This window comes from Embleya sp. NPDC050154 (assembly GCF_044460165.1).
In the GTDB taxonomy this organism is placed as follows: Bacteria; Actinomycetota; Actinomycetes; order Streptomycetales; family Streptomycetaceae; genus Embleya.
This window is the reverse complement of record NZ_JBITJP010000031.1, coordinates 1-56,791: the sequence shown is the minus strand read 5'-3', so window position 1 is coordinate 56,791 and position 56,791 is coordinate 1. Positions and strand designations below refer to the sequence as shown.

Below are 56,791 nucleotides of genomic sequence, written 5' to 3'. Positions count from 1 at the left end.
CCACCTCCTCGAAGCCGGCCTCCGCGAACATTTCGGCGTACCCGGGGGCACCGAGGTACCCGACGAGCATGCGCCGCACCTGGTCGACGGAATCGGATATGACCCGCTCGTCCGAGGCCACGGCCACCGGCACCCAGGCGGCCACCCTGGGTCGGGCGCGGGCCAGTCGATCGCATTCGCGCCGAAGCACCTCCACGCGCTGCTCGGCCGCGCGAGGCGTCACCAGGCTCATCACGAACCGATCCGCGTGGGCCGCGGCCACCGCGATGGAGGCCGGCCCGAACGCCGCGATCGTCAACGACGAGGAGCGCGAGGGAAGTCTCATGCGGTATCCGCTCGTGCGCACGACCTTGCCCCGAACCTCGGCGGTCCCGGTCCGGGTGAACGCGGTGAGTGCGTGGGCGGACTCCCGCAGGGCGCCGACCGCTCCGCCGGTGGCTCGGCCGTGCCAGGATTCGACCACCGTGGGACTCGACGTACCGATCGCTATGCCCACCTGTCGTCCGGTGAGGTGGGCGACCGATGCCGCGCCCATCGCGACCATCATCGGGTCGCGGACCGCGACGGCGAGCGGCCCGACGGTCAAGCCGATGCGCCGCGTGCCCAGCCCGATCGAGGTGGCCAGGGCGAAGGCGTCGAACGTCGCCATCTCCCCTATCCAAAGCTCGTCGTAACCCAGTTCGTCCGCGTGCCTGGCGGTCTCCAAGGCCTCGGACGGGGGCCGGTCCTGCCAGAGTCCGAGCGAAACGGTCAGTCGGGGAAGCGGGATGCCGTTCACGTTCGCTCCTTGACGGTGTTGTCGCGACGACGTCCACCCCCACGCACGGCCAACCCCCCGTCGCTGGAAAGGGTGACGCCGGTGATGAACCGCGAGTCGGCGGCGTCGGCGAGCAGGACGTACAGTCCCGCGTGGTCTTCCGGGGTGCTGACGAAGCCCAAGGGGAGGGATCGCGCCGTTCTCTCCTGGAATCCCGGGACGCCCTGCAATCGGGTGTCCTGTTGATCGAAGACGTTCAGCCCGGACAGATTCGTCACGGTCGCGCCCGGGGCAATGGCGTTCACCCGGATCTCGGGGGCGAGTTCGAAGGCCAGCTGGCGCATGACACCGATCAGGGCGTGCTTGGAGGCGACGTAGAGGACCCCGCCGCCCCCGGCGTACGAGCTGCTCGACGACGCGGTGATGATCACGGATCCGCGCTGTCTTCGCAGCGCCGGCACCGCAGCACGGATCCCCTGCAGACTCCCCAACACGTTGGTGTCGAAGAGTTCGGCGAACCCGCGGCGCAGGTCCTCCGTGCTCATGTCGTCGAACCGCGCCGAGTAGTCGTAGATACCGGCGTTGGCCACGTAGGTGTCGAGACGGCCGAACGTCCGAAGGGTGCGCAGGACGGTCTCCTCATGGATGGACGGGTCGCGCACGTCCCCGTCCACGCACAGCACCTGGGCGCCGTGGACGCTCGCGAGGTCCTGCACCCGGTCGGCGTCGCGGTCGAGCACCGTCACACAGGCGCCTTCCGCAATGAAGCGGTCGACGACGGCGCGACCGATCCCGGAACCGCCTCCGGTCACCACGGCGACCTGTCCGTGCAGTCGGCCCCGTGCGACGGGGCCGGTGGATGCAACCATGGCAATACTCCGCTCGGGTCAGAAGAAGGTGTTGATGTTCTTCGCGGGCAGCGTCGCGTGGGCCAACACCACCCGCCGCCGCGCAACGCGAAGTGCGCCGTCGACGCGCCGGAGTCGGTCCTCACGGCGCCCGTAGAGCGTGGTCTCGTCACGGGACCATTGGCTGCGGTGGTTCACGAACACCGAACGCACGACCAGCTCGTCCGGGGTCGTTCCCGGGTCGACCTGGATGTTGGTGACGATGTGCAGGTGCCGGGTGGGAGGGTTCTCCGCCCACGCCGTCGGCGATCCGAAGCGGGCGACGCGCAGGGCGAGGTCGGCCTTGGTGTCGTCGAAGTAGGACATGCGCGCGGCGGCGTACGGGCCTTCGGCGTCGGTGCGGTTGCGGTTCTCCACGCCCGGGACCCAGTAGTGCGCGTCCTCGGTGAACAGGTCGAGCCATTCCGGATATCGCTCCTCGTCGAGAAGCAGCGCCTCGTGCGCGAGGAAGGCATGGACCTCCAGGATGGTGGCCGTACTCACGGTCGAGGGGGTGTCGACATCGTCGTGCGTGGCGCTCATCGCCCGTCTCCGATCGTCTCGTCGAGTTCCGCCCAGCTCTCGGCGCGCAGGAGCTGGGACCATCGGCGGTACAGGGCACGCTGATTCGCGTCGTTGACCTGCCCCTTGTACACCGCGCCCGGCAGCTCCGGGTGGTCGATGCGGCTGTCGAGCCCGAGCCCGTAGTAGAGGGGTTGCCGCCGGGTGACGACCCCGGCATTGGAACGTGTGGACAACTCCCAGTTCTCGCCGTCGTCCATCTCGAAGACGCCGGCGGGCGAGAAGGTGAGCATGGCGCCCTTGCGCCACGCGTCCTTGACCTCGGGGGGAGCGTTGCGGTTGACGAGCACCCAGGTATGGAGTTCGGTCTGCCCCGGTCCCTTGGGGATCCAGGTGCGGAACGTGTTCTGCCCGGGCAGGAAGGAGAAGTTCGGGAACACGTTCACCGAGCTGATCGAGCCGATCATCCGAGCGCGCAGCGGCCCGAGCCGATCGCGAAAGCTCGCCGCCTGTTCGTTCAGGTACGCGAGGACGCGCGGATCGTGCAGCGTGGCGGCGTTGCCGAGGCGGTCGAGGTTGAACTCCCAGCAGTGCCCGTTCACATTGACCTGGTAGCTCTCGGCGTCCGGGTGGCCGAGTTCCGGCACGGGGCGGTCGATGGTGACCTGGGCACCGGAGGCGTGCGTCCACCCCGCGTGCAGGGCGTCGCCCGCGAAGTTCTCCGCCGCGACCTTCCAGTTGCAGTCCAGGACGGACTTGATCGAGCCCGGCAGGAACTCCGTACCGCCCTCGTCGTTGTCGAGCATGACGTCCAGGTAGTACGTGAACTCGCCGAGGTAGGAGGCCAACGGCGGAGCCGACGGATCCAGGGTCGCGAAGATCAGCCCCTTGTACGTCTCGGTCCTGGCATGGGTCAGCCCCAGCCGTGAGCGGTCGAATCCCGGGGTCCGCTCGAACGCCTGGGCCTCGTGCATGCCCACCAGGGCGCCGTCGAGGCCGAAGGACCATCCGTGGTAGTTGCAGACGAAGCCGCGCGCGGTGCCCGCGTCGGCCGTACACACACGGTTCCCGCGGTGCGGGCAGCTGTTCAGGTAGGTGTTCACGCGGTTGTCGCGGCCGCGTACCACCAGGACGTTGTCCTCACCCATCCACGTGGTGACGAACGATCCGGGGCCGGGCAGTTGGGACTCGTGGGCCACGAACAGCCAGCATCGGGCGAAGATGCGTTCGAGCTCCAGGCGGTAGATCTGCGGGTCCCAGAACACCCTGCGGTCCAGCAGGCCCTGCTCCAGGTCGGTGAGCTCGAGGAAGTCGTCGACGGATGCCTCGGTCGGTGTGCCGGCAGGGGTGTTCACGATGTGCCTCCGTTGCCGCTCGTCCACTCGCCGTCGCGGGGCGGTACGTAGGCCACGACCACGCCGTCCTCCACCGCGACCGGATAGGTGGCCACGGGTTCGGTCGCCGGAAAACACAGGGCGCGGCCGGTCGGGACGTCGAACTCGGCCCAGTGCACGGGACAGACGACGCGGGTGCCTTCCAGGTCGCCCTCGGTCAGCGAGGCGAGCGAGTGCGTGCACGTGTCGGCGGTGACATGGAAAGTGCCCGCGATGTTGTACACAGCGAACGGGGCATGCTCGGCGACGACGACGCGCACCATCTCCCCGGGCGCGAGATCCCCGGCGGGGAGCAGGACGACTCGGATGTGCTCGGCGATGGGTGTTTCGCCGCGGAATTCACGGATGGACATGTCAGCGGCCTCCTGTCCTGAACGATGGCGTCGACGTCTGCGGCGTCAGCGAGGCGAAACCGAGGCCGGTGATCCATTCGGGCACCGGCTCGTAGGCGATCACGTCGCCGCGGAGCGGGCCGACGGCGGACATCGCGGCGATGAAGGTGCGGATCTCCAAGGCGCCGTTGCCCGCTCGCCGCTCCACGTCCGAGTCGTCGAGCGCGCACAGCGCGTCGATGTCCCCGTCGCAGACGAGCCGAAGCACGTGCCGGTCGAAGTCCGCGTTGATCTCGCCCATCCGGTCGGTCCCGACCCAATGACTGATGCCGCCGCTGCCTATGACGACGACGCGCGCGTCCTGGTCATAGGCCTCCACGGCGGCCCGCAGGGCCGCGCCCGCCGCGGCCGCCCGATGCAGCGGGAGCAACGGATCCACGCCACAGGCCAGATAGACGGGAATCAGCGGGAGTCCCAGCGAACGCCCCACGAGGTGATACGGGATCACCACCGAATGGTCCGCGGTGATCGACGGTGCCACCGCCCAGTCCACGCCGTTGTCGTGGCCGTGGCCGGCGATGTGCCGCGCGAGCCTGCGGTCGTCCGGAAGTTGCGCACGCGGCAGGCCGGGGAGACGCTCGACCGGGCCGTCGATGTCGCCGGTCGCGATCAGGAGCTGGGGCAGGCAGCCGGGACCGAAGAGTACGTAGTGGTCGGCCCCGAACACCACGAGTGTGGTCGGTCGAAGGCGTGCCACGTGACGTGCGATCTCCTCGTACGCCTGCAGAACCCGTGCGCGAACCGGGGCCGGCGGCGCGTCGGGGGCGGTGAACATCATCGGGTCGTGCGGCATCACGAAGCCGCCTACTACCGTTCCCATGGTCGGCCTTCCGCGCGTTCGGAGTCGTCTCGCAGTGTGTTGTCGCCTTCGTCGGCCGCGGGGTCCGGGCTCGGGCGGCGCAGTCGTTCGAGGTATTCCGCTGGTGGGAGTCCGGATACGAGCCAGAACCCCCACACGAGCATCGGGTTCACACCGGCGTCGAGCAGGGCTCGCACGTCGCGCGTGCGCACCGCCTCGGCCTCGGCTTCGCTCAACCGGTGGCGGCCGAGGAACCCGACCGCGTCCGCGGCGAACGAGGAGCGCCCCGCACGGCTCGTCCCCAACTCGTGCAGCACCTTCTCGAGTCCCTCGCGGCTCATGACAACCGCCGACTCACGAAGTCGCGTACGAGGCCGACGAATGCCCTGGGCCGTTCCAACTGCACCCAGTGACCGCATCCGCCGAAGACGTGCAGCTCGGCGTCCGGTATCGCCTTGGCCGAGCGCAACGCCAGGTCCAGCGGGATCACCGCGTCCTCGCGCCCGTGCACGATCAACGTCGGCTTGTCGATGGTGCGCAGCCGCTCCTCCGGCACGCCCTTGACCGGGGTGTCCACCCCGGCGGGCTCCGGGATCAGGCTTCGAAACGCCTCCTGGGCCCCCGGGACGGCGCTGGCCTCGTAGCGCTCGCGCACCATCTCCTCGGTGACCAGTGATCGGTCGTACGGGAACAGGCGAAGGATCCGCTCCATCTCTTCCAGGCCGGGCTCGTAGTACCAACCCGACCGCAGCCCCTCGGTCATGGTGAACGTGCCGCTGGGCGTGCCGAGCAGGACGAGCCCGTCCACCCGCGACGAGTCGCGAAGCGCCGCCGCCAGTGCCAGTCCCCCGCCGAAGCTGTTGCCGACCAGGAGTGCCGACCCGATGCCCAAGTGGTCCAGGAGGCCGAAGAGTTGAGCGACCCAGAGCTTGATGTCGTAGACCGTTCCGGGCTGGTGGGTCGAGCCTCCGAAGCCCGCGATGTCCGGTGCGATCACCCGGTGGTCCTTGGCGAGTTCGGGCAGCGTCTCGGACCAGTTCGACCACGCCGACACCCCCGGCCCCGAGCCGTGCAGCAGGACCACGGGCTGCCCGTCTCCGGCTTCGTGGAAGAGCGTCCGGTGCTCGGCGGCGACGATGGTGCGGCTTTGCACGGCGCCGCGGGCTTGTCGATTCAAGACCTTCTCCTCGTTCGATTGATCAATCGATAGATTCAAGGTAGCACCGGCGCCGATGATGGCAAGAGGGCAGCTCATATCGACTACATGGGTGAATCATCACGATCACATCACCGATCTTGTCATTCGATTGGTCAATCGATAGACAATGGCGAAAGAGACCGCTCCGAGGAGGATGCGATGTCGCCCCATCAGCAACCGATGCCCATCGGCAAGGGCCGGCGCGACTGCCGCACGATGGTCGACGCCCTGCGCGACGCCGTCGCCGTCGCGCCCGAACGCGTCGCCCTGCGGCACGGCGACCGGACGTTGACCTATGGGCAGTACGGCCGCTGCGTCGCCGGGCTGGCCCGGCTCCTCGGCGGCTTCGACGTGTCCGGCACCCGCGTGGCCCTCGTCCTGCCCAACGGGCCGGAGATGGCCGTGTGCGTCTTCGCCGGGCTCGCCGCGCAGGCGCAGGTCACCTTCATCAATCCCGCGTATCCGGCCCCGGCGATGCGGCCACTCCTCGACGACGCGGCGCCATCCGTCGTGATCACCACGGCGGAGGTGTCGGACACGGCGCGTGACCTCGCTGCGGAGTACGACATCCCGGTCCTGGAGTTCGGCACCGAAGGCCTCGCCCTGGACCTCTGGGCCGACGACACCACACTGTCGCTCGACGATCTCCGACGACCGTCGCCCGACCGACTCGCCACGCTCATGTACACGGGAGGCACGACCGGCATCCCCAAGGGGGTCGACCACACCCACGCGAACCTCCTGATGACGGTCCAGGCCATGGAAGCGTGCTGGCCGACCGATCCAGGCACCGAGACGTGGCTGACCGTGGCTCCGATGTTCCACATCTGGGGTCTACTGATGGGCGTCCTCAATCCCGTCTACGGTCGCGCCGAGGTGATCTCCTTCGCCCGCTTCGACCCGCCTGCGGTGGTCGAGTCGATGCACCGGTACGGCGTGAGCGTCTTCAGCGGAGGCCCCGCGGCGGTGTACGCGGGCCTGTTGTCCGCACCGCGACTGCGGACGGCCGATCTCTCGCGGCTGCGGGTCTGCCCCGGAGGTGGCTCGCCGTTCCCCCTCGAACTCCTGGCCCGGTGGCACCACGTCACGGGTGTGCCGGTGCGCGAGGCGTTCGGCATGACCGAACTGGCTCCCATCTCGTGCAACCCGTCGGCGTCGGAACCGCGGCCGGGATCGGTGGGCCTGCCCGCGCCGCTCGTGCAGATCCGGATCACCGACGCCCTGGATGCCGACGTGCCCGTCGGCGAGATCGGACAGGTGCTGGCCCGCGCGCCACACATGCTGCGCGGCTACCGGAACCGTCCCGAGGAGACGGCGCAGGCTCTGGCCGGGGGTTGGCTGCACACCGGCGACCTGGGGCGCTTCGACGAGGACGGCTACCTGCACATCGTCGACCGCATCAAGGACATGATCCTCGTCGGAGGCTTCAACGTGTATCCGCGCGAGATCGACGAGGTCCTGATGGCCCACCCGACCGTCGAGGAGTCCGTGACCATCGGCGTGGCGGACGAGCGCAAGGGCGAACGGCCCGTGACGTTCGTGGCGTTCGCCGAAGGCGCAGGTGAGGACATCGAAGAGTTGCATCGCCTGTGTCGGGACCAATTGCCGGCGTACAAGCGCCCGGCGGAGATCCTCGGGGTCGAGGCCATTCCGCACACGGCCGCGAACAAGGTGAATCGGCCACGTCTTCGCGAGATGTGGACGCAATCGCGGGCGGAGGGCCGTCATGAGACTGACTGAACACGAAGTGCGGGCGCTGGCCGAGCAGTTGTGGTCGCGTGAAAAGGACGGCAGACCCGGTCCGCCGCTGATCCGCGCCTATCCCGGACTCGACGTCGACGACGCCTACCGCGTCCAACGCGAGGGCATCGCGCTGCGGCGCGGGGAGTCCGGCGCACTGGTCGTGGGCCACAAGATCGGCGCCACCAGCCTGGTCGTGCAGGATCTGTTCGGCGTGGAGACCCCCGACTTCGGGCACCTCACGGACGACATGGTCGTGGACGACAACGCGAGGATCGACACCACGCCGTTGATAGCGCCGCGGGTCGAGGCGGAGATCGCCTTCCTCCTCGGCGCGTCCCTGCGCGGGCCCAAGATCTCGGTGCGCGACGTACTCACCGCCACCCATGCCGTGGTGCCGGCCCTGGAGATCATCGACACCCGCATCACCGACTGGGACATCGCCTTCGTCGACACGGTCGCCGACAATGGAAGCGCGGCCAAGGTCGTCCTGGGCGAGCGTTTCGTCCGGCCCGATGCCCTGGATCTGCGCACGGTCGGTGTCTTTCTGGAGATCAACGGCGTGGTCCGCGAGACGGGCGCCGGCGCGGCGTCACTGGGTCACCCGGCACACGCCGTGGCCTGGCTCGCCCGAGCTCTGGCCCGCTATGACGAAGGCCTCGACAAGGGCCACATCATCCTGTCCGGCTCGCTGACCGGCGCACCCCCGGTGGCCCCGGGAGACCGGGTGACCGCCTGCTTCGACCGCCTGGGTCCCGTCCGCTGCTCGTTCGGCTGACGACCGACCGCCCACGCGCCGTCGACGCGGATCGTACGCGAGCCCAGCCGTCCGGCACTGCCAAGCAGTGCCGGACGGCTGCGCGTTGCCCCGAACACCCGGGCCGTCCCGCCCGCCCCGATCCATCCTCCGGCCACGCACGGCGCGGCGGTGAACTTCCACCGCGCCGCGCGGCACCTCAACCGGCGAAACCCGCAGCCGTCTCCGAGCTGAAGGGCTCCTTGACCACGACGAGACCGCCCGGGACCTTGGCGTCGACGCGCGAGATGTAGGAGTTCGTGGTCGGGAACCGGCCGGCGTCGCTGAGGTTCATGACCGGCATGACGCCCGTTTCGACGGCGGTGAGCGAACGCACCGCCTTCATCAGACCTTCACGCGTCAGATCTCCGTTCTTGCAGGCGGCGTCCATGGCCTGGCCCAGCACGCCGGCGGCGGCGTAGCCATAGTTGACGAACGTCGTGGGCTTGCCGTCCGGGTAACTCTCTCCGTAGGTCCTGGCGATGTCCTGCGCTGCGACGCTCTTGCCCGCGAAGGGCTCGTACGAGGTGGTGACGTACAGGTTCGCGGCGAGCGTGGCGCCCACGGGAGTGCCCAGCAGCGCCGGATCGAAGCCGGGACCGTTCGCCAGGATGGGAACGTTCACCCCCGAACCGCCGGCCAGGCCCGCGATGGACGCCGTCTGGCGCGGACCCGCGCTCACCACGATCGCCTGCACCCCACCACCCGTTCGCAGTTCGTTGAACTGGGCGGTCAGATCGGTCGCGGTCGGGGCCACCTGGATCGGCTTGATCGTCAGACCGAGCTTGCCGGCCGCGTACTGCGCGCCGCGCAGCGCGTTCGAGCCGTACTCGCCCTCGAAGTACACGTGGCCGAGGGTGGCGCCCGGTTTGATCAGCTTCTGGTCGAGCAGGTATTGGATCCCGTTGATGGTGTCGCCCGGGTAGGAGGCCCCGACGATCACCAGGCTGTCCTTGTTCAACCATTCGGTCGAGAAGGTGGCGGGCAGGGTGATCGCCTTGGTGCTCGCCACCCGCGGTGCCAGTGCCGAGACCATCGGCGAACCCAGCAGCTGGACGAAGCCGAGGACCTTGGGTTCGAGCTCGGAGAACTGCGCCACCGAGGTCTGGACGTTGTAGGCGTGGTCGCGCATCTCCAGCTTCACCTGACGCCCGCAGATTCCACCGCCCGCGTTGCGTTGCTTGAAGTACAACTCGTTGCCCTGGACCATCGTTCTGCCGAGCGGTCCGAAGACGTTCGACAGGTCGCTGAGCGCGCCGACGGAAATGGTGGTGTCCGTGACCCCCGGACCGGTCTTCAGGGAACCGGAGGTGTCGGCGGAGGTGGCCTGCGGGCCGCGGGTGGAGCAGGCGGTGGCGAGGAGCACGAGCGTGCTCGCCACGAGGAGGCCGCGCAGGTGCGTGCGGGTACGGAAGAGCATGGGTTCCTGGCCTTTCGGGGGTATGCCGACCGGCGGCCGGTGAAATGCGGCCGCCGGGGCGGGAATGTGCGTGATGTGGCGACGCCCGGATGAACTGGTGTCACCTGCGATGGCCGCGCAGCCGCCTGCCGAGCGCGGCAAGGCCGCCGGGCTGCACGATGAGGACGAGCACGATCGCCGCGCCGAAGACGAAGCGGGAAAACATCGCCGCGTCCAAGCCGCCGGACCCCGCGGCCGCGAGGAACCCCAGCGATTCGCTGAAACGGTCGAGCAACAGCGGAAGACCGGTGACGAAGACCGCGCCGGCGACAGCGCCGCGGACCGACCCGAGACCTCCCAGGACCGCCATCGTGAGATAGGCGATCGACAGCTGAAGGGTGAAGTACTGCGGCACGACGAACTCGACCGCCAGGGCGGTGAGGACGCCGGCGGCCCCGGCGAACATCGACGAGTAGGCGAACACCGCTGCCTTGTAGCGACGCACCGGCACCCCCATCGACGCGGCGGCCGCGGGATTGTCGCGGATCAACTGGAGCGCGCGGCCGGGGCGGCCGCGGGCGACCCGGCTCGCGCACACCACGGCGACGACCAGTGCGGCCAGTGCCAGGTACCACAACCTCTCCCGGCCGCCGTACTGCACGCCCAGGACCCAGAAGTGCGGTTCCGCACCGCTCAGTTCGAAGCCGGGCCCGGACAGGACGGGCACCTCGCGCCCGTTGTACCCACCGGTCACGGCCTTGGCGTTCATCAGGACGTGCTCACCGATGAAGACCAGCGCGAGTGAGGCAACTCCCAGGTACAGGCCTTTCAGACGTGCCGACACGGGACTGAAGAACAGGCCCGCCAGCCCGGCGGCGCCGATCGCGACGAGCGCCGCGACCACGGTGGGCAACCCCAGGCCGGACACGCCCGCGGCATCCGGGTCGCCGGCGAGGTAGGCGTACGTGTAGGCACCCACGGCGACGAAGAAGGAGTGGGACAGCGAGAGTTGGCCCGCCGTGCCCACCAGCAGAGTGAGACCGATCGCGCCGATGGCCGCGGCCATGCCCAGGATGCCGATGATCAGCCACGAACCGTCCAGGTACAGCGGTACGGCCGACAGCGGCAACAGCGTCAGCCACGGCGCGATCCGCCGGATCCGCGAATCGGCGGCGCGGGCATGCCCCGGTGCCTGCGGCACGACCGGAACGACGGGCTTCGCGGGAGTGTTCACGAGGTGGGTGCCGGTGTCAGACACGATTCATCTCCCTGGATCCCAGCAGTCCGGACGGGCGCCACAACAAAACGAGGAGCATGACGGCGTAAGGGGCGACGCTGCCGAAGCCGTCGCCGAGGAAGTGCAGCGCGGCCGAATTGCCGTCGACGAGCGTCTGGGTCACGCCGACCACCAGCCCGCCGATCACGGCGCCCTCGAACGAGTCCAAGCCGCCGATGATGATCGCCGGAACGGCGTTCAGGGCGATCACGCCCGACGCGTGGTCAAGGCCCGGATTGGGGAACCCGGCGAGGAACACCCCCGCGACACAGGCCAGGGCGCCGCCGATGGCCCAGGAGGCGACGGCGACCTTGCGCTGGTCGATGCCCATCAGTGCGGCGGTCTGCGGGTCGTTGGCCGAGGCGCGCATCCGGATGCCGAAATCCGTCTTGTGGAAGACGAGGAAGAACACGGTGATGACGACGATTCCGGCGACGGCCGCGGCGATCCGGGCCAGGGGAAGCACCGTGCCCAGGAATTCGACGCGGCGATCGCCCCACGGATCGTGCATGGTGAGGACCCGGGAACCGATGCGTCGGGTGAGCTCGGTGGCCAGCAGGATGTCCGCGCCGATCGTGAGGATCGTCAGGACGAGGTGATCGTGGGTCCGCACCATGCCCGCCAGTTGTTGGACCAGGACGGCGCAGCCGGCGGCCGCGGCGATGCCCAGACCGACCGCGGGCAGGAAGCCGACACGGGGCGAACACTGGGCGACGATGTAGGCGCCGACCAACAGGATCGACCCGTGGGCGAGGTTGATGACCTTGGTGCCCTTGTAGGTCGCCACGAATCCCAGCGCGATCAGGGCGTAGATCGAGCCCATCGACAGCCCGAGGAAGAACAGTTGCAGGAGTTTCATGGTGTCGTTCCCCAGGGGGTTCGCGGGGTGCCGCTCGCACTCCGATTCGCTCGGCTGCTGCCGAGGTAGGCGGTGACGACCGCGTCCGATCGCCGGATTTGTGCCGGTGTCCCGTCGGCTATCCGGCGGCCGAAGTCCAAGACCGTGATGCGATCCGCGATGGCCATCACCAACGGCATGTCGTGCTCGACGAGCAGCACTGATATCCCCAGGGCGTCCCTGACGTCGAGCACCAGCCTGGCGATGTCCCATTTCTCGTGGGGCGGCATGCCCGCCGCCGGTTCGTCCAGGAGCAGGATCTCCGGCTCGCTGCACAGCGCCCGGGCGAGTTCGACCCGTTTGCGGTCACCGTACGCAAGTACTTCGGCCGGCATGCCGAGCTTGTCGCCCAGCCCGACGAACCCTGCGATCTCCACGACCCGTTCGCGGTGGGCGCGTTCCTCGCACCGGGCCCGCGGCAGGCCCAGCGACGTTGCGATGAATCCCGACCGCGTGAGCCGGTGCCGCGCGACCATGAGGTTGTCCAGGACCGTCTCGTGGCCGGAGAGGGCGATGTTCTGGAAGGCCCGCCCGACACCGCACCGCGCGATCTCGTGAGCCGGCAGTCGGGTCAGGTCGGTGTCCCCGAACAGGACCGATCCTGCGTCGGGACGATAGTGCCCGCTGATCACGTTGAAGCACGAGGACTTTCCCGCACCGTTGGGGCCGATCACCACGTGCACGGTGCCGGGCTCGACGGTGAGGCTCAGCTCGTCCAATGCCTTGATCCCGCCGAAGCTCAGCGAGATCCCCGCCAACCGCAGCGACGCGCTCATGACGACCACCGGGCCGGCGGCGTGCGGGCGGGACGGGTGCGGAGTTCCTCCGCCGAGCCCGAACCACCGAGGTAGAGCTGCTGGACGGCGTCGGTCGCGCGCAGGTGATCCGAAGTACCCGACAGCACCACGCGGCCCTGCTCCAGGACGTAGCCGCTGTCGGCGATCGCCAGCGCCATGGCGGCGTTCTGTTCGACGATGAGCACGCTGGTGCCGTTGTCCCGGATCGACGAGACGATCTCACCGATCTGCTCGACCGCCTTGGGCGCCAGGCCCAACGTCGGCTCGTCCAGCAGCAACAGGCGCGGCGCGCTCATCAGTCCCCGGGCGATGGCGAGCATTTGCTGCTCACCACCGGAGAGCAGCGCCGCCCGTTGGCGGCGGCGGTCGGACAGGACGCCGAACATCTCGTACGCCTCGTCGAGACGGTCCTGCGCACGCCCCTTGAGCGTGGCCGCGCCGGCCCGAAGGTTCTCCTCCACGGTGAGGTCGGCGAAGACGCGACGGCCCTCGGGTACGTGGGCGACACCGCGGCGGACCACGGCGGTGGGGCCGAGCCGCTGGATCTCGGCTTCCTCGAAGAGGATGCGGCCCTGCACCAGTCGTCCCGAGTCGAAACCCAGGACTCCGGAGACGGCCTTCATCAGAGTGGATTTTCCGGCTCCGTTGCCGCCGACAACCGCGGTGATCCGGCCCTGTTCGACCCGGATGTCGAGCGATCGGAGCGCCGGCGCGCTCTGCCCGTAGCGGACGCTGAGGCCCTGCACCTCAAGCATGATCACTGCCCTGCTTCCCGGCGACGAGTGGCTGTTGGGAACTGGGACATTAAGGTGAAGGCCGCCACGGGTAACCCGGCTGTTCCGCCCTGTGGCACGCGGCCTCGCGAGGCTGATCCGTACCGCCGGGCGCCCTTGCGGTGCGCCGGTGGGTCCGTGGGTGAGTGTCGACGAGAACGGCGGAATCTCGGCTGCGTACCACGGTTTCCCGCCTGGTCACCCCATCGGGTACGGTCGGCCCGTTCGTCTGCCGGCGATGATGTGCTCGACCAGCGTGACAACGGCGCGCTTGCCGAACTCGCGCGTGCGGGCGTCGCCCATCACCAACGGGACACGCGGGTCCAAGTCGAGCGCCTCGCCCACCTGCCGTGCGGTGAAGTCGCACACTCCGCCGAAGCAATTGACCGCGACCACGAACGGCGTGCCGCGGTTCTCGAAGTAGTCGACGGCGGGAGACGAATCCTCGAGTCTGCGGGTATCGGCCGGCACGACCGCGCCGAGTGCGCCGAGCGCCAACTCGTCCCACATGAACCGGAACCGGTCCTGGCCAGGAGCTCCGAAAAGGTAAGAGCACCAGCCCCCGCGCGAGCGTGATCCGACCGAAGTCCAGGGCGACGGTGGTCGTGGTCTTGCCCTCTACTCCGCTGAGGGTGTCCACACCATCGCTCGTGTATGTGATCGTCTCCTCGGTTCGGAGGGGGCGATGTCGCTGATGGCAGTGACCATGGTGATCTTCCCGGCGCCGAATCCGCCGGCGATCAGGATCTTGACCGCCACGGGTAGCCCATCGGCATCGAGATACGACTCAGCGTCTTCGAATTCCATCGAGCACGATAGTTGGTGCGATCGGCTGATGTCAGGCGACGTCGGGCTGGACGCCGACGCCCGTCGCGGGCATGCAACACGCCCCCCGAGCAGCTGCCTCCGGACGACACGGGCAGACCGTGATCTCGGCCACGTGGTGCTGCCTGGCCCGGACAGTCGGCCGGCCGCCCGGGTCAGGCATGTGGCTGCCCACCCGGAGGCCGGTCGGGCTGCGGCGGCCGGTTCGGCGCGAGCTGCACCGAACCCGAAGGGCCCTCACGCGATCGCGAGCAGCCCCAGGTGCCGCCGGACTGCAGCCGCAGGAATAGGAGGGCTCAGGGAGCGGTGAACGGCTCGGCGCTGAAGGCGCGATGCAACACGTCGAGGAAGGCGGGGGCCGCGGGTATCGCAACCGGACCGATGCGATGGACCGCCACGCCCGGCGTCCAGGAGTTCATGACCACCGCTCCGGACAACGACGGCAGATCATTGACCGTGATCTCCCGGTCGTACTGGGGGACTCCGAGTCGTCGCAGTTGCCGACGCAGGATGGCCATGGTGGTGCCGCCGAGCATGTCGGCCCTCGGCCACACCACTGCCGAGCCGTCCCAGAAGGCGAGATTCCAGATTGTGCCTTCGCTGAGCCGGCCCCTGCGGTCCAGGAACGCGGCGTCGTCGAAACCCTGCGCGACCGCTTCTCGAAGGTAATGCGTCTTGGCTACCTCCCCCACGTGTTTCACCGCAGGCAGTACGCGTTCGTACTCCACCGTCGCCAGGGACAGCGGGCCCGTGGGGCCGTTCGACGCCGCGGCGGTACGCACCAGCACCTCGGGCTTCACCTCGGGTCCGGCCACGGTGAACTCACCCGCCGGTGAGTACACCGTGGCCGTCATCGAAAGGTCGGAGGCGCCTGTCTTCAGCGCCGTGCGAAGGTAGGACCGCACCCGCTCTTCCGGAACGGTCTGGCCGAACAGCTTCAGCGAGGCGACGCGCAGGCGCTCCATGTGGAGGTCGAGGCCGCGAATGCGGTCCCCACGCACCTGCATGGCGGTGAAGTGGGCGAAGCCGGCAAAGGCAAGCGGCGTCAGATCCTTCGTACCGGCGGCGCGCCCGTTGCGCTGCGCCACGTACGGCGAGTGGTCGTCGCGGCCTTTGATCAGGGGAACGAGTGTCGCCCCACCGGTGGCAACTCCGGCGCCGATTACGGCGCGACGAGACAATGACATGATCTTGGACCTCCATGACGACAGCGTTTGTGGAGCAGGGAGCACGAGTCGAACGTCTCGGTCGGGTCAGGACGGCGGCAGGAAGAAGGCCGGGGCCGGTTCGGTCAGCAGCGTCACCGACTTGAGATGGGTGTACATGTTCAGCGTCTCGGCGCAGAATTCGCTGCCGATGCCGCTGTCCTTGAACCCACCGAATGGGGAGCCGTCCACGAGGTTGAAGTACTTGTTGACCCAGACGGATCCGGCTTCGAGCGCGTCCGCGGTGCGCAGCGCGTCGCCGAGGTTGTTGGTGTAGAGACCGGCGGCCAAGCCGTAGCGCACGTCGTTTGCCTCGCGGATCATCGTGTCGTAGTCGTTCCACCGGATGACCGACAGGACGGGACCGAAGATCTCCTCTTGGGCGATGCGCGAGCGGTTGTCGGTGGCGAAGATCGTCGGTTCGACGAAGTAGCCGTGTTCGTTGCCGGGGATGTCCGCGCGGCGTCCGCCGGTCAGCAGTTCCGCGCCCTCGTTCTTGCCGATCTCGATGTAGTCCAGGACGCGCTTGCCCTGCTTCTGCGACACCAGGCCGCTGACGAGTGTGGCGGGGTCGGTCGGCGATCCGAGCGTGATCCGCTCGAAGCCGGCAACCAGTTTGGTCATGAACGTGTCGTAGATGTCGTCGTGCACAAACAGTCGGGTTCCGGCCAGGCAGGACTGACCGTTGCAGTACGTCACCGCGAAAGCGGCGTTGTCGACGATGGCGTCGATCTGGTCGACGACATCGGGGAAGACGATGTTGGGGCTCTTGCCGCCCAGTTCCAGGGATACCGGGACCAGGCGGTCGGCGCCCGCCGCGGCGACCAGTCGTCCCACTTCGGAGCTTCCCGTGAACGCCAGCTTCCGCACGTCCGGATGCGCCGTCAACGCGGCCCCGGCTTCCTCTCCGAATCCCGGAACGATGTTGACCACTCCGGGCGGGAAGATGTCCGTGATCAACTTGCCGAGTTCCAGGGTGGACAGCGAGGCGTGCTCGTCCGGCTTGAGGACGATCGTGTTACCTGCGGCCAGAGCCGGGGCGATCTTGAACGCGGTCATGATGGCCGGCACGTTCCACGGGATGATCTGTCCCACGACGCCGATCGGTTCACGTTTCGCTATCGCCATTCCTCCGGCGATCGGACGGTTCCACCCGGCATGGGTAAGTACCGCGGCGGCGAAGAATCGGTACTGCCCGATTGCGAGTCGATGGTCGATCACCGTCTCGCCGATCCGGCGCCCGATGTCGAGCGCGTCGATCAAGGCCAACCGATCGATGTCGGCCTCCACCGCGCGCGCCAATTCGAGCAGCAGCCCGGAACGTTCCTCGAGCGAGGTCCTCGACCACGCCGGGAACGCGGCCTTGGCAGCCGCGACGGCCGCCGCGACGTCCCCCGCCGAGCCACGCGTGACATCGGCCAGATGTTCACCGGTGGCAGCGTTGAGTGCCGGGAAGGTCTGCACCGTAGGTGAGGCGAAGCGGCCCCCGATGAGCGGTCGGTAATGCCGGTCCAGGCCGGCTTGCTCGGACGAACCGATTGTTGCGCCTGTCATGCGAGCCTCCTTGTCGGGGCGCGATGCTCGCCGCCCGGACCGGACGAAACAACCCCGGGAGCGGCGCACTGATCGAGCAACGCTTATTGCGTACTGGCTACGGTCGGCAATTTTTTGCCGATATGTTTCCGTGTCGAATCGGGAACTCTTCGTATCCGAGTGGACCGACACGGCGATCCTCGGCGAGCATGCGGGCCCACGGCCGCCGCGAGGCCCGATCGCGGCGGCCTCTCGGTGATCTCCGTCCGACCGTCGTCCCCGAGGACGCCGCCCTGCCGGGCGACCGCTTCGGCATCCTCGATGCCACCACCGCACGTTCACCGCCCTGCCCACGGACACAGACCGAACCGCACCCCCCGCGTACCTGTCGCCGGATCTCCAGCCACGGGTGGTGCTGCCGCGTGCGCCCCTCGAACGTTCGTCGCCCGAACCCGCCTCCAGCCGGGCCGCGCGCCGGTCGGCGACGGCCGCGTTCAGCGAGTCGGAACGTGGTGGGCGACTACGACCAGGGCGGTGCGTGTGTGTTGCGGGCGGTGGTTTTCGGTGGTGCTCTCGTGGTTCATGGATCCAGTACAGCCCGGAGTCGGTGGACAGCCCATGGGCGAAACCCGGAAATACCTTGGTGCGCGTCTACACTCGCGCGCATGGACCCTTTGAGTGACATGCTCGGCGGCATCCGCGCCGAGGGTGCCTCCGTCAGCCAGGCCGTGCTGGAGCCGCCGTGGGCGATCCGCTTCACCGACGGTGCGCCGCTGACCATGCTCACGGTGATCAGCGGCGGCGGCCTGGTGATCCTGGCCGATGGCACCGAATTCAAGGTCGGCGCGGGCGACACCGCGCTGGTGCGCGGCCCGGCACCCTTCCACCTCGCCGACAGTGCCGCCGCGCTCGACCGCCCGCACCGGACGTACGAAATCGCCTGCTTCGATCCCGAGCGCACTCGGGTGGCCGGCACACGCACCGGGGCGGCCCACGAGGGTCCCACCACCCTGATCGTGGGCGGTTACCGCGCCACCCGCAGCCGCCACGAGCGGCTGTTGCGCACCCTGCCGCCCGCGCTGGTGTTGCACGAGGACGCCGACGGCGTGCTGTGGCTCGACTCGGCCAGGGACGCGCTCGCGCGCAGGCATCAGCCGGGAGGCCAGGCCCTGATCGACCGCGTCCTGGACGCGGGGCTGGTCTGCACGCTGGGTTGCTGGTTCGAGCAGGAGGGCGCCGAAGCCCCGGGCTGGTACCTGGGGGCGATGGACCCGGTCGTGGGCCCCGCGCTCGAAGCCATCCACCGGCGCCCCCGCGCGGCGTGGTCGGTGGGCTCGCTGGCGGCCGAGGCGAACGTGTCGCGGGCACACTTCGCCAAGAGCTTCACCGAGGTGATGGGCCGGCCGCCACTGAGCTACCTCACCGAGTGGCGCATGCACGTCGCCGAGGAGTTGCTGTCGGACCCGAATCGCAGCGTGGCGGAGGTGGCGGAGGCAGTCGGCTACACCGACCCGTTCGCTTTCACCACGGCCTTCAAACGCCTGCGGGGGATGACCCCGAGGCAGTTCCGCCGCCGGTCGGAGTGAGCGCCACCGCTCCCCCGCAGATCTTCCGGGTAGAGCAGAGCGGGCCGAAGCCCGGCCCGGTGAAGCGGCCGTCGACGAACCGGTCCAGTCCGAAGATCTCGCCCCGGAGTTGCGTGTCTCGGTGACGCCGTCACCAGGTGCCCCAGTCGCCGGCCGGGAACCCGTCGGTGCCGACCGCGATCTGGTTGCCGACCGAGCCCGACACGTCGTGGCCGCGCAGACCGGACGGCCACCTGATCAGCGGCCTGTTCAGCACGCCGTCGTGGCGATTGCCGGGCCCTGCCGGGACCACCGGCGAACAACGCGTCACCGTCACCCGCGAACGCCGCGCCGCCGACCGCGCCGCCGGCGCCCGAGCCCGCGACAACGCCGCCGACCTGCGACGCCTCGCAGGCCACATCACCGCACTCACCGACCTCCCCGCCGCATCCCACGCGAGCGTGGCAAGACTGGACCAGGCCCTGGGCCAGGACGACCCCGCCGCCCTGATCGACCCCCTCAAAGACACCCGCCCACACCTGACCGCCGCCCACCACGAACTGGCCGCCCGCATCCACACCCTCGTGGACCCACCCGAAGCCGGCGCCACGACGTGAGGACCCGCCCGCTCCATGGCGGGGCTGCCGGCGCAACACTCTCACCGGCCTCCTCTGCCCAAGCCCCGAGGCCGCGTTCGGGCCAGACCTGCCGCAGCGCCGTGCGGCCCGAACGCCGCTGCGGAGCAGGTGCGTTCCACGGATCGGCAGAAATGTCCCTCAGACGTCCTGGTCGTCCTGCGCCCCCGGCGACGCGAGCCCGCTCGGGGGAACCAGTTCATCGAGATCAAGGATCCCGGGTGGGAGGGCTGCTACGTGCAACTGCTGCCCGCCGACCAGAAGTGGTTCGAGAACGGGAAGACCCTCTACGAGGGCTGGGTGACGACCTGGTGCGTCAGAGGCGGCTACTTCACCTCCTATCTGTGGAGCATCCGAATCATCGCCAGAAAGACGGACTGAACCGCTGCGGCGATCGCCGAACCCCGCGCCACGACGAGGGCCCCGAAACGCCCCCCCGGGGCCCGACGTGGACCACCTCGGGCGGGCGCTCAATGCAGGCGTTGGCCGTTTCGGTGCCGGTCGCGGTGGGAGTCGGCCGGTGTGGGAGCAGGTCCGCGCCAGGCTCTCGGCGCCGGGGCCGGTGATGCGAAAGGCGGAGTAACGGGCGCTCACTCGCTCGCGCCAGGGCTGGGACGGGGGGCATTTTCCTTGGATTTGGGGCCGGGGCGGCGGCTACGTGCGGCGCGGGCGCGGATCTCTTCGGTGGCTGCTCGGTAGGCGGGGGCCGCGTGGGTGAAGTAGTCGAAGAGGACCTCGCGCTGTTCGGGTGTGTAGCGGTCCAGGACCTCGGCGATCAGTCGGCGGGCGGGGGCGACCACGTCCTCGATGTCGGGGAAGGTCTCGGCTGAGGCTTCGACGATGACCCGTCGGCGGTCGGCCGCGTCCGAGGAGCGGCGTACGTAGCCGGCCTTCTCCAGCCGGTCGATGAGCCGGGTCGTTGCCCCGGTGGTCAGACCAGTGCGGGCGGCCAGGTCACCCGAGGTGATGCGTCCGACCAGAGTGATCAGGCTGACCGCGTACCACTCGGTGGGCTGGAGTCCGGCGGCTTCCGCACCGGCCATCCCGTGCAGGCCCACCGCATCGAGATATTGGCGGAAGATCACGTGCTGGTCTCCGGGCGTCTCGTTTGCCATCGCTGTGGATGCCCCCTAGGCTAATGGTTGCAATGATGCAGATATTGTTTACAGGCAGATTCTGCTTCATCTTAACGAGCCGGAGGACGGTATGACCACACAGGACGACAAGACGGCCATTACCGCGGCGATGGCCGAGATGAACCGCGCGTGGGCCCGCCACGACGCCGACGCGTACGGGGCACTGTTCACCCAGGACGCCACGTACGTCACGTTCGTCGGGACGTACTACAGCGGCAGGGCCGACATCGTGGAGTGCCACCGCACGCTGTTCGCGAAGTTTCTGAAGAACACCAAGCTCACGGGGGAGATCACCGACATCCGGTTCTACGGTCCGGATACCGCGGTCGTCACCGGCCGCGGCGACACCTACAAGGGCGCCGCCGCGCCCCGGTCGTCGAAACTGTCGAAGGTGCAGACGTGCACGTTCGTGCGGGAGGCGGACGGGCAGTGGCGGGTGGCGGCCTTCCAGAACACCCAGCGCAAGCCGCTGTTGGAGGCCATCTCCTTCAAGACCGCCCCCGGCACCATACCGGCCGCACAGAAGTGACCGGGTCTACCGCCCGGTGCACGGCTCTGGTCACTCGTGGCGGACGGCCGCGAACGCGGTGACGCGCACCGATCGACGCGGCGGCCAGGACGTCACACGAACGGCGTCCGAGGTGCACCTGCCGAACCTCGTGCCGCCGGTGCCATTCCGTGTCCGCGTTGCGCCGGTGCATGTTCTTCTGGAGGTAGGCCCACTTGCGCATGGCGGCGCAGGACGGCGTCGCGTCCGCAGGCCGGGACGTGTTCGTGGTCGGCGTCGCGCCCGCCGCGGACCTTGTCGAACTCGCATATCGGGGTCGTGTCGCGGGCCGGTGTGAACTGGCCCGGCCCTGCAGCCATCCCGTGGCCGAGCGGCCGTCCTCGGCCACGGTGACCGCGAAGTCTCCCAACCGGCCCCACGGGAACACCGGATCCCCGCCCGGGCGCAGCTGTTCGATCCACGGTTGGGGAACGTGGTCGACGGCGTAGGTGGCGATGACGACGCACGCCACCGCGCGGAGGTCCTCGACCACGAGGTCTACCCCGAGCCCCACCACAAAGCCGCCGCGCTCCCGTGCGAACTCGCCCGGAACCCGAGCCTGGAGACGAGGAACCTGCTGTTCGCTGCCACCGTCACCGCGGCCTACCTCGCCGCGTGCGGTCTCCCGGTGAGCCCCGGCCTGGACACCGTCCTCCCCCTGGCCCACGCCGCACGCGAAGGCCTCCCGGTGCGGGAGGTCGCCACCCAACTCAAAACCTGGACGAGTTGAATCCACCCGCCACCCTCCGACGCACACCCAGCCGGACGAAGACCGTCGCCCGGGCCGGATGACGACACGCGGGTGTCGGGAGGGCCTCGAGTTCGGGGTCGGGCCAGGGCCGGCCCAGGTGGGGCCAGTGGCGACGTCCTCACAGGTCGGCGACGGTGACGTCGGCCCCGAGGCTGCGGGTGCCGGCGGGCGTGGCCTCGGTCCGGCCCGGCGGAAGACGCAGCGAGACTGACCTTCTCCGCAGCGTCGGTGAGTCGCAAGTGCCCTCCGAGAAGGTGGGCCGAACCGCCGACCAGGAGGAAGGGCTTCGGAGGACTCCCGTGTCAGTCTCCGTCCGTCGGCTTCGGGAAGAATCCGGATCTTCCCGACCCCGCCCCGGCGAATTGGTAGACGCGTGCCTGCGCGAGCACGTCGGCGGGCGGGTCGCCGTTTTCGTGCGCTCGCGCAGTGGAGCCGACATCTGCTCCGCCGCCGCGATCTGTTCGTCGGCGCGGTGGGCCCCTCCCACGAGGGATGCCCGTCGGGCGTTGAGCTCGTCGAACTGCGTGCGCAGGTCCGCGATTGTGGGGAGGAGGTCTGCGAGCGGGGCGCTCGTCTTCGCGCTCTCGCTCTGTACCGCGATGTGCAGCCGGGTGCTCTCGGGCTCTCGGTGTCCCGGGTCCTGGTGCTCCGGCTCGGCGCCGCAGAACACGCAGGTGCCCATCCGGAAGTAGCCCAGGACGCTTCCCGCCTCGGTGACCACGTCCAGGCGGGCGAGATCGGATCGGTACTGGACCTCGAGTCGGTGTCCCGGGTCCTGGTGCTCCGGCTCGGCACCGCAGAACACGCAGGTGCCCATCCGGAAGTAGCCCAGGACGCTTCCCGCCTCGGTGACCACGTCCAGGCGGGCGAGATCGGATCGGTACTGGACCTCGAGAAGGACGAACCTGGAGACGAGGTCGCCGACCTCGGCCAAGCGCACTTCCAGCGTCGCGCGTTCCTCGGCCATGCGCATGCGTGTCATGACGGCGTCGAGATGGCGGTCGGTCATCACGCGCAGCGTGGCGGAGTGTTCGTCGTTGGAGGCCTGCATGCGCGCCTGGCGCGCGGAGTTCCCTGACGTTCTCCTGGGTGGTCAACTTGCCGTTCAGGTCGAGAATGATCTGGTCGAGGAGGGTGATCTTGCCTTTGTTGACCCGGCGTTGTCCTGCGTTCGGCCCGGTGGCGACGCCCGGGGCGCCGTCGCCAGTGAGTAGGAGTCTCGACCGAGGCCGCTGCGGTCTTGCCGCTGGACGCGCTCGAGTGCAGGGGACAAAGGTGCGACCATGCGCGTCTCGGGAACAACGGATAAGTGCACGAGATCGCTCAGGGCCAGGCTCCGGGTGCCGCCGGCCTCGTTCTTGCGGACCTTCAGTCCTGTCAGGCCGAGTTCGCCGAGCAGGAATTGCGAGAGACTGTCTTGCTGCTTGCCGTGTGAATCGCCGTGACCTTGGCGTCGGCTGGTCGCGTCACCACGCCTCTGAGATCCTCCCGGTGGCACGAAGGTGGCACGGCCGCGTGGTAGGGCGCGACCGACGACGGCCCGGCGCAGCCGCGGTGAAGGGCACCACGCGGGCGGCTGCGTCGAAGGTGCGCGGCAGATGCGCGGCGAAGGTGTCGTCGACGCGGACGCCGTTGCCGAACAGTTCCAGGACGAATGGCGCATCGGGCTGCCGGTCCGCTCCCTCGAACCCTGGCCCTCCGGGTCGAGGGCGAGGATGCCGCTTGACCTCAACCTTTCTTGAAGTGTGAGGGTCATGTCATCGAACGGCGAGACGAGGAGATTCCGATGACACGGCCCGAGATCCTGGTGACCGGCGCGACCGGAAAGGTCGGCGGCGCGCTGGTGTCCCGACTGCACGCGGCGGGCGTGCCCGTGCGGGCGTTGGTGAGAGCGGAGGCGGACTTCCCGGAAGGTGTGCGGGCGGTACGGGGCGATCTCGGTGATCCCGCGTCGCTGGACACGGCCCTGCAGGGCGTCGACGCGGTCTTCCTGGTGTGGCCCTTCATGAGCGCCGAGGGCGCATCGGATGTGATCGACGCGATCGGAAGGCACGCCCGACGGGTGGTGTACCTGTCGTCCGCCGGCGTCGGGGGCAAGGAGGAGAAGCCTGGCGAGGCGATCACCATGTTCCACACGGAGTTGGAGCGGCTGGTCGAGGCATCGGGCCTGGAGTGGACGGCGCTGCGGCCCACCGGGTTCGCGAGCAACACGCTGGGCTGGGCGGAGGAGGTCCGCACCACCGGTGCGGTACGGGCGCCGCTGGCCCGGTTGGCCCGCCCGCTGATCCACGAGGCGGACATTGCCGCAGTCGCCGTTCGGGCGCTGACGACCGACGCCCTGCTCGGCGCCCGCCCGCTGATCACCGGCCTCGAACCGGTCACCCAGGAACGCCAGGTGGCGCTGATCGGCGAGGCGATCGGGCGGCCGGTGCGGTTCGAGGAGATCACCCTGGACGAGGCCGGCGCGCAGATGAGGGCCGCGGGCTGGCCGGCGGAGCTGGTGGAGGCCGTGTTGCCGGCCCAGTTGGAGATGCTCGAGCACCCGGAACCGGTCAACGACGAGGTGGAGCGCATCACGGGTACCCCGGCCCGATCCTTCCGGGAGTGGGCGGTGGACCACGCCGCGGACTTCCGCTGACAGGGACATCCATGCGTTGACACGGAAAAGCGGCTCGGGACCAAGGAATTCGCGGACCGCGATGCGGCACGGGCCGGACCGTTCGACGCGCAGGCGAGGCGATACCGATGATTCCTGCGGTCGTTGTTCGCAGGGGCAGGACCGCTCTTGGGAGCGACGGGCCCGCTTCGCGTTGCGCGTGCACGCGGGGCGGGCCGGTCGGGTCGTGAGAGTTGGAAGACCTCCCCGCGTGCGTAGGCCCGGAACCTGAGTACCGGGGTCGCGACTTGTGCGATCTCCTCGATGCGTCGCCGGGGCCCGGATGCCGCCCGCCCGGGCTCGGCCGGCATCCACAGCCGCCATCCGACGCGGCGAACGCCGGGTGACCGGCCGGTCCGATGTCCTCGCCGAGGATTTTCGGAATGGGACAGTATTCACTCGCGCCCGCGCTGAGCCCTTCGGCCCGGTGACAACCCGGGATTCCCCGGACCGGTTCGACGTGTGGACCGCTGGACCGCCTGTAGGTTCGCCCGGTCTCGTCCCTATGCCCCGCCACGCCGCTCCCTGCTCACGCCCGCGATCGCGCCGCGCTGCACGGTCCGATCATGGGGGAAGAGGCCCCGGTGCGGGGCGATTCATTGGGCATCTACCATGCCTGTCGAATTGTACTGCGAATCAGTCATTTTCTGTCATTTCGTCAATAATGTTCCTTTGGTAGTGTCCCGGCCGTCGGAGGATGCGGCCGGGGCACCGCCCCGACTCGCGGGCCATCGTGGGGATCCCGACCCGACCCTCGCGACGGCCGGCGCACCCGGACGCGCGCATCGCGGTGAGCCGGCGGGGCGCAACGGCCGCGCGCGTCCCCGGACGCACGCCCGGCTCGTTGAGCGTGTACGCACCGACCGCCCCCGTGGGCAGGCCGCCCGCCCGGGGTTCCATCCCCCAGGACGCCGGGCGACGCCCCTCCCCTCTCCGGCCGAACCCGAGGTTGTCCGGGCCGTCTTCGCGTGCCGGGATCGGTCTGCGGTCACCGGCTTCGGGCGTAGTGTGCTCTGGTCTTGGCGCGGTTGCCGCATTCGGCCATCGAGCACCATCGCCGTCGACCGTTCTTGGACACGTCCGCGAACCAGAGTGTGCACTCCGGGTTCGCGCAGCGTCTGATTCGCTCCGGATCCGTGGTGCGGAGCAACTCCAGGTAGGCGCGCGCCGCTTCCCAGGCCGGTCGCCATGCCGGGTCGGTGACGTCCACCTGCTCGGTGGGGCCCTGCGCGCCGAGTCCGAGGCGGATCGTCCCGCGTGCGAGGACCGCGTCGAGGTCCTGGTAAGCCCCTTCCTCCAGCGCGGCGCGGATCGCCTCCCGGGTGGCGACGAGCGCGTCGCGCACCGCGTCGAGGACCGTCTCGGGCGTGGTGTCGAGGAGTTCGTCCAAGGCGTGTTCGGCCAGCCAGGCCCGCAGCAGGGCCGGGTCGTCCAGGTGGTCGTGCCGGGCCCCGTGCAGCGGCCAGTGCGTGTTCGCGAGGTCCAGCGCCAGGGGTTCGCCGGTCAGCGGTCGGATGTCCATACCGACCAATCTAACCGATGAATGAGTGTTGACAGGTTAGATTCCGATCATCTAATGTCTGGGCATCGAGCTAGTCGTTAGAAACAGGGGGGTGGCTCTAGTGCCGCGCATCGGCAGTACCGGGGCAGGACTGGCGGCCATGACCGTGTCGTTCGGCCTCAACTTCTCCGCGGGGGTGTTCTTCGCACCGGTCGCGGAGGACTACGGCATCGGCGCCGGGACCCTCGCGGTCGCGGCGGCGCTGTCCACGGCGGTCACCGGCGCCGCCCAGCCGCTGGTCGGCGTCCTGCTCGACCGGATCGGCGCGAAGCGGGTGATCGTCGCGGCGCTCCTGCTGCTGTCGACGAGCTACCTGGCGCTCGGCGCGGCCCGCGGCGCCGGGCAGTTCGTGGCGGCGTACGTGGTGCTCGGCGGCCTGGGCTTCGCGGGTTCCTCCAGCCTCGCCGTCAGCACCCTGATCGCCCGGGCCGAAGGCGACCGCGCGGCACCGGCGCTGGCCCGCGCCACGATCGGCATCAACCTCGGGCAGCTGGTCGTCCCGTGGGCGGCGGCCGGGCTGTTCGGGCCGTTGGGGACGCGCGGCACGTACGCGGCGATCGGCGCGGCGGGGCTCGCCGCCACCGCGGTGCTCGCGGCGGCGGTCCCCACGGACCGTCAGACCGCAGCCGTGCCGGGTGCTTCCGAAGTTTCCAAGGCTTCCGGCGCCGCCCTCGCGACCGAGGGAGCGGGGCCGGGCCTGCCGAAGCGGCAATCGCTGCGCGGCCGCGGGCGCACCCTCGCCGCGTTCGGGCTGCATGCCGCGACCCTGTACGCGATGGTCCTGCTGCTCCCCAAGCACGCCGTCGAACTGGGCTGGTCGGCCGCGGCCGGCGGCAGCCTGGTCGCGGTGGCCGCCGCCGCTGCCGCGGTGTCGTCCGCGGTGACCGCACGCCTCGTCGGTCACACCGCACCCGAACGCCTGCTACCCGTCATGCACACGCTGCGCGCCGCGTCCCTCGTGCTCGCGGCGGCGGCTCCCGACCCCCGGCTGCTCATCGTCGCCGCCGCGCTGTTCGGCGCCGCGTCGTTCACGGTGATCCCCCTGACCATGGCGATCGTCACCCGCGGCCTCGACCCGGCACGCCTGGGTCGAACGCTCGCCCCGGCCTGGATCGTTCACCAGGGCTCGGCCGGCCTCGGCCTCGCCCTGGCCGCCGCCGGACACGCCGCCACCGGCGGTTACCGCGCCTACTTCGCGGCCGGCGTCGGGCTCAGCCTGCTCGCCGCCGTCCTGACCTCGACCACCGCGAGAGCGACCCGTACCGCCGCACGCAGCACCGTGTCGACCGCAGCACTCGCATCCTCCGCATCCACTTCGTGACCCGGAAAGGGACGATCCCCATGAACGCCATCGCCACCCCCGCAACCGCCGCCACCCCCACCGCCGCCGACCGCGCCATCCGCCACGCCACCGTGGAGATCGACGGACTGAACGTCTTCTACCGCGAGGCCGGCGACCCGGCGAACCCCACGCTGCTCCTGCTGCACGGCTTCCCGTCCAGTTCCGCGATGTACCGCGACCTGATCGGCGAACTCGCCGACACCTACCACCTGGTGGCCCCCGACCACATCGGTTTCGGGCAGTCGGACGCACCGGCCGTGGACACCTTCCCGTACAGCTTCGACAAGCTGACCGAGGTCACCCTCAAGCTCGTCGACCACCTCGGCCTGGACCGGTTCGCGTTGTACATCCAGGACTACGGCGCCCCCATCGGCCTGCGGATCGCCGCAGTCCACCCCGAGCGCGTCACCGCGTTGATCAGCCAGAGCGGCAACGCCTACCTGGAGGGCTTCACCCCGTTCTGGGACGTCCTGTTCGCACACGCCAAGGACCGCGAGACGCACGAGCCCGCGGTGCGCGAACTGCTGACCGCCGAGGCCACCAAGTGGCAGCACACGCACGGCATCCCGGCGGACCGCCTGACCCGGGTGGCCCCCGACGCGTGGGTCCTGGACCAGGCGTATCTGGACCGGCCCGGCAACAAGGAGATCCAGCTCCAGCTTTTCTGGGACTACCAGTTCAACCTGGACGGCTACCCGACCTTCCAGGAGTACTTCCGCACCCACCGGCCGCCGACGCTGGTCGCGTGGGGCGCGGGCGACGAGATCTTCGGCCCGGACGGGGCCCGCGCATTCGCCCGCGACCTGCCCGACGCGGAGATCCACCTGCTCGACGCCGGGCACTTCGCGCTCGCCACCCACACCCCGGAGATCGCGGCGCTGATCCGCGACTTCCTCGGGCGCAACGTCTCCTGACCGGCACGCACACGCACATTTCCGCGCACGCGGTGCCGCACTCGCCCACCGGGGCCGAGCGCGGCACCGCGTCGTGCCGGGACGCGCCGGCGGGTGTGGGTGTCGACGTCACCGAGCAGAAGGAGCGGCCCGCGATGTCGGCGGTGCGGGCGGACCGGTGGGCGCTCACCCTCGCCGCGGCGGCCACGTTCCGGGAACGCGAGGGGCACCTCACCGTCCCGCGCAAGCACGTCGAATCCGTTGAACACGGCGGCGAGGCGCACCAGGTCAGGTTGGGGGCCGCCCTCGCGAACGCGCGACAACGACGCGCCACATACCCGCCCGAGCGGCTCGACGCGCTTTCCGCGCTCGACATGCGATGGACATCCGCCGCGGCCGTCGGCGTCGAGGTGATCTGGGACCGCACCGCCACCTGCGGCAAGCGCCACGCCCAGCTGCACGTCCTCGCCGACGAGTCGTGCGACCTGCAGGCAGTGGCACACAGTCGGTACGGCGTTTCCGGTGCCACAACCCACTGGTTCCTCCTGAGCCGTTCGGCCCAGGAGGGGCCTTGTTTCAGGCCTCGAGCAGGGACTCGAGGACGCGGGCGAACTTTGCCGGCTCGGCGCTCGCGCCGAGGTGGTTGCCGGGCATGTCGATCAGAGGCAGCTCCAAAAGTTCAGCGAGTGCGCGGGTCGCCCGGCGTGCCATCTGGTGATGGCTCAGGGAGCCGGCGCACAGCGTCACCGAAACGCGACGGATGGCCTCGATGTCGGGGACGTAGAAGACCGTGGGGCCGGCCATCCGACCCAGGAAGTAGCGGTTCTTGTCGAGTTCCTCGACCGGTAGCCCGGGCAGCGCCGTATGGGCGGGAGGCGTCTGATCGGGTCCCGTGTGGTGGGCAGCGCCGCTGAGGTCGAAGAACTCCTGCACTGCCCGCTGAGGATCGGCCTCCGCAGCCTCGAACGCTGCTGCGGCTCGGTCGGCCAGGTCTGTGTCGTCCAGGAGGGACACCAGGGGCGGTTCATGCAGGACTGCCCGGCCGATCACGTCAGGATGCCGTCTACCCAGTTCCAACAGCGTCACGGCACCACCACTGGTACCGGCGAACAGGGCGGGGCCTCCGGTGAATCCGTCGACGAGTGCGGCAAGGTCCTCGGCGAGGGCCTCGGGCGTGGGCTCTGCCATCCCCGGGACCGCGCGGCTGGCACCGGTACCACGCGGATCGTGGGTGACGACGGTGAACCGGCCTGCGAGCTCATGCGCCAGTGCTGCGAAACCGGCCCGCCCGGCCGGCGCGCCGACGAGGAACAGCAGTGGCCCCTCACCCTGGACACCGAAGGCGATCGTGCAGTCCGGTCGGTCGAGAAGTTCCACCGAACTCGTGATCCGATCGTCGAAGTCCGCGATCTTGCGAGTGATCACATCCAGCGCACGGTCCAGTTCCTCGCGCCTGTCGTAAACACGACGGCGATGAGCCTTCAGCAATCCCACTCGGAGCCCGGCCGGATCGGTCGCCGTGTCGTCGGCGCCTGTGAACTGTGCGATGTCGGCAAGTGGCATCCCCGTCTCACGGAGATGAACCAGCATGCGGATCAGCTCGACGTCGGCCGTCGTGTATCGGCGACGTCCCGCGTTGTCGCGCCCTGGCGACGGTACGACTCCCTGACGTTCGAAGTATCGCAATGTGTCGGGCGCCAGACCGATCAACGCCGAGACCTCCGCGATACCGAACACCTCATCTGCCTCACTCATGCCTCAAGCCTCGCCCCTGGACCTCGGTACAGGTCAAGCGACGGCCGGCCGCGGCTTGGACACAACCAATCGCCCTTTCCGGTTCGAAACGGCCGCCGGCACGTTGCTCCGCCCAGGAAGGGGATGGGGATGCTGCTGATCGACCTCCGCTCTCCAGCCCCGGGACCCGTCGGGGGTGACGGACTTCGTGCGGCCATCTACCCCGATGAACGCGACCGGCCTCGCGGCCACCTCGCCGCTGCACGCTCGGTACGCCCCGGGGCCGTACGACGGGCCGCCACGTCGCGCCGTCGCCCGGACGCCGACGTGAACGGCCCACTCCGCCTCGACAAGCCCAAACGGTCCTCGGTGGCACGGAAAACAGTCAGCGGCCGGCCGCCGCGAGGACGAGTTCGGCCGTCTTCCGGGCCGCAAGGGCGGGGTGGGCGTCGGGACGGGTGACCGCGTGGGCGAGGACGCCGTCGACGAGGACGAGGAGTTGGGTGGCGCCGAGTTCGGGTTCGGGATGGCCGCAGTGGGTCAACTCGTGGGTGAAGAGGGCGTGTAGGCCGTCCTTGTAGCGGCGGATTTCGGCGTGGGCGGGGTGGTCCCGATTCGTGAGGGCCATATCCGCGGAGGTGTAGCGGCAGCCGTTGAAGGCCGGGTCGGTGGTGATCCGCTCCAATTCGTCGAAGACGGCGAGGATGCGCGCGCGCGGGTCGTCACCGGCGGCGTCCATCACCGCGCGGTAGCGGCCCTTGTCGGCTGCGAGACGCAGCACTTCGGCGATGAGGCCGTCCTTGCCGCCGAAGTGCTGGTAGAGGGAACGGCGTGCGACGTCGGCTTGCCTCAGGATCGCGTCGACTCCGACGTGTACGCCTTCACGGTAGGTCAGGTCGCGGGCGGCTTCCAGCAGGCGTTCGCGGGGTCCGGGGCGCGTCGTGCTCATGGGCGGAAGTATCCCATGGAGTTGACAGGTAGATCAACTGGTCGATCTACTCTGCGTATACCGATCGTTCTACCTCCAGGAGCGGCCATGTCCGGGGCAATGACCCTGCCCACCGTGTTGACCGGTGTCTTCGTGACGATCCTCGACTTCTTCATCGTCAACGTCGCCATTCCTTCCGTCGAAAGCGACCTGCACTCCGGATCCACCGCGACCGAGTGGGTGGTGGCCGGGTACGGTCTCGCCTACGGTTCCGGCCTGATCCTCGGCAGTCGGCTCGGCGACATCCACGGCCGTCGCCGCGTATTCACCATCGGTCTGGCCCTGTTCACCGTGGCCTCGGTCGCCTGCGGGCTCGCTCCCGACGCGAACACGCTCGTCGCCGCCCGCATCGCGCAGGGCCTCGCTGCGGCTGTGCTCTCCCCGCAGGTCCTGGCCATCATCAGGACCGCGTACGTCGGCTCCGCGCAGGCCCGGGCCGTCGGCGCCTACGCCATGACCATGGGTTTGGCCGCGGTGTTCGGCCAACTCATCGGCGGCGCACTCATCCAGGCCGACGTGTTCGGTCTGGGCTGGCGCGCCTGCTTCCTCATCAATGTGCCCATCGGCCTGGTTGTTCTGACGGTCGCCAAGCGCGTGCTGCCGGAAAGCCGCAACGAGTCGGCCGCCCGCCTCGACCCGATCGGCGCCGGGCTGATCACCCTCGCCCTGATCGCCGCCCTGCTCCCGCTGATCGAGGGACGCGAGCAAGGCTGGCCGATGTGGACATGGTTCTCGTTCGCCGCAGCGGCCCTCCTACCCGTCGGCTACGTGCTGCGGCGTCACGAGGCGCCGGTGGTCGACACCGCCTTGTTCCGCGAACGGGCCTTCACCATCGGGATGTTCGCCACCCTGGTGTTCACCATGGGGATGGCCGCGTACTTTCTGGTCTTCGCGCTCTACATGCAACAGGCTCGAGATCTGGACGCGCTCGAGGCCGGACTGATCTTCGCCCCTCTGGGGATGGGCTACCTCACCGCCTCTCTGATCGCGCCTCGCCTCGTCGCGCGCTTCGGCCGACACGTGATCACCGCAGGAGCCGGAGTACGCGCCCTCGCCCTCACCGGCCTCCTCCTCGCGGTTCACCACGACGCCCCGCTCGCCGTCATGGCCCCCGTGCTGGCGGTCGACGGCCTCGGCATGGGCCTTGCCCTCGCCCCGCTCCTGGGTACGGTGCTCGCCGCTGTCCCCCAGCGGCACGCGGGCGCGGCGGCAGGCGTCCTCACCACCGCCCAGCAGGCAGGCGGCGCGCTCGGCGTCGGCATCGTCGGAGTCGTCTTCTACGGAGCCGCCGACAACGGCGACAACATCCCACAGGCATTCGAGCACAGCCTGGTGTACCTGATCGCAGTCGCAGTGGCGCTGGGCATCCTGGTGCGACTGCTGCCCGAACCGCGGGTGACCACCCCCTCACCTCCCCACCGATCCGTGCAGCCGACCCGCCGGCAGCCGACTCCCACGTCCTGAAGCCACTGACCCACGAAATTCCCGAGGAGAACACGAACCATGCGCATCACCGACCCCGACTCCTTCGCCCACCGCTACGTGGCCATGTGGAACGAACCGGAACACGGGGCCCGCCGGTCGGCCATCATCGAATTGTTCGCCCCCGGCGCCGTCCACTACACGCCCACACGCGAGGTCCACGGGCACGCGGAAATGGAATCCCGGGTGCGGGGATCGTACGAGCAATGGGTCAAGCCGGGCGTCCACTTCTTCCGAGCGGCCGGCGCCGACGCCCACCACGACGCGGTACGGCTCACCTGGGAAATGGTTTCCGCGGCCACCGGCGAAATTGCCTCCGTGGGAACGGACTTCATCGTCGTCGACGCGACCGGGCGCATACTCGCCGACTACCAGTTCATCGTGAGCTGACAGATCGGATCGGCCACGCGCGTAGCCGGCCGCATGACTGCCACCAGCGAGTTTCGTATCGCTCGCATGCATCAGGGCACCTACCGCGGCCGCTTCGGAAAGCTCCCTGTCCGTAGCAAGGCGTCCGGGACCAGCTCTGCCCCGGAACGTAGCTCGTAGCCATCGGTCCAGGCGGTTCTTCACTCCGACAGTGTGACGGGACCGCCTGGACCCGGCCGCCTTTCGAACACGGGATCCTTCGCCGCCGGTGCCCTGACGGGCGCCTGCGGCGAAGGATCCCGGAAACGTCGATTCCGCGTCTGCCGGAGCAGCACAAGAGCCTCGCCAAGACCGTCGTCACCTCCGCCGGGGTGCCGGTCCTGCCCAGGTCGCCATCCCCATCCGGCGACCGCGACCCGCTGCGGAACCCTGGAAGTGGACGGTACACCCATGGCCCTGCCGCCCCCGGAGACCCCTGCCCACCGACGCGGAGTTCCACGACAGCGACCGGGCCCGTGTCGATCCGCGTCACGTGTGGCGGGACGGCTCCGATCGTCGTGCCGGTCCGTTCCTCGATGGAAGGGCCTGTGGTGCCCCGGGGGTTCGAGTCCCCCGGGGCACGACGGGAGGGGTCAGACGCCGAAGGCGGCGGGGTACTCGATGGTTCCGGTGGGGACGGTGCGGGTGGTGTCGAGGGCCATGGCCATCATGGCCTCGTCCGGGACCTCGAAGGGTGCGCGGATACCGAAGCCGGAGGCCGGTGTGAAGCCGAACCGCGGGTAGTAGTCGGCGTGTCCCAGGACGAGGACGAGGTTTTCGCCCATGGCCCGGGCCGCGTCGAGCCCGGCACGGATCGCGGCGGAGCCGGCGCCGGTGCGCTGGGCCGAGGGCACGACCGCGCAGGGTGCCAGGGCGAGGGCGGGTGCGCCGTCCACGTGGCAGCGGGTGATCAGCGCGTACCCGGTCGCGGTGCCGTCGGGGGCCGTGCTGACCATGGACAGTCCGTCGATCCACGCCTTCGGGTCGGCGCGCAGGGCGTCGACGATGTCGGCCTCCAGGCCGGTGGGGAAGGCCGCGAGGAGGATCTCGCGGATGGCTGGGAGGTCCTCGGTGGTCTCGGGGCGGGTGGTCCAGGTCGTCATGGTCTCGTCCTCGGTGGTGTGGGGGGTGTGGTCGTGGGGGCGGAGGATGTAGAGCGCGTAGTCGTAGTCGCCGCCGTGTTCGCGCCGCATGTCGATCTCCGTGCGGTGTGCGGCCAGGGCCTGCGACATGCCGGGGTGCCGCCGGTCGGCTCGGTCCATGCGCTCGGTGAGCGGCGTGTAGTACTCGTCCCACCAGTCGCTTTCGGGCAGCGGGCGGTGCGCGTGGAGGCGGTAGCCGGCGGCCCGGGCGGCGGCGGTGTTCGCGGCGTGGGTGCGCAGCGGGTAGACCGCGTCCCAGTAGGCGCGCACCGGGTCGGCGGGGTGGGGCACGGTCCATTCGATCTCGGTGAGGACGATGACGCCGCCCGGGGCGAGCAGGCGACGCCAGGCGCGCAGGGCGACGTCGAAGCCGATGGTGTAGACGGACCCTTCGGCCCAGATCACGTCGAAGCCGTGGTCGGGGACGGGCGGTCGGTCCATCGAGCGGTTGACGACCGTGATCCGGTCGCCCAGGCCCCGGCGGGCCGCTTCGGCGGCGAGGCTGTCCAGGAACGGCTGGTGCAGGTCGACCGCGGTCACGTGCGCGCCGGCTTCTTCGGCCAGGAGCAGTGCGGAGCGGCCGGGGCCGCAGCCGGCGTCCAGGATCCGCGGGTGCTCGGGCAGCGGTCCGGCCATCTTCAATGCGTGCCGTGTGGTGGCGTCCGAGCCCGGGCCCTGCCGGGGCAGGCCGTGGTGCAGGGTGAAGAACGCCTGCGTCACCGGGTCTCCGCCGTGGGTGGGGGTGTCGTTGTTGGTCATTTCCGGTTCTCCCGGAACCGGTAGGTGGCGCGCAGGTGGCGGGTGATGTCTTTTTTGGTGGCCTCGCGGTCGGCGCGCAGCCGGGCGTCGGTGCGGGAGGCGGAGTAGGCGTTCTCGCGCAGTAGTCGGTGGTAGCTGTCCAGACGGCGTCGGGGGATCTCGCCGGTCTCGACGGCGGCGAGCACCGCGCAGCCGGGTTCGTTCTCGTGTGCGCAGTCGGTGAACCGGCAGGTCTGTGCGAGGTGTTCGATCTCGGCGAAGGTCTGTTCCAGCCCGCTGTGGGCGTCGTGGAGACCGATGGCGCGCAGGCCGGGGGTGTCCATCAGGACCCCGCCGCCGGGCAGCGGGAGCAACTCCCGCCAGGAGGTGGTGTGTCGGCCCTTGCCGTCCGCCTCGCGGACTGCGCCGGTGGCCAGCCGGTCCTCGCCGAGCAGCCGGTTGCCCAGCGTGGACTTGCCCGCTCCGGAGGGGCCGAGCAACACGACGGTGCCGCTCACGACGGCGGTGAGGGTGTCCAGGCCCTGTCCGGTCACGGCGCTGGTGACGAGGACGTCCACACCGGCGGCCACCCCGGACACCTGCTCCTCCGCGGAGGCCGGGTCCGCGCATGCGTCGGCCTTGGTGAGCACCACGACCGGCCGGGCGCCGCTCTCCCATGCCAGGGCGAGCATGCGTTCGGTCCGACCGTGGTTGAGCGGTGCCGCGAGCGAGACCGTCACCACGACGGTGTCGACGTTGGCGGCCAGGACCTGGCCGTGCGAGGTACGCGAGGAGGACGAGCGCACCAGGGCGGTGCGACGTTCCAGCGTCGCGTGCAGCACCGGGGCACGGCCGTCGGCGGGGCGCAGTGCCGCCCAGTCTCCCGTGCACGGCGCCGACGACGGGTCACCGTGATCGGCGGTGCCGGGAATGTCCGCGCGGAGGATTCCGGCGTCGGTGACCGCCTGGCACGAGCCGCGTTCGGCCCGCGCGATGCGGGCGGGGATCAGTCCGGCGGCGCGGTGGGGCGCGAAGGCGTGTTCACACGCCTCGTCCCAGCCGTAGTCTGCCAAGGAATGCGGTTGAGGATGCTGTGTAAAGGATTGAGACAACGTAGGGACCCTTGAAAAGGGACCCCGATCGGCACAGTGGATCGCCTACCGCGAGCTGTCGAAGCTCGTGCGGGGGCATCGCCGTCAGGTCAGACCGGGGCCCGGGACGTGAGGATGGTCCGGCGGGCACTGCACACGGCAGCGGCCTTGGCGACAGACATCAACTCACCCCCCTTTTCGGTCCCGCAGCGACCTGGTTGTTGCTGCGCCAGTGAGGTTAGCGCCATTCCCGGTTTCGGACAACACCCGGAACGGAGGTGCGTCGGCGCACGGTTCGGCTCGGGCGGCGCGGTCGCGTGCGGCGACAGGTCGAGCCCAGTGCGTTGGGGCTGGCCGGGCAGGAGCAGGCAGGCGGCCGTCGCCGCGCGGAACGGCTCCGGGTGGCGTCCTTCGCGGGGCTGTAGCCGAATCCCCCAGTCCGGCCACAGGAGTTGGGGGACGAACCTGCTGCGATCTCGCGAGGCTTCGTCGCGTGGCAGACGGGCGGTGGGCAGCGGGGTGCGATGTCGGATGCGGTCGACGAGGTCGAGTCGACGTCGGCGGCACGCAGGAGCGGGCCCGTGCTTGTTCGGACAACCGGCGCCGGCTCCCAAGGGGCATGCCGTCGGGGACGACCCGGGTGGTGATCCGGCCTCGCCGGCGGATCGCCCGCAACTCCGCGATCGTGGCCGCCTACTCGCCGGCGTCGAGCAGGCGCCGCGCCCAACGGCTTCCGTCTCGTCCAGGGCCAGTGTCCAACCCCGGACCCGCCCACTCGTGGTCAGGACCATGCCGGCCGCCGGCTCGCCCACGCTCATCCTCGACCGGCCCGGATGCCCGAAGAACTCCAGCATCGCCCGGTTGAAATCCCGCATCCCCGTGCTCCCGGTCAATCCGATCCGGGATACCGGCCACCGCTCGTGCCCGGACGCCGTGTACTCGCCCTCCTCCGCAACCGTCCGCCGGTGGAACGCCCGGCCCATCGCCAGCACCGACGTGCTCTTGCCCAGCCGGGGAACACGTCGACCGCCGCCGCGCCCTTGGCCTTGTCACCGTCCTGCGGATTGCTGTCCAGGATGTCCCACAAGTCCTCGTGCTGCGCCTCCAGTTGCGGCGTCCTCAAAGACCCGAGGTTGGCGTGCCAGACGCGGCGGGCCCGGTCGAAGGCGATCCTGGCCGCATCCGGCAGAGCACGCAGCTCGACCCTCGTCAGGGACTCGGGTTGCGCCCGGGCGGGCGCGTTGAATGGGGAATCTGGACGGTACCGCCGCGCGGCTGGCGGAGTTGTCGCGGTACGGGGTGGACGGCAAGGCGATGCTGCTGCGGCGGCACGGCGATTCCCGGCGGTTGGCGACGTTGCCGGCCACTGCCGTGTATCCGACGACACGGGTCGTGGACGATGCGCTGGATCTGTTGGAGGTGCTGATCGCCACGAAGCTGCCGGCGAAAGCCGAGCGGGAGACGGTGAAGGGCAAGATCAAGACGCTGCCGAAGGTGGAACGGGCGTCGGCGAAGCCGGCGACCGCCTTTCAGGTCGTGTTCGACACGACCTCGAAACGGGTCGACACCGACACCGGCGAGATCCACAGGCCCGCCGTGGGGTCGTTCGAGGCGATGTGGCGGCGCATCGAGGCGGTGGTGCCGCGCCGGGAACCGGCCGCCGCGATCGCGGCGCTGTTCGAGTTGACGCCCCCGCCGGACTCGGACGGGACGAGGCGTGCCTGCCCACCGGAACAGTTCAACGACTGTGCAGGTAGCGCCGGGGCGTGGTGCCGACCGTGCGGCGGAAGGCTGCCAGGAACGCGCTCGCCGTGGCGTATCCCACGGCGTGCGCCACCCGTGAAACCGGCTGCCCCTCGGCCAACAGCGGCAGCGCGGCCTGCAGCCGCACCTGGGTTCGCCAATGCTCGAAGCTCATGCCTGTGTCCTGCACGAACAGCCGCGTCAACGTCCGTCGGCTCACCCCGGCGGCGCGGGCGTGCGCCTCCAAGCTGCGGGGGTCGGCCGGATCCGCCAGTAGCGCGGCCGCCACTGCCCGGACGCGTTCATCGGTAGGTTGCGGTACGTCGATGGGTCGGGTGGGCAGCGGGTGCAGCAGGTCGGGCAGCAGAGCCTCGGCACGCCGCCGCGCTTCGTCGGCGAGGTCGGTGCGGGCGAGGTACCCGATCAGCTCGGCCAGCAGGCCGTCGACGCCGACCGCGGTGGGTTCGGGCCAGTCCAGGGGGCAGCGTTCCGGCGGCAGGTACAGGCTGCACAGCACCGCGCCGCGGGTCGCGCCGGTCGTGTGGGTGACGCCCGCGGGCAGCCACAGCGCCCTGGTGGGCGGCAGGACCCAGTACACCTCGCCCACACCGACGCTCAGTACTCCGCTCCGAGTCCACGCGAGCTGGTGGTGGGTGTGGCGATGCGCGGGGATCCACTCTCCCGAGGCCAAGGGGAACCGGCCGACGAGAATCGCGCCCACGTCCTGCATGCGGTTGTCCTCCATGCGACACAGTCTGGCCTCATCGCGGATTGTGGCCAAAATACGGCGGATCCTAGTGTGACCGCATGCCCATGATCATGCTGTGCCTGGTCCAGTTCATGCTCGTGCTCGACGACACCGTCGTCAGTGTGGCCCTGCCCAGCATCCGCGACGAACTCGGCTTCAGTGCCTCGGAGTTGCCCTGGGTGGTCAACGCCTACTTCCTTGCCTTCGGTGGACTGCTGCTCCTGTGCGGCCGGATGGCGGACCTGCTGGGCCGACGCCGGGTGTTCCTCACCGGCGTGGCGCTGTTCGGGGCGGCCAGCCTGGCGTGCGGGCTCGCCCAGGAACCCTGGCAACTCGTCCTCGGGCGGTTCGTGCAGGGCGCGGGCGCCGCGATGGCCGGCCCGGCGGCCATGTCGATGATCATGCTCATGTACCCGGAACCGAAGGAGCGGGCCAAAGTCCTGGGCATTTGGGGCGGCGTCGCGGCCCTGGGCGGGACCTCGGGCCTGGTCCTGTCCGGAGCGCTCACCGACCTGGTGTCCTGGCGCGGGATCTTTCTGATCAACCTGCCCGTCGTCGCCGTGGCCCTGGCGCTGCTGCCCCGTCTGGTCCCCGAGTCCCGCGCCCCCGGCCCGCGCCACCTCGACGTTCCCGGCGCCGTCCTGCTCACCGGCGCCGCGGTGTCGCTGGTGTATGGCCTGCTGCGGTCAGGCGAAACCGTCTGGAACGATCCGATCGTCATCGCCGCCCTCACCCTGGCGGCCGTCCTCGCAGTTGCGTTCCAGCTGGCGGAGTCGCGGGCGGCGGCGCCGCTGGTGCCGAGGTCGTTCCTGCTCTCGCGGACGCGCGCAGTCGCCAACGGCGCGACCTTGTTGTTCTCCATGGCGATGTACGCGATGGCGTTCCTCCTGATGATCCAGGTGCAGACCGCCCTGGGGTACAGCCCGCTCCTGGCCGGCATCGCCTACCTGCCCTACGGCGCCGGCATCCTGGCGGGCATGTGGATGTCCTCGCGCATCTGGCTCCGGATCGGGACGCGCTGGGCACTGCTGCTCGCGTTCGCGATCAACGTCGCCGGCCTGCTCCTGCTCTCCGGCGTGGCAGCCGGCGACTCCTACGCGGCCCACGTCCTGCCCGGCATGCTCATCCTGAGCGTCGGCAACGGCCTGAGCCTGCCCGTCCTCGCCGCGGCCGCGGTCGCCGACACCACCGAGGACGACGCCGGCCTCGGCTCGGCCCTGTTCACCTCAGTCCAACAGATCGGCGGCGCCGTCGGGGTGGCCACGCTGGCCGTCATGGGCTACCCACGCGGCCTCACGGTGGGCGCGATCTGCGTGGCGCTCGGCGCCCTGCTCATCGTCGCCCTGCTGCCGCGCTCCGGCGGCCGGCGGCAGCACACCGGACATGAGGGCGACGACCGAAGCGTCCCGGCAGCCGCTCCACGGTGAGGATCCGGGCCGCGGTGCCGGCCCGCACCGCGATACATCGTCGCGCCGGCGCGGTCGACGATCGTGCCGTTTGGACTCACGAAATCGCGCACCACCCGGCCGGTCCGTAGGTCCGCAGGCGAGGCAGTCATCCCACGGTTCCGACAGTTGATCCAACCGACGGCCCCACGCCTGATCGAATTACCGGAGCTCAGCGGGGTCGGGAGCTTGGACCGTGCTTGCCGGAGACCGGGATGCAGATCGGGTGGCCGTGGCGTCGGGTCGCGGGGTGGAAGCCGTTGGACACGGCGTACGGAGAGGTGTCGCCTGCCGGGGCATCCCGGCGCCGGGTCGTCGAGTCGGTGGCGCGCAGTTCCCCGGCGATCCCGTACGTCACGGCCCGGGCGGGGGCGTTTGACGTCACCGGGGTACATTCAACGAACACCCGGGTGTCCCCCTGCTATCGACGCACCGCCGAAGTACGCACTTCCTGGGCTCGCGAGTGCTGGTCGGTCTTGGATGCTTCGCCTCTACCAAGCATCCCGGAGCACACCATGACGGTGGCGGGCCGGGGTCCACTTCTCGGACCGGGGGTGGCCCGCGAGCACGCGTCCTTGCCATGATCGCCCGGTGACCGACGACCGGCGCATACACCCCTCGAAGGTGGCCGACGACCGTGCGTCGCTCATCTCGTTCCTCGACTACGAGCGGGCGACACTGGCCATGAAGTGCGCGGGCCTGACCGGCGACCGGTTGAAGCGCAAGGTGCTCCCGACCTCGGGGCTCACGCTCCTGGGCCTGGTGCGGCACGCGGCCTCCGTCGAGCGGACCTGGTTTCGCTCCATCGTTTCGGCTACTCGCGCGCGATTGAGCGATTCAAGCAGGGTGTTGAGGGTGGTCGGAGTCCGACTCGCGTGTGAGCCGGGCAAGGTGGGCATCCAGGCGTTGGACACGCTCCGGGAGGGCGTCCCGCAGGTTCCACCAACGGATCGCCGCGATCTCCTCGTTGGCCCGGAACTCCCGAACATCCGCGATGCGGCCCGCGAACAACGCCGCGTACTCGGCTCGCCCGTCGGGCGCCAGGATGAAGCCCGCGTAGCCGACGAACCGCAAAGGACCGTCGGACTCCTGACCGCTCTCCTCCCACAACTCGCGCACCGCCGCCCCGCGCGGAGACTCGCCCACCTCCACCCGGCCACCGGGAAGTTCCCACCCCCGCCGGAACCGATCGAAGACCATCAGGACACGATCGCCGTGCCACAGAGCCACCAACGCCGCCGGCAACGGCGCGTCCGACGGCGGCGCGCCCTCAACGCCGCCCACAAAGCAGACCAGGACGTTGCCCCGATCATCGACCGCGAGCGGCGGGATTCCGAAGACAGGCACCTCGCCATGATTCCCGGCACGTCGTCGGGCAAGCCCGATCGAGCACGATCGCAACGCCACCACGCGTCGAGGGGGTACCGCAACACTGTTTTCCGCGGGGATCCCACCACCGGCGTGAGGAAACCCCGTGCGCGATCGACCGAGCTCGCGAGCAGAGCCACCGGCCCACCGACCCCTCTGCGGTGCCCGGGGCCGGGGTCCGGTCGGGTGTGGGTCGATCCCGCCGGCCCGGCGAGAGGCTCGAAGGCCCGGATCAGCGCGTCCAACGCGGCCGTGACCGCGCCGAGTTCCCGGGCCGGGCGCCGTTCGACCGACACGCCCCCGGTGAGCCGTTCGCTCCTGGAGGCACTGCCGAACCTGTTGGTGATCCGCGCGGACGAGTGGGATTGCCCGCTGATCCCGTTGCTCACGGCCGAGATCGCCAAGGAGATCCGGCCGGGAGGAGTTGCTCGACCGGCTGTTGGACCTCTTGCCGATCGCGACCCTGCGGGCGTGGTTCGGACGTTCCGCGGCGGACGCCCCGGGTTGGTACCGGGGGCGTCGCGACCCGATCGTCGGTCGGGAGGCCCCGTGCTTGATCCACAACTGCCCTGAACTTCCGTGAAGCGTCGCCTCATTGGCGAGTGCGACGGGGTGTCGCGGGCCTCGTTCACGCGGCGGTTCACCGAGCTGATCGGTGAACCGCCGATGGCGTTCCCGAGCCCGTGGCGCCTCGCGCCGGCCGCCGACCTTTTGTGTGATCCGCAGGCGACCGTCGGCGCGGTGGCCGAGAAGGTGGGCTACCGAAGCGCGTTCGCGCTCAGCACGGCGTTCAAGCGGGTCCGGCGGGTGCGCCCGCGCGAGCACCGCATTCGGACCCTGCGGCGCGAGGGGGCCGGCCTGGACGGCTGCGAGGGAGAGCCACCGGCCTGGCACGCACCGAGTTCCACCCGGCCGCCGGTGCTTGCATCACGTCGACCGGTGGCCGATCCCCTCGCACTCCCCGCCCTGGCCGGTGGTCTACCCGGCGGGACCCGACTCGGGCCGGGCATTGACCCTGACCGGCTCGACACCCTCGGCGCTGTGGCGGGCGGCCCAGTTCTCCAGGGATGTCCGGCACGCGTGGTCGAGGTGGCGCAGGCCGGACATGTGTACTTCGATGGGCCGGTTCTGCGGCAGGGCTTCCAGCGCGTCGAGGATTTTCGGCAGTCTCAGGAACGTGGCGTTTCCGCTCAGGTGGGCCTGGATGGGACCGGCGCCCTTGTCTATCACGTCCACGCGCACGTGGGAGGTGTCCCAGGCCGTCTTGGCCACGGCCAGGGCGAGCCCGATGAGAACACCCTCGAACATGCTCACCGCGACGATCGCGACGGCGGTGACGACCAGGATCAGGGCCTCGCCGCGGTGGCCAGGCCACAGTTGCCGCAACGCCGCGACGGGGATGAGCTTGCAGCCCGCGTGCACCAGGACACCGGCGAGCGCCGCGAGCGGGATGACACCGAGGGCCGCGGGCAGCAGTGCCGCGAACAGGAGCAGCCACACGCCGTGCAGTACGCGCGACGCCTTGGTCCGTGCGCCGGCCTGGACATTGGCGGCGCTGCGGACGATGACCGCGGTCATCGGCAGCGCGCCGAGTGCGCCGCACAGGGTGTTGCCCGCGCCCTGTGCCATCAACTCCTTGTCGTAGTCGGTGCGTTGTCCGTCGTGCAGTCGGTCCACCGCGGCCGCGCTGAAAAGGCTCTCCGCCGAGGCGATGAGGGTGAACGCGAGGACCGTGCCAATGAGGCCGACGCCCGCGAGCTGCCCGAAGTCGCCGACGTCCGGCGGCTGGATGGCCCCCTGCAGGCCCTGCACCTCGATTTTCGCGACGGGCAGCCGGAAGAGCATCGAGGCGGAGGTCGCCAGAGCGACAGCGGCGAGCGGAGCCGGGACGACCCGTGCGCGCGTGGGAAGCTTCTTCCACAGTACGAGCACCGCGATCGTGCCCGCCCCCAGCGCGAAGGCTGCCTGCGCGCTGCCGGAACGCGCCGTGTCGAAGAGCATGTCGGGCAATCCGGCGATCTTCGCCGGTCCTCCGGAGGGGGCTTTCGCGTCGGCCATGGAGTAGAGCTGGCCGGCGATCAGGACCAGCCCGATCCCGGCCAGCATGCCTTCGACGACCGCAACGGAGATCGCCCTGAACCATCGGCCCAGGCGCAGGGCACCCATGAGCAGTTGGAGCAGCCCGGCTGCGAGGACGATGACGCCGAGGAGAGGCAGACCGTACTCCTGTATGGCCTCGTAGACGAGGACGGTGAGCCCGGCGGCCGGGCCGGAGACTTGGAGGCTGCTGCCCGGCAGCAGACCGGTGAGCAGGCCGCCGACGATGCCGGTGACCAGCCCGAGTTCGGCCGGGACGCCGGATGCGACGGCGACGCCCACGCACAGGGGCAGCGCGACGAGGAAGACGACGAGGGAGGCGGTGAAGTCGCGCCGCAGATCGAAGGAATCCACGTTCCTGGGGCCGCGGAGCAGGGTCGGCCACCGCCTTTCGGGCGCGCTCACAGGGCGAGAAAGCTGTCGGCGTGTGCGCGGTGGGCGAGCACGGAACCGGTGTGGACCTCGTAGAACCAGCCGTGCAGGCGCAGTCGCCCGTCCGCCGGCCGGCGGGCGACGCACGGGTAGGCGCGCAGCCGCTCGAGCTGGTCCAGGACGTGGGACTGCACCGCCTCGGCGATATCCGGGGGTCCGGAGTCGATGCCGTGGGGCAGTGGTGCCGCCTGCCGGAGCCAGTCCCGGACGGCGGGCAGCGCCGTCAGGTCCTCACTCCGCGCCATCGCGCCGACCGCGCCGCAATGCGAGTGGCCGCACACGATGATGTCGGCGACGTCGAGCACCTCGACCGCGTACTCGATGGTGGCCGTCTCGCCCGCCGGATGCGACTGGTCGTGGCGGGGGACGATGTTACCGGCGGTGCGCAGCTCGAAGAGCTCCCCGGGGCGAGCCCCCGTGATCATGGAGGGAATGATCCGGGAGTCCGAGCAGGTGACGAACAGGGCGTGCGGCGACTGCCCTTCGGCAAGCCGACTTAATTCCTCGTGCCGCTGGGCTGCCCGTCGCGGGAATGCGCGGGCGTGGTCGACGAGATGCTTCATGTGAGGGTGCCTCCTGAGCGCCCTGTGGGCGCGTCGGTGTGACGGATGCGTCGGGGAGCGACGCAGATCGTGACGGGCGTGAGGGAGTGCCGCTGCCGGCGAGTGTCCGGTAGTGGACGTGCAGCGGCACACGGTGGGCGAAAGCGTGTTCGGGGCGAGCGGAAGCCCAGGCGGGCAGGAATCCCGGAGGTGGGCAACCGCGCTTCGATTCAGCGGCCGAACACCCGGAGAACGCCGGACGTTCTCTCCCGCGGGGATCTGGGCCCGGCGAGCCGCCGGGCTGCGGAAGCTGCCGGGGCCGGCGTGGCGGGTCCCGAGACCGTCGACACGACGGGCTCCGCCGTTGGACAGGACAGGTCCCGAACACTCGGGTGTCTGCGGTTTCGGCCGTACCCGGCCGTCGCTTCGGGTGGGAAGTGGCCGCACGACGAAACGGTTTGGGGTCGTGCGGCGACGGGTGCGGCCACGCGCGCGCCCGATCCACCGGCTCCGTGGGCGCGCACCCGCCGCTCCGGCTCCATCTTGGCGGGCACGGCCCCGGACATCTGGACCATTCTGGCTCGGGTCACTCCTCGGCTCCTCGTGCAGCAGAGTCGGGCCGGACTCGGGTCGGAAGGTGGGAATGCTGTGGACGATTCGCCCCTGCGATCTCCACAGCTACGAGCATATTAGTGACTCATAGCAAACAGCTCGTAAACGCTGGGCAACCTGTCGGAATCAGGCGGTCACGCAAGGTGGTCGTCAGCGTCGCGTCCGCTGCAGAGTCGCCTCGGTTTGCGCTCGGGACGCCCGAATGCTTGTGCGCATGGACGAGTTCGGCCGGACTGAGCTTGCTCCGCTTTGACGGACACCGTCGTTGTGGTGGTCAGGCCGCGAGTACGGCTTCGTATTCGACGGGTGTGCGGTAGCCGAGGCTGCTGTGCAGCCTGCGGATGTTGTACCAACCTTCGATGACCCTGTTCCTCAATTGAGTGAACCTGGGTGATCTTGCAGTTACGCGGGATCTGCGGGATGGAGCCTGAAGTCGCGGCCTGTCAGGGGTGTTCGTCGTGCGGTCGCGGGACGGGGTGGTGTGGTGTCGATGGGTCGGGGTTCGGGTCGGGGGGGGTTCCCGAGGCAACGCGGATGGTCGCGCGCGCGGCGTTCCCGAAGGGATGCCTGGCGATGCGAGTGCGGGATCCGCTCGGCCCGCTGTTCGACGACGAGGACTTCCGATCCGCGTTCGGGGTCCGGGGCCGTCCGGGGGGTATCGCCCGGGCAACTGGCGCTGGTCTGCATGCTGCAGTTCGCCGAGAACCCAACCGATCGCCAGGCCGCTCATGCGGTGCGGGCGAGGATCGACTGGAAGTACCTGCTGGGCCTCGAACTGGCGGATCCCGGCTTCGACTTCACCGTGCTGACCGGGTTCCGGGATCGGCTTGTGGCTCACGGCCTGGAGGAGAAGGTCTTTGATCTCCTGCTGGAACGACTGGCGGACCTGAAACTGGTCGCGTCCGGAGGCCGGCAGCGCACGGACTCCACGCATGTGCTTGCCGCGGTACGGGATCTGAACCGCCTGGAGTTCGTGGGCGAGACACTGCGTGCGGCGCTGGAGGCGATCGCGGTCTCGGCACCCGGCCGGCTCGTCACGTGGATGGATCCGTCCTGGCAGGGACGGTACGGAGCCCGGGTGGACTCCTATTGCCTGCCGAGCGAGGAGGACAAACGGGTCCGGCTCACGGAGCGCATCGCCGCCGACGGTACCTCCTGCTCGAAGCGGTCGTCTCTCCTGCGGCCCCCGGTTGGCTGCGGGAGGTCCCCGCGGTTGGAATCCTGCGGACGGTGTGGATGCAGCAGTTCAAGCGGACGGTAACCGACGGGGTGCAGGAGGCGGCCTGGCGGGGGCAAGGACGATCTCCCGCCCAGCAGAGACAGGATCACCTCGCCGTATGACCCGGACTCCCACTGCGCGGTGAAGCGCGGCTCGGCCTGGGACGGCTACAAAGTCCACTTCAGTGAGACCTGCGACAGCCCCGAGTCCGGCCGCCCGCACGTGATCACCCACGTGGTCACCACAGATGCCACGGTCGGCGATGCGGTGGTTGTCGATGCGATCCACGACCGGCTCGATGACAAGGGACTGCTGCCGGCCGAGCGCCTGATGGACGCCGGCTACGTTTCCGCGGAGCTCCTGCTGACCGCGCCGACCGAGCGCGGCGTCCGCCTCACCGGCCCCGTCAGGCCGAACACCACGCGTCAGCCAGTTCGGGCCGCCGGCTTCGGAAAGATGACCTTCGCCATCAACTGGGTCTCACAACCAGCCACTTGCCCCAACGGTTCCACCAGCCGCTACTGGACCGAGGCCACGACCACAATCACCGGCCGACGATCCGCATCCGCTTCGCCACCGAGACGTGCGCCCCGTGTCCGGAGCGGAAGGCCCGCTACGCGGTTCGCTCGGGCGTGAAAGCCACGATCCACCAGGCCGTCGCAGCCACCGGCGCCCGCCGGACACGCTATATCGGACTGCCGAAGACGCGCCTCGCCCACATCTTCACGGCCACAGCCATCAACCTCATCCGCCTCGACGCCTGGTGGAACGAAAAGCCACTCGCGCTCACCCGGACATCACACCTCGCAGCCCTCGACCTCGCCGCGTAGAGCTACTGGGCAACAGGGTCATCGAGGGCCACTACAACCGCCGACGCCTGCTCTCCGGACTCGGCTATCGCACGTCCCACGAAGTCCTGTGCCCAGAGCGGGAATTGAACCTCGTGGCATAGCACAACAGCAATCAACCCGTTCGGAAAACGCGGGGCTCCTCAGGCGGTTGATCAGGATCCTGTCCTCCGCACCCCGGACGGCGTAGCCGGGGGCCACGTAGGAAGCCATCCGACAACCCACTGCCGCGGAGACCACCGTGAATCACTCGATCACCTGCCCAATGGCCCGGTCCGCTTTCCCGAGCACCCGCCGGGCGGATCCTCCTCCCACCGAGCGCTCGCCCGGGGCGCCGCGCGCCAAGGTCGCGGACGGCGACGTGACGGCGGATCTGACCGTCCCGTCCGATTTCCCCGCGCACGCGTCCGTCCCGTAACGCTCGCCCGAACAACTCGGCTCTCACCCCGAAATCGCCGGCGCGGGGAATGGCCACCGTCGAACACGATGCACGGACCCGCAACGCGCGGTGAACACAGCTGATCAGAGCTCGTCACCCAAGCGCAGTGATCGCAGGGCCGCGCCCCAGGCAACCACCTGATCGAGCATCGAGCCCGCCGCCGCGTACTGGTGTTCGCGCGGTCGCAACTCGGTCTCGTCGACATAGTCCCCGTGGATCGTGAGCGCCACCTGGGCCGCCACGTCCGCAACCTGGAGTCCGCCCAGGACGAGTCTGAGGTGTTCCACGGCACGCGTGCCTCCGTCGTAGCCGTAGCTCACGAATCCGGCGGCCTTGTTGACCCACTCCGCGTAGAGAAAGTCGATTGCGTTCTTCAGCGCTCCGGAGGTGGAGTGGTTGTATTCCGGTGTCACGAACACGTAGGCGTCGAACGTCGCCATCTTCGCGGCCCATCGCTTCGTGTGTTCGTGCCTGTAGTCGTCGACAGCCGCCGGAATCGGCTCGTCCAGGAGAGGGAGTTCGAAGTCGCCGAGGTCGACGATCTCCCAGGTCGCGTCAGCGCGTCGGGACGCTGTCTCGTGAATCCAGCGGGCCACCGCACCGGCCCGGTTCCCGGGTCGGGTGCTTCCCACGACGATTGCCACGTTCAACATGGAGACTCCAGCTCTCTGTTCGTACACATGATCAATGGATCCGGGCGGCCGTAACCGCATGACCACAGGTCGGCCGCCGTACCTGCCCGCCCGTGTTTGGGAGGTGGCTGTCACCGCCGGGAGAGCGGTTCCAGGAGGTGGCGGAAGGCGTTGGTAAGGCCGAACGGACCTGACCGGCCCGCCCGAGGCCTGACCTACAACACGGAAACGTCCGTGATCCGACGCCGGATCACAGAGTGGTCGACGAGCGTGACGCTGCCGTGGGGCAGCGGCCAGACCGTCATCCGCAGCCGTCTCGACGAGTCTGAGACCGGCGACGAGCCGACGTGCCGAGCGCTCGGTCGATCGGCGAGAGGTCGCTTCACGCCGCGCCTCACTGCCGTCCATGAGAATCCGCTTCAGCCCTACATACTTTGTAGGACTTAAACATCCTCTGCTGCGGCGGATCCTCTCGTCAAGTGTTCGCGTGATGCGATCGGGTCCCGGCTGAGACGCCGCGGTCGTCGAACGCGCGGACAGAACCCCGAACCGGCCGCATGACCCCGATCACCCGGGATTCGAGCTTGCTTGCCCTTGCGGCTCGAGGGCCCGGCCTCGAGGTCTCGACCTCGCCGTTCGGCAGTGACGGCGAACACTGTCGACTCGAAAAGAGCTGGTGCTTTGTCCTACGTATGATGTTAAGGTCTGCGACTGCGACATCCACACAGCCCGCGCGCCCTTCGCGTCAGCGTCCTGGCGCACCATCGGTGAGGAGATCAATCGCATGAGCATCGTCGGAGTCCGGCACCCGAACGGCGCGGTCGACGTCGGCCGACTCGGCGAGGACGGCGCCACGGTCACCGTCCTCGCAAGCCTCGAAGAATTCTGGCGGGCGCCCGGGAGGTATCTGGCGAGCCCGACCCCCGACGACGCGGTGGCGTCGACCGATCTGGAACTGGTCCCCCCGGTACTTCCCGGTGCCCGGGTTTTCTGCGTCGGCCTCAACTATCGAGAACACGTCGAGGAGGGGTCCTACCGCGACGCCGAATCGCCGCGACACCCCACTCTCTTCGGCCGGTGGCCGGACACTCTCTCGGTGTCGGGCAAGGATGTGCCGGTGCCCACGGGAGAAGACGGTCTCGACTGGGAGGGCGAGGTCGTGGCCTGGATCGGATCGACGCTCACGGACAGCACGCCGGACGCTGCGCTGGCGGCCGTCGTCGGCTATTCCACGTTCAACGACATCACCGCCCGGCGCGCCCAAAAACTCACATCCCAATGGACCCTGGGCAAGAACGCCGACGCCTCGGGCCCCCTCGGCCCCCTGGTGCCGGCCGCCGACGTCGGGGACCTGCGCGACGGCTTGCGGGTGCGGACCCGGGTAAACGGCGAAGTCGTCCAGGACGGCAGCACCGACCAAATGATCTTCACCGTCGGAGACACGCTCGCTCACATCTCCAGGACGACGACGCTGCGCCCCGGAGACCTTCTCGCGACCGGCACCCCCTCGGGAGTCGGCTACGCACGAACGCCTGTGTGGCTGCTGCGGCCGGGCGACATCGTGGAGGTCGAAGTCGAGAAGCTGGGCCGCATACGCAACCGGATCGTCGGCAGCGAGGCGCGCCGACACCCGACCGGCCCGTCCGGGACGGTGTGACGCGATGATGCATCGCAGTGGCCCCCTCGACGATCTCCTGGTTCTCGACCTGTCACGCGCGCTCGCAGGTCCGCACGCCACGATGATGCTCGGCGACCTGGGCGCTCGCATCATCAAGGTGGAGGCACCCGGGCGCGGTGACGACACCCGCGGCTGGGGCCCTCCCTTTCGATGGCCCTCCGCGGACGGCCACGCGGGCACGGATGCGGACGCCGGACCCGCCGACGAACAACGGCGCGAATCCACCTACTTCCTGTCCGCCAATCGCAACAAGGAGTCGATCGCCCTGGACCTTCGCGACGAGGAGGACCGGGAGACCTTCCTGGCCCTGGTCGACCGCGCGGACGTCCTCGTCGAGAACTTCCGCACCGGCGTGCTCGAACGGCTCGGCCTGGGCATAGCGTCCCTGCACGACCGCAATCCCCGCCTGATCGCACTGTCGATCACCGGCTTCGGGCACGATGGACCCGAAGGCGGTCGAGCCGGCTACGACCAAATCGCCCAAGGCGAGGCGGGGCTGATGTCGATCACCGGATCCGGCCCGCAGGACCCCCAGAGGGTCGGCACACCGATCAGTGACATCCTCGCCGGCATGTACGGCGCCTACGGCGTATTGGCGGCGCTCCACGACCGTCGACGAACCGGGATCGGCACCCTCGTGCGCACATCCCTGCTCGCCGCGACCGTCGGGGTCCACGGCTTCCAGGGCACACGCTGGACCGTGGCCGGCGAGGTGGGACGCGCGCAGGGCAACCATCATCCCTCGATCTCGCCTTACGGACTATTTCGATGCGCCGACGGGACCGTGCAGATCGCGGTCGGCAGCGAGGGCCTGTGGCACGACTTCTGCCATGCTTTCGGCCTCGCTCCGAACGAATCCGGTGTCGCGACGAACGCTGAGCGCGCGCGGGACCGGGAGCGAGTCGTCGCCCTCGTGGAGGAGGTGTTCGCGGACAGGAAGGCCGCCGAACTGTTGGCGAGACTGGCCGAGGTCGGCATTCCCGCAGGCCGGGTCCGAACGCTCGACGAGGTCTACACATGGGAGCAGACCGCGAGCCAAGGGCTGCTGATCGATGTCGAACACGCCACCCTCGGCAGACTGACCCTGCCGGGTCCGCCGCTGCGGTTCTTCGACATCGACGGCGGCGAGACGACCGGGACCACCCACGATTCGCCACCCGTGCTCGATGAGCACGGCGACGAGATCCGCGCATGGTTGGGGGGACCCGCGTGAGCGATCGTATGACGGCCGGGGATCTGCTCGATCTCCTCTTGGATCAGGGTTCGTTCGAGTCGTGGGACGAGCCGGTGGATCACTTCGACCCGGATTCTGCGTATCGCCGGCAATTGGAGTCCGCAGCGGAACGCTCGGGGACGGACGAGTCGGTGGTCACCGGTCGCGGATTCGTTGGCGGTCGGCCCACGGCGGTGGTGGTGAACGAATTCCGCTTCCTGGCAGGATCGATCGGACGCGGCGCGGCCTTGCGCATCGTGTCGGCCGTTCGCCGGGCCACTGCCGAGGGCATTCCGATCATCGCGGCCACGGCCTCGGGCGGTACCCGAATGCAGGAGGGCACGCCCGCGTTCGTCCACATGGTCGACATCAGCCGCGCGCTCATGGAGCACCGCGCGGCCGGACTCCCGTACCTGGCCTACCTCCGCCATCCCACGACAGGCGGCGTGTTCGCGTCATGGGGCTCTCTTGCCCACTTCACCATGGCCGAGCCAGGGGCCCTGATCGGATTCCTCGGGCCCAAGGTCTACGAGTTGTTGGAAGGCAAACCCTTCCCACCCGGCATCCAGACCACCGAAGCCCTCGCCGACCGCGGCATCGTCGATGCCGTCGTCCCACCCGAGGAACTGCCGCAATTCGTGGACCGTGTACTGGGGTTGCTCCTCGACCCACCGACGCCGGCGACCCGAGACCGCCGGACCGGCGGAGTCCGCCGAACGCGGTCGACGTGGGAGTCGATCCGGATCACGCGCGGCCCACATCGTCCCGGCGTACACGAGGTCTTGCGCTATGGCAGCGATACCCTGGTCCGCCTGCGAGCCACCGAAGAGTGCGAGCATGACAGCGCCATCACCCTCGCGCTCGCCCGTATCGACGGACAGCCCTGCGTCGTGATCGGCCAGGACCGCGTCGCCCAATCGGGCCTCGCCCCCTTGGGTCCTACCGCACTGCGCGAGGCCCGGCGCGGGATGCGACTGGCCGACGAACTCGGTCTCCCTCTTGTCTCGTTCATCGACACCCCCGGCGCCGAACTGTCACCCGAGGCCGAACAGGGCGCCCTGTCCGGCGAGATCGCCCGATGCATCGGGCGCATGTCCACGATGCGCGTTCCAACGGTGTCGGTACTGCTCGGGCAGGGCTGCGGTGGCGGAGCGCTGGCCCTCCTGCCCGCCCATTTCGTGATCGCGGTGGAAAACGCGTGGCTGTCACCGCTTCCGCCCGAGGGCGCCAGTGCGATCGTGCACGGCGACCTCGACCATGCGGCTGAGATGGCCCAAGCGCAGCGAGTCGGCGCGATCGACCTGCTGCGGGACGGCACGGTTCACCACATCGTGCCCGAATACGCCGACGACACCCCCGAAGCGCTCGCCTGCGCGATCGGCGCCGAGATCGGGGCAAGGCTCACCGCGCTGCGTTCGAGTACGGCGGGAACCATGTCTCCGCCACGGTTTCGGCGCCCTGACGAGGCACGTTAGCGATCGGGTCGGAGCACGGTGCCCCGAGCGGGGTGACACCACCCCAGGTCAACTGTTCTACAGGTATGAAAGCCATGCCGGACCCGGAGGCCGAGAGCCCCGGCCACGTTGGGATGTTCCTCGCGCTCCGAACCCCGGGGGGCGCATGTGACGTCGTTCCCGGACAGGGTTCGTGGCGACCTCCGGGCCTTGATCTACGACGGCCGCCCGCACGCCGTGTCGGCTTGTGTTCGACGCAAGAAGATCTCCGAGCCACCTATTGAACTTTGTAATACAAATGCCTAGTATCCTACGTACGTGCCTCCTCGCCGCCGCGCAGGAGAAAAGTGGGGCCACTCGGGGGCTGCTTCCGGAGAATCCGCCGGGAGTTCCGCGATGCCACTCGAGCCCCGGAAATCGCCAATGCACTCGAACCTACGCGAAGCAATCCGGTACGTGCGCAATGATCCGAGGGGCGACTTCCGAGAATTCCGCGCCCGGAAGGCTCCATGCGTGGGACTGCCGAGTCGACCGACTTGGATACCGAGCACGATCACATAGTGAGGAGAAAATGATGAAGGCAGTCGAGTTCGCCGCCGGCGGTTACCGATTCATCCAGGTGGACGGAGTCTTTCAATTCTCGAGCGGCGTCCGTGCGGAATCGGGCCACACCATGGTGCGGGCGCAATTCGTGAATCCATTGCCACTGGCGGACGGTTTCGCCGCGGTCGAGGCCCATCTGGCCTCGATCGGGCGACCCACCACCGCATTCAGCGCTTGCGAACTGCGCTCGCCCGCCCCGTTCACCGAAAAGGGCTTCATCGAATTCAACCGCCTCTACGTGCAGACCCTCGAACGCTGGGGACTGTACAGCGACGGCGTCAACCCCGTCGCACGGACCAACGTCTGCCCACAGCACAATCCACCCCCGGTTGCCTCGCTGCATGCCTTCTCGTACACCATCCCGTCCGGCACGGCTTCGCCGACCTTCGTGCTGGCCGGCAACGCCGAATGCGCCCAAGGCCCCGGCGAGTACCGCGACAGCATCGTCCGCCGTGGCGAGACGGGCCTCGACGCCATGCGGGAAAAGCTCAGGTTCGTACGGGCCGAGCAGGAACTCCGGTTGCGGGTCCTGGGCCTCGGCTGGTCGGACGTGCTGCACACCGGGGCCTACACCGTCCACGACATCGGTCCGCTGATTCGCGAAGAACTCCTCGACTACGGAACCGGATCGATCACCTGGCACCCGGCTCGTCCGCCGGTCGAGGACTGCGAGTACGAGATGGACGCGCGCACCACATCGCACCAGATACTGCTGTGACCGTCCCGGCGCAGCAGGTCCCTGAAAACTGTCGACTCAAAATCCCCTCCCTTTGAAGTGGAGATTCTCATGGCAAAGCAGAAAGTGAGCTCCGCCCAGCTCAGCAGGCCCAGCGGGCATTTTTCGCAAGGAATTTCCGTCGATGTACGCGGGCGGTTGGTTTTTCTCTCCGGGATGACCGCACGTGGCCTCGACGGAACCGTTATCGGCAAGGGTGACATCGAGGCACAGACGCAAAAGGTCTGCGAGAACCTGCAAGCGGCCATGGCGGCCGCCGGAGGCTCGATGACCGACATCGTCAGCGTCACCGTATTCGTCAGGAACACCGAGCACTTCGCTGCGATCCACCGGATTCGCCGCCAGTTCTTCGCGGACCCCCCGCCGGCCTCCACCCTTGTAGAGGTATCGAAATTGGTCGATCCCGAGATGCTCATCGAGATCAACGCCATCGCTGCCATCGAGGATGGAGCGCAGGTGTGAGGCGCGCTGCATCCAAGACACTTCCGGTGCCGAACTTTGCTCGGATCTCTCGCGTCGGCTTCCATCACGAGGAACACCGCCTCGAGGCGAGCAACGACGTTCGGGACCACCCCGTGATGTTCCTGCGCACGCCCGCATCGCGAGCCACGAACGAATCGCCGAGGCCACAGCCCCTTGCCGTCGTCATCGGCCGACCCGGGCGCCGCATTCTTCGGCAACTGACCTGGAGCCACGTCTCGGCGTACAGTCGCTATGACGACGGGGGCTCCCGCCGAGGCGCCGGTGCGCGTAAGGCGCCGCAAGTGGGTTCGCGCCCCGGGTACACCGTCGAGGTGCGGATCGACCAGGCCGGAATCCCGAGGAACACGATCGCTGATGACTGAAGGACTCGACGGCGCGGCCCGAAATCATCTCGAAGACACAGGAATCGCCGCACTCGGATCGATGCTCGCCGACGGCCTGCTTTCGTCCGAGGAGCTCTGCCGGACGCTGCTCCATCGGGCGCGCCGACTGGATCCGCAGCTCAACGCCTTCATCTCCCTGGCTCCGGCCGCGATCCTGTCCCAAGCCAGGGCAGCAGACGAGGAACTGCGTAGCGGAACCAGACGCGGTCCCCTGCACGGGGTACCGATCGCGGTAAAGGACAATATCGCCGTTCGGGGGGAGGTCACGACTGCGGGCTCCAAAGTCTTGGCCACGAATCGACCCGCCGAGGACGCAGTCGTCGTGGAGCGGCTTCGGGCCGCCGGAGCCATCATTTTCGGGAAGACCAATCTGCCGGAATTGGCCTACGGGCCCCTGGAAACCTATCCCTTCGGCTCCACCAAGAATCCGTGGGATCGCGGGCGCTACGCAGGCGGGTCAAGCGTGGGATCGGGTGCCGCGTTGGCAGCCCACCTGGTGCCCGGAGCCCTCGGGACCGACACCACCGGATCGATCCGAAACCCCGCGGCCTGGTGCGGAGTCGTCGGGCTCAAGCCGACGTACGGCAGTGTTCCCCTGGCCGGGGTGTGGCCGCTGGCGCGCTCGCTGGACCACGTCGGGCCGATGGCGCGATCCGCGCGCGACTGTGCCCTGCTTCTCGACGTCATCGCGGATCCCCCGCCTGCGGTCGGGCCGACGGCCCGCAGCGGAGGAGTACCGCCGAGCTACACCGCGGCTTTGGAGCAGCCGGTGCGGGACCTGAGGGTCGGGATCCTCCGCGGCACGCCGTGGGAGCACTGCGACGCCGATGTTGCCGGCGTCCTGGAAGACGCGTTCACCCTCCTCGGCGACCTGGGCATGGAACTGATCGAGGTCGAACTTCCGAGCTGGGAGGCGGCAGCGGCCGCGGTCAGCGTGATCTTGACCTGCGAAGCCTCCGTGGAGTACGCGCCTATGCTCGTCGACAGAGCGGCCGACCTGACCCCGCAGGTACGTGAACGTCTGGAAGCGGGTCTCCTGTTGCGGATGGCCGATTATGCCGCCGCCCGTGAGGCGACTACTCGGTTGGCGAGTGAGCTGAAAGAGGCGTTCTCCGCCATCGATGTCCTCGCGTTGCCCACTCGGGCGCAAACCCCGCCCAGGGTCCACCCCAGTGGCCGCCTCCTCGACCCCCTCGGCTCTCCATTCCACGTCTCGCCGTTCAACGCCGTAGGACTGCCGGCCCTGACCATCCCGTGCGGTTTCGACTCCCAAGGCATCCCGGTAGGTCTTCAGCTCGCGGGTCCGCACTGGAGCGATGGCACCCTTCTCGCCGTGGCTGACACCTACCAAAAGCACACCGACTGGCACACACGAGCGCCGAATATCGTTGCAGCCGACCCCGTGAGCGCGAATCGACGTTGCGACGGAATCGAAGCCTGAGCATCCGACGGGGTCTTTCACCATGATCGCGCGGGTCCCCCAGCCCAGTGAACAGGAAGCTCCGGCGTCGAGCGGTCGACCCCGGTCGACGCCGCGCCGAAAACCCGAACATGATCTCGACCCCGGCAGGATCGCCTCTTGCCGGGGTTTCCGTGTTCGCCGGACAGCGGCGCCGAAAGCTTCGAATCATCGGGTAACGCGGGAGACAGAAATAGCGGCGGTGACGAGCGTCTTCGCTGGATCACGCCGACGTCGAGTCCCCGAACATGTCGTCCCGTCTCAGCGCCTCAGTAGAGGACTTGCGTCGCCGACCGGCCACTCGAACCGACGCGTCGGTCGAACCGACTCGACGGTGCCGCGACGAATCCGGTCCACCTCAGGCTCGCCCACACCGCAACACCACCTGCGGGCCACGGCGCCTTCTACGACGCACTAAGCAGCGGCCGGATCGACGAGGAATACCCGCGGGCCGTCCCGACGGGGCCTGTCGTTGCCCCGATGCGCGGACGACCGGATCTGTCCTCCCCGTGGCTGCGCTCGGACACTCCACCGGCGCGGAGCGGCTGCGCCGCCACCGCCCAGGGCCGGGCGAAAAGCGATCCGAGCCGATACCCGTCCGGCGTCGACCCGGCGCATGATTGCGTTGCGTACATCCTGCGCGGCTCGTCGGTGACGAAGGCGACGCTGTGACACTCGGCGCCGCGCGGCGGCGCAGGTTAACCTCGATCGTTCATGAGTCCTCGTCGGTTCGCTGACGGGGACTCTGTGCTTGTGAGGTGGGTCTTTTTGATGCTTGGGCATGCCGGTGGCCCGAT

At 69.3% G+C, this 56,791-nt stretch carries 46 protein-coding genes and 7 pseudogenes (1 of these 53 cut by a window edge); 24 read left to right on the top strand and 29 right to left on the bottom strand.

Annotation, left to right across the window (positions count from 1 at the left end):
* The 8 genes in view from ACIBSV_RS42670 to ACIBSV_RS42635 are tightly spaced (at most 18 nt apart) and all read right to left on the bottom strand, a layout consistent with a single transcriptional unit that may run on beyond the window.
* A protein-coding gene (locus ACIBSV_RS42670; protein WP_395872879.1) for an LLM class F420-dependent oxidoreductase crosses the window boundary here: on the bottom strand, nt 1-778 show its beginning. The gene continues 1,466 nt to the left of window position 1, outside the view; only the first 778 of its 2,244 coding nucleotides appear in the window; its start codon is at nt 776-778; its stop codon lies beyond the left edge, outside the window.
* A complete protein-coding gene (gene hcaB / locus ACIBSV_RS42665) occupies nt 775-1,626 on the bottom strand; it encodes a 3-(cis-5,6-dihydroxycyclohexa-1,3-dien-1-yl)propanoate dehydrogenase (RefSeq protein WP_395872878.1) in 852 nt (283 codons plus the stop codon). The genes ACIBSV_RS42670 and hcaB overlap by 4 nt, the downstream gene beginning before the upstream one ends.
* Before the next feature lie 18 nt (nt 1,627-1,644).
* Nucleotides 1,645-2,187 (bottom strand): 3-phenylpropionate/cinnamic acid dioxygenase subunit beta, encoded by a 543-nt coding sequence (locus ACIBSV_RS42660; protein WP_395872877.1) that lies wholly within the window; start codon nt 2,185-2,187, stop codon nt 1,645-1,647.
* Nucleotides 2,184-3,521, bottom strand: a complete 1,338-nt coding sequence (locus ACIBSV_RS42655; protein ID WP_395872876.1) for an SRPBCC family protein — start codon at nt 3,519-3,521, stop codon at nt 2,184-2,186. The genes ACIBSV_RS42660 and ACIBSV_RS42655 overlap by 4 nt, the downstream gene beginning before the upstream one ends.
* On the bottom strand, nt 3,518-3,913 hold the full coding sequence (locus tag ACIBSV_RS42650) for a non-heme iron oxygenase ferredoxin subunit (RefSeq protein WP_395872875.1): 396 nt from the start codon (nt 3,911-3,913) through the stop codon (nt 3,518-3,520). The genes ACIBSV_RS42655 and ACIBSV_RS42650 overlap by 4 nt, the downstream gene beginning before the upstream one ends.
* A 1-nt stretch (nt 3,914) precedes the next feature.
* Entirely contained in the window at nt 3,915-4,772 is an 858-nt protein-coding gene (locus ACIBSV_RS42645) for a hypothetical protein (protein WP_395872874.1), read from the bottom strand.
* On the bottom strand, nt 4,760-5,092 hold the full coding sequence (locus ACIBSV_RS42640) for a hypothetical protein (RefSeq protein ID WP_395872873.1): 333 nt from the start codon (nt 5,090-5,092) through the stop codon (nt 4,760-4,762). Before ACIBSV_RS42640 ends, ACIBSV_RS42645 begins: the two co-directional genes overlap by 13 nt.
* Entirely contained in the window at nt 5,089-5,928 is an 840-nt protein-coding gene (locus tag ACIBSV_RS42635) for an alpha/beta fold hydrolase (protein WP_395872872.1), read from the bottom strand. Before ACIBSV_RS42635 ends, ACIBSV_RS42640 begins: the two co-directional genes overlap by 4 nt.
* A 180-nt stretch (nt 5,929-6,108) precedes the next feature.
* On the opposite strand from ACIBSV_RS42635, the gene ACIBSV_RS42630 reads away from it, so the two are divergent.
* Both ACIBSV_RS42630 and ACIBSV_RS42625 read left to right on the top strand, forming a co-directional pair.
* Entirely contained in the window at nt 6,109-7,689 is a 1,581-nt protein-coding gene (locus tag ACIBSV_RS42630) for a class I adenylate-forming enzyme family protein (protein ID WP_395872871.1), read from the top strand.
* Nucleotides 7,676-8,467, top strand: coding sequence for a 2-keto-4-pentenoate hydratase (locus ACIBSV_RS42625; protein WP_395872870.1), 792 nt, complete (start codon nt 7,676-7,678; stop codon nt 8,465-8,467). The genes ACIBSV_RS42630 and ACIBSV_RS42625 overlap by 14 nt, the downstream gene beginning before the upstream one ends.
* Nucleotides 8,468-8,645: 178 nt before the next feature.
* Here ACIBSV_RS42625 and ACIBSV_RS42620 read toward each other — a convergent pair whose 3' ends face one another.
* The 8 genes and pseudogenes from ACIBSV_RS42620 to ACIBSV_RS42585 form a co-directional block, all read right to left on the bottom strand.
* The gene (locus ACIBSV_RS42620) at nt 8,646-9,905 is read right to left on the bottom strand and encodes an ABC transporter substrate-binding protein (RefSeq protein ID WP_395872869.1); all 1,260 of its coding nucleotides are present in this window, start codon (nt 9,903-9,905) and stop codon (nt 8,646-8,648) included.
* A 100-nt stretch (nt 9,906-10,005) separates the two neighbouring features.
* Nucleotides 10,006-11,142: a branched-chain amino acid ABC transporter permease gene (locus tag ACIBSV_RS42615; RefSeq protein WP_395872868.1), complete on the bottom strand. Its 1,137-nt coding sequence runs from the start codon at nt 11,140-11,142 to the stop codon at nt 10,006-10,008.
* A complete protein-coding gene (locus tag ACIBSV_RS42610) occupies nt 11,135-12,019 on the bottom strand; it encodes a branched-chain amino acid ABC transporter permease (protein ID WP_395872867.1) in 885 nt (294 codons plus the stop codon). The genes ACIBSV_RS42615 and ACIBSV_RS42610 overlap by 8 nt, the downstream gene beginning before the upstream one ends.
* Nucleotides 12,016-12,834: an ABC transporter ATP-binding protein gene (locus ACIBSV_RS42605; protein WP_395872866.1), complete on the bottom strand. Its 819-nt coding sequence runs from the start codon at nt 12,832-12,834 to the stop codon at nt 12,016-12,018. Before ACIBSV_RS42605 ends, ACIBSV_RS42610 begins: the two co-directional genes overlap by 4 nt.
* Nucleotides 12,831-13,610, bottom strand: coding sequence for an ABC transporter ATP-binding protein (locus ACIBSV_RS42600; protein WP_395872865.1), 780 nt, complete (start codon nt 13,608-13,610; stop codon nt 12,831-12,833). Before ACIBSV_RS42600 ends, ACIBSV_RS42605 begins: the two co-directional genes overlap by 4 nt.
* Before the next feature lie 216 nt (nt 13,611-13,826).
* A pseudogene (locus ACIBSV_RS42595) lies at nt 13,827-14,435 on the bottom strand (GTP-binding protein).
* Between the two features lie 314 nt (nt 14,436-14,749).
* A complete protein-coding gene (locus ACIBSV_RS42590) occupies nt 14,750-15,541 on the bottom strand; it encodes an aminotransferase class IV family protein (protein ID WP_395872864.1) in 792 nt (263 codons plus the stop codon).
* A 165-nt stretch (nt 15,542-15,706) separates the two neighbouring features.
* Complete coding sequence (locus ACIBSV_RS42585; RefSeq protein ID WP_395872863.1) at nt 15,707-17,212, bottom strand: aldehyde dehydrogenase family protein; 1,506 nt, start codon at nt 17,210-17,212, stop codon at nt 15,707-15,709.
* Nucleotides 17,213-17,856: 644 nt separating this feature from the next.
* On the opposite strand from ACIBSV_RS42585, the gene ACIBSV_RS42580 reads away from it, so the two are divergent.
* The 3 genes and pseudogenes from ACIBSV_RS42580 (at nt 17,857) to ACIBSV_RS42570 (ending at nt 19,772) form a co-directional block, all read left to right on the top strand.
* Entirely contained in the window at nt 17,857-18,777 is a 921-nt protein-coding gene (locus tag ACIBSV_RS42580) for an AraC family transcriptional regulator (protein WP_395872862.1), read from the top strand.
* A 272-nt stretch (nt 18,778-19,049) separates the two neighbouring features.
* A pseudogene (locus tag ACIBSV_RS42575) lies at nt 19,050-19,373 on the top strand (type III effector protein); the annotation flags it as partial.
* Between the two features lie 129 nt (nt 19,374-19,502).
* On the top strand, nt 19,503-19,772 hold the full coding sequence (locus tag ACIBSV_RS42570) for a hypothetical protein (RefSeq protein ID WP_395872861.1): 270 nt from the start codon (nt 19,503-19,505) through the stop codon (nt 19,770-19,772).
* 209 nt (nt 19,773-19,981) lie between these two features.
* Here the strand turns inward: ACIBSV_RS42570 and ACIBSV_RS42565 are convergent, their stop codons facing one another.
* Nucleotides 19,982-20,506: a MarR family winged helix-turn-helix transcriptional regulator gene (locus ACIBSV_RS42565; protein WP_395872860.1), complete on the bottom strand. Its 525-nt coding sequence runs from the start codon at nt 20,504-20,506 to the stop codon at nt 19,982-19,984.
* Between the two features lie 91 nt (nt 20,507-20,597).
* Here ACIBSV_RS42565 and ACIBSV_RS42560 point away from each other — a divergent pair, with 91 nt between their 5' ends.
* Nucleotides 20,598-21,056 carry an SgcJ/EcaC family oxidoreductase gene (locus ACIBSV_RS42560; RefSeq protein WP_395872859.1) on the top strand — a complete coding sequence of 153 codons (459 nt, stop codon included), beginning with the start codon at nt 20,598-20,600 and terminating at the stop codon, nt 21,054-21,056.
* A 451-nt stretch (nt 21,057-21,507) separates the two neighbouring features.
* The gene (locus tag ACIBSV_RS42555) at nt 21,508-21,804 is read left to right on the top strand and encodes a hypothetical protein (protein ID WP_395872858.1); all 297 of its coding nucleotides are present in this window, start codon (nt 21,508-21,510) and stop codon (nt 21,802-21,804) included.
* Between the two features lie 139 nt (nt 21,805-21,943).
* Here the strand turns inward: ACIBSV_RS42555 and ACIBSV_RS42550 are convergent, their stop codons facing one another.
* Nucleotides 21,944-22,876, bottom strand: a complete 933-nt coding sequence (locus ACIBSV_RS42550; protein ID WP_395872857.1) for a hypothetical protein — start codon at nt 22,874-22,876, stop codon at nt 21,944-21,946.
* Nucleotides 22,877-23,611: 735 nt separating this feature from the next.
* Here ACIBSV_RS42550 and ACIBSV_RS42545 point away from each other — a divergent pair.
* Complete coding sequence (locus ACIBSV_RS42545; RefSeq protein ID WP_395872856.1) at nt 23,612-24,463, top strand: NAD(P)H-binding protein; 852 nt, start codon at nt 23,612-23,614, stop codon at nt 24,461-24,463.
* 1,006 nt (nt 24,464-25,469) lie between these two features.
* On the opposite strand, the gene ACIBSV_RS42540 is transcribed toward ACIBSV_RS42545, so the two are convergent.
* On the bottom strand, nt 25,470-26,003 hold the full coding sequence (locus ACIBSV_RS42540; RefSeq protein ID WP_395872855.1) for a CGNR zinc finger domain-containing protein: 534 nt from the start codon (nt 26,001-26,003) through the stop codon (nt 25,470-25,472).
* A 139-nt stretch (nt 26,004-26,142) separates the two neighbouring features.
* Here ACIBSV_RS42540 and ACIBSV_RS42535 point away from each other — a divergent pair, with 139 nt between their 5' ends.
* The 3 genes and pseudogenes from ACIBSV_RS42535 to ACIBSV_RS42525 form a co-directional block, all read left to right on the top strand.
* Nucleotides 26,143-27,363: an MFS transporter gene (locus ACIBSV_RS42535; protein WP_395872854.1), complete on the top strand. Its 1,221-nt coding sequence runs from the start codon at nt 26,143-26,145 to the stop codon at nt 27,361-27,363.
* A 20-nt stretch (nt 27,364-27,383) separates the two neighbouring features.
* A complete protein-coding gene (locus ACIBSV_RS42530) occupies nt 27,384-28,298 on the top strand; it encodes an alpha/beta fold hydrolase (protein ID WP_395872853.1) in 915 nt (304 codons plus the stop codon).
* A 134-nt stretch (nt 28,299-28,432) separates the two neighbouring features.
* Nucleotides 28,433-28,642: pseudogene (locus tag ACIBSV_RS42525) on the top strand (Helicase associated domain protein); the annotation flags it as partial.
* A 211-nt stretch (nt 28,643-28,853) separates the two neighbouring features.
* Here ACIBSV_RS42525 and ACIBSV_RS42520 read toward each other — a convergent pair.
* Together ACIBSV_RS42520 and ACIBSV_RS42515 are read right to left on the bottom strand one after the other, a co-directional pair.
* Nucleotides 28,854-30,032 carry an alpha/beta fold hydrolase gene (locus tag ACIBSV_RS42520; protein ID WP_395872852.1) on the bottom strand — a complete coding sequence of 393 codons (1,179 nt, stop codon included), beginning with the start codon at nt 30,030-30,032 and terminating at the stop codon, nt 28,854-28,856.
* A 364-nt stretch (nt 30,033-30,396) separates the two neighbouring features.
* Complete coding sequence (locus tag ACIBSV_RS42515; protein ID WP_395872851.1) at nt 30,397-30,960, bottom strand: TetR/AcrR family transcriptional regulator; 564 nt, start codon at nt 30,958-30,960, stop codon at nt 30,397-30,399.
* A gap of 87 nt (nt 30,961-31,047) precedes the next feature.
* Between ACIBSV_RS42515 and ACIBSV_RS42510 the strand changes: the two genes are divergently transcribed.
* Entirely contained in the window at nt 31,048-32,463 is a 1,416-nt protein-coding gene (locus ACIBSV_RS42510; RefSeq protein WP_395872850.1) for an MFS transporter, read from the top strand.
* 39 nt (nt 32,464-32,502) lie between these two features.
* Nucleotides 32,503-32,871, top strand: coding sequence for a nuclear transport factor 2 family protein (locus ACIBSV_RS42505; RefSeq protein ID WP_395872849.1), 369 nt, complete (start codon nt 32,503-32,505; stop codon nt 32,869-32,871).
* A 611-nt stretch (nt 32,872-33,482) separates the two neighbouring features.
* Here ACIBSV_RS42505 and ACIBSV_RS42500 read toward each other — a convergent pair.
* Nucleotides 33,483-34,790 carry a GNAT family N-acetyltransferase gene (locus ACIBSV_RS42500; RefSeq protein ID WP_395872848.1) on the bottom strand — a complete coding sequence of 436 codons (1,308 nt, stop codon included), beginning with the start codon at nt 34,788-34,790 and terminating at the stop codon, nt 33,483-33,485.
* The gene (rsgA, locus tag ACIBSV_RS42495; protein WP_395872847.1) at nt 34,787-35,842 is read right to left on the bottom strand and encodes a ribosome small subunit-dependent GTPase A; all 1,056 of its coding nucleotides are present in this window, start codon (nt 35,840-35,842) and stop codon (nt 34,787-34,789) included. Before rsgA ends, ACIBSV_RS42500 begins: the two co-directional genes overlap by 4 nt.
* 1,290 nt (nt 35,843-37,132) lie before the next feature.
* Here rsgA and ACIBSV_RS42490 point away from each other — a divergent pair.
* Nucleotides 37,133-37,567: pseudogene (locus ACIBSV_RS42490) on the top strand (Tn3 family transposase); the annotation flags it as partial.
* A 31-nt stretch (nt 37,568-37,598) separates the two neighbouring features.
* Here ACIBSV_RS42490 and ACIBSV_RS42485 read toward each other — a convergent pair.
* Nucleotides 37,599-38,348: an AraC family transcriptional regulator gene (locus ACIBSV_RS42485; protein WP_395872846.1), complete on the bottom strand. Its 750-nt coding sequence runs from the start codon at nt 38,346-38,348 to the stop codon at nt 37,599-37,601.
* 62 nt (nt 38,349-38,410) lie between these two features.
* On the opposite strand from ACIBSV_RS42485, the gene ACIBSV_RS42480 reads away from it, so the two are divergent.
* Nucleotides 38,411-39,778 (top strand): MFS transporter, encoded by a 1,368-nt coding sequence (locus tag ACIBSV_RS42480; RefSeq protein ID WP_395872845.1) that lies wholly within the window; start codon nt 38,411-38,413, stop codon nt 39,776-39,778.
* Between the two features lie 190 nt (nt 39,779-39,968).
* Here the strand turns inward: ACIBSV_RS42480 and ACIBSV_RS42475 are convergent, their stop codons facing one another.
* Nucleotides 39,969-40,181, bottom strand: coding sequence for a hypothetical protein (locus tag ACIBSV_RS42475; RefSeq protein ID WP_395872844.1), 213 nt, complete (start codon nt 40,179-40,181; stop codon nt 39,969-39,971).
* Nucleotides 40,182-40,387: 206 nt separating this feature from the next.
* Between ACIBSV_RS42475 and ACIBSV_RS42470 the strand changes: the two are divergent.
* Nucleotides 40,388-40,609 (top strand): annotated as a pseudogene (locus tag ACIBSV_RS42470) (DUF664 domain-containing protein); the annotation flags it as partial.
* Between the two features lie 24 nt (nt 40,610-40,633).
* Here ACIBSV_RS42470 and ACIBSV_RS42465 read toward each other — a convergent pair.
* Nucleotides 40,634-41,143, bottom strand: coding sequence for an NUDIX domain-containing protein (locus ACIBSV_RS42465; protein ID WP_395872843.1), 510 nt, complete (start codon nt 41,141-41,143; stop codon nt 40,634-40,636).
* A gap of 600 nt (nt 41,144-41,743) precedes the next feature.
* On the opposite strand from ACIBSV_RS42465, the pseudogene ACIBSV_RS42460 reads away from it, so the two are divergent.
* Nucleotides 41,744-41,980, top strand: a pseudogene (locus ACIBSV_RS42460) (helix-turn-helix domain-containing protein); the annotation flags it as partial.
* A 162-nt stretch (nt 41,981-42,142) separates the two neighbouring features.
* Here the strand turns inward: ACIBSV_RS42460 and ACIBSV_RS42455 are convergent.
* A complete protein-coding gene (locus ACIBSV_RS42455) occupies nt 42,143-43,615 on the bottom strand; it encodes a SulP family inorganic anion transporter (RefSeq protein WP_395872842.1) in 1,473 nt (490 codons plus the stop codon).
* A gap of 47 nt (nt 43,616-43,662) precedes the next feature.
* Nucleotides 43,663-44,256, bottom strand: a complete 594-nt coding sequence (locus ACIBSV_RS42450) for a carbonic anhydrase (protein WP_395872841.1) — start codon at nt 44,254-44,256, stop codon at nt 43,663-43,665.
* Between the two features lie 1,125 nt (nt 44,257-45,381).
* On the opposite strand from ACIBSV_RS42450, the pseudogene ACIBSV_RS42445 reads away from it, so the two are divergent.
* A pseudogene (locus ACIBSV_RS42445) lies at nt 45,382-46,896 on the top strand (transposase).
* Between the two features lie 540 nt (nt 46,897-47,436).
* Here the strand turns inward: ACIBSV_RS42445 and ACIBSV_RS42440 are convergent.
* Entirely contained in the window at nt 47,437-48,006 is a 570-nt protein-coding gene (locus ACIBSV_RS42440; protein WP_395872840.1) for an NADPH-dependent FMN reductase, read from the bottom strand.
* Nucleotides 48,007-48,769: 763 nt separating this feature from the next.
* Here ACIBSV_RS42440 and ACIBSV_RS42435 point away from each other — a divergent pair.
* The 6 genes from ACIBSV_RS42435 (at nt 48,770) to ACIBSV_RS42410 (ending at nt 55,976) form a co-directional block, all read left to right on the top strand.
* A complete protein-coding gene (locus tag ACIBSV_RS42435; protein ID WP_395872839.1) occupies nt 48,770-49,642 on the top strand; it encodes a fumarylacetoacetate hydrolase family protein in 873 nt (290 codons plus the stop codon).
* Between the two features lie 4 nt (nt 49,643-49,646).
* Entirely contained in the window at nt 49,647-50,876 is a 1,230-nt protein-coding gene (locus tag ACIBSV_RS42430) for a CaiB/BaiF CoA transferase family protein (RefSeq protein ID WP_395872838.1), read from the top strand.
* Nucleotides 50,873-52,351, top strand: coding sequence for a carboxyl transferase domain-containing protein (locus ACIBSV_RS42425; protein ID WP_395872837.1), 1,479 nt, complete (start codon nt 50,873-50,875; stop codon nt 52,349-52,351). Before ACIBSV_RS42430 ends, ACIBSV_RS42425 begins: the two co-directional genes overlap by 4 nt.
* 553 nt (nt 52,352-52,904) lie before the next feature.
* Nucleotides 52,905-53,651 (top strand): hypothetical protein, encoded by a 747-nt coding sequence (locus tag ACIBSV_RS42420; protein ID WP_395872836.1) that lies wholly within the window; start codon nt 52,905-52,907, stop codon nt 53,649-53,651.
* 69 nt (nt 53,652-53,720) lie between these two features.
* A complete protein-coding gene (locus ACIBSV_RS42415; protein WP_395872835.1) occupies nt 53,721-54,131 on the top strand; it encodes a RidA family protein in 411 nt (136 codons plus the stop codon).
* Nucleotides 54,132-54,506: 375 nt separating this feature from the next.
* Nucleotides 54,507-55,976: an amidase gene (locus ACIBSV_RS42410; protein ID WP_395872834.1), complete on the top strand. Its 1,470-nt coding sequence runs from the start codon at nt 54,507-54,509 to the stop codon at nt 55,974-55,976.
* Nucleotides 55,977-56,791 lie beyond the last annotated feature (815 nt).

What these genes read in the sequence shown, in the direction of transcription:
- ACIBSV_RS42450 (WP_395872841.1), bottom strand. Translation starts at nt 44,256, where the DNA reads ATGAAGCATCTCGTCGACCACGCCCGCGCATTCCCGCGACGGGCAGCC.
- ACIBSV_RS42545 (WP_395872856.1), top strand. Translation starts at nt 23,612, where the DNA reads ATGACACGGCCCGAGATCCTGGTGACCGGCGCGACCGGAAAGGTCGGC.
- ACIBSV_RS42415 (WP_395872835.1), top strand. Translation starts at nt 53,721, where the DNA reads ATGGCAAAGCAGAAAGTGAGCTCCGCCCAGCTCAGCAGGCCCAGCGGG.
- ACIBSV_RS42610 (WP_395872867.1), bottom strand. Translation starts at nt 12,019, where the DNA reads ATGAAACTCCTGCAACTGTTCTTCCTCGGGCTGTCGATGGGCTCGATC.
- ACIBSV_RS42565 (WP_395872860.1), bottom strand. Translation starts at nt 20,506, where the DNA reads ATGGCAAACGAGACGCCCGGAGACCAGCACGTGATCTTCCGCCAATAT.
- ACIBSV_RS42585 (WP_395872863.1), bottom strand. Translation starts at nt 17,212, where the DNA reads ATGACAGGCGCAACAATCGGTTCGTCCGAGCAAGCCGGCCTGGACCGG.
- ACIBSV_RS42535 (WP_395872854.1), top strand. Translation starts at nt 26,143, where the DNA reads ATGACCGTGTCGTTCGGCCTCAACTTCTCCGCGGGGGTGTTCTTCGCA.
- ACIBSV_RS42420 (WP_395872836.1), top strand. Translation starts at nt 52,905, where the DNA reads ATGAAGGCAGTCGAGTTCGCCGCCGGCGGTTACCGATTCATCCAGGTG.
- ACIBSV_RS42645 (WP_395872874.1), bottom strand. Translation starts at nt 4,772, where the DNA reads ATGGGAACGGTAGTAGGCGGCTTCGTGATGCCGCACGACCCGATGATG.
- ACIBSV_RS42600 (WP_395872865.1), bottom strand. Translation starts at nt 13,610, where the DNA reads ATGCTTGAGGTGCAGGGCCTCAGCGTCCGCTACGGGCAGAGCGCGCCG.
- ACIBSV_RS42440 (WP_395872840.1), bottom strand. Translation starts at nt 48,006, where the DNA reads ATGTTGAACGTGGCAATCGTCGTGGGAAGCACCCGACCCGGGAACCGG.
- ACIBSV_RS42550 (WP_395872857.1), bottom strand. Translation starts at nt 22,876, where the DNA reads ATGCAGGCCTCCAACGACGAACACTCCGCCACGCTGCGCGTGATGACC.
- ACIBSV_RS42500 (WP_395872848.1), bottom strand. Translation starts at nt 34,790, where the DNA reads ATGACCAACAACGACACCCCCACCCACGGCGGAGACCCGGTGACGCAG.
- ACIBSV_RS42485 (WP_395872846.1), bottom strand. Translation starts at nt 38,348, where the DNA reads ATGGAGGACAACCGCATGCAGGACGTGGGCGCGATTCTCGTCGGCCGG.
- ACIBSV_RS42640 (WP_395872873.1), bottom strand. Translation starts at nt 5,092, where the DNA reads ATGAGCCGCGAGGGACTCGAGAAGGTGCTGCACGAGTTGGGGACGAGC.
- ACIBSV_RS42505 (WP_395872849.1), top strand. Translation starts at nt 32,503, where the DNA reads ATGCGCATCACCGACCCCGACTCCTTCGCCCACCGCTACGTGGCCATG.
- ACIBSV_RS42515 (WP_395872851.1), bottom strand. Translation starts at nt 30,960, where the DNA reads ATGAGCACGACGCGCCCCGGACCCCGCGAACGCCTGCTGGAAGCCGCC.
- ACIBSV_RS42410 (WP_395872834.1), top strand. Translation starts at nt 54,507, where the DNA reads ATGACTGAAGGACTCGACGGCGCGGCCCGAAATCATCTCGAAGACACA.
- ACIBSV_RS42530 (WP_395872853.1), top strand. Translation starts at nt 27,384, where the DNA reads ATGAACGCCATCGCCACCCCCGCAACCGCCGCCACCCCCACCGCCGCC.
- ACIBSV_RS42605 (WP_395872866.1), bottom strand. Translation starts at nt 12,834, where the DNA reads ATGAGCGCGTCGCTGCGGTTGGCGGGGATCTCGCTGAGCTTCGGCGGG.
- ACIBSV_RS42630 (WP_395872871.1), top strand. Translation starts at nt 6,109, where the DNA reads ATGTCGCCCCATCAGCAACCGATGCCCATCGGCAAGGGCCGGCGCGAC.
- ACIBSV_RS42480 (WP_395872845.1), top strand. Translation starts at nt 38,411, where the DNA reads ATGCCCATGATCATGCTGTGCCTGGTCCAGTTCATGCTCGTGCTCGAC.
- ACIBSV_RS42580 (WP_395872862.1), top strand. Translation starts at nt 17,857, where the DNA reads ATGGACCCTTTGAGTGACATGCTCGGCGGCATCCGCGCCGAGGGTGCC.
- ACIBSV_RS42560 (WP_395872859.1), top strand. Translation starts at nt 20,598, where the DNA reads ATGACCACACAGGACGACAAGACGGCCATTACCGCGGCGATGGCCGAG.
- ACIBSV_RS42650 (WP_395872875.1), bottom strand. Translation starts at nt 3,913, where the DNA reads ATGTCCATCCGTGAATTCCGCGGCGAAACACCCATCGCCGAGCACATC.
- ACIBSV_RS42435 (WP_395872839.1), top strand. Translation starts at nt 48,770, where the DNA reads ATGAGCATCGTCGGAGTCCGGCACCCGAACGGCGCGGTCGACGTCGGC.
- ACIBSV_RS42520 (WP_395872852.1), bottom strand. Translation starts at nt 30,032, where the DNA reads ATGAGTGAGGCAGATGAGGTGTTCGGTATCGCGGAGGTCTCGGCGTTG.
- hcaB (WP_395872878.1), bottom strand. Translation starts at nt 1,626, where the DNA reads ATGGTTGCATCCACCGGCCCCGTCGCACGGGGCCGACTGCACGGACAG.
- ACIBSV_RS42430 (WP_395872838.1), top strand. Translation starts at nt 49,647, where the DNA reads ATGATGCATCGCAGTGGCCCCCTCGACGATCTCCTGGTTCTCGACCTG.
- ACIBSV_RS42625 (WP_395872870.1), top strand. Translation starts at nt 7,676, where the DNA reads ATGAGACTGACTGAACACGAAGTGCGGGCGCTGGCCGAGCAGTTGTGG.
- ACIBSV_RS42620 (WP_395872869.1), bottom strand. Translation starts at nt 9,905, where the DNA reads ATGCTCTTCCGTACCCGCACGCACCTGCGCGGCCTCCTCGTGGCGAGC.
- ACIBSV_RS42510 (WP_395872850.1), top strand. Translation starts at nt 31,048, where the DNA reads ATGTCCGGGGCAATGACCCTGCCCACCGTGTTGACCGGTGTCTTCGTG.
- ACIBSV_RS42660 (WP_395872877.1), bottom strand. Translation starts at nt 2,187, where the DNA reads ATGAGCGCCACGCACGACGATGTCGACACCCCCTCGACCGTGAGTACG.
- ACIBSV_RS42540 (WP_395872855.1), bottom strand. Translation starts at nt 26,003, where the DNA reads ATGGACATCCGACCGCTGACCGGCGAACCCCTGGCGCTGGACCTCGCG.